This window comes from Polyangium sp. 15x6 (assembly GCF_029960785.1).
Lineage (GTDB): Bacteria > Myxococcota_A > Polyangia > Polyangiales > Polyangiaceae > Polyangium.
Window position 1 is genome coordinate 1 of record NZ_JASBQE010000039.1, and the last position, 57,671, is coordinate 57,671.

Sequence of the window (57,671 nt, forward strand, 5' to 3'; positions counted from 1 at the left end):
TACCGGAAATCCGGCGGCGACTGATTCAAAGGCTCGCTGCGCCCCAAAGATGCGCGCGGTGCGGAGCGACGGTGCGGGCGCTCGTGCCGATATGAACGTGTGGGTGGATGTGGCAGAGTAGTGCTAGGGCTGCGTGGTTCGTCGGGAATCTTCGACGCGTGCGGGTCCGTGTTCACGTTGCAGAGCAAGCCCGACGAACCGGCCCGAAGGCTCGTCCACGTCAAGCCCGCGGCCGAGTCCACTGGCGGGATGATCGAGCCCTTCTACCTCCGATTTGAAGACGTCGCGATCGGCAACGATCCCAAGGGAGGCGTGCGGGTCGTGTACCGGAGCGCGGAGCAGGAGCAGGACCAGAAACAGAAGCACGATCCGAAGCTGGAACGCCTGATGCGTAAGGTCCTGGCGTACGTGAAAGACCACGAAGGATGCGCCGCGCGGACGCTCGTGGCCGGAATCGATGGCAGTAGCAACAATACCTACGGTGCTCGCGACGAGCTGGAGCGGCGCAAATATGTGCGCGTCGACAGGCCAAAGGAGAGGCGCAAGCCCGTCTGTCACTACATAACCCCTGCCGGCCTCGCGTGGTTGGCGGGTGAGGCTCCACCGGCAACGCCAGGCCCCGCAGACGCACCCGAACGCGAGCCCGACCCCGGCCCGCAGTAGCGGGCGAGCGGCCCGCGCGCGGCCCGAGGATGCCCGTGGACGCCTCGGGCGACGGGCGACGGGCGGACGGTCGCGGCGAGCTCGCAAGGCCCACGACGGGCCAGACATGCGGCGAGGAAGGCCCTACGGGTCCGGCCCCCTCGTCGTGCTGCACCTTGACGCCGGTCCCCGCTTGTGCTCGTCTGTACGGGCTTTAACAAAAGCGGAGCCCGCCCGGTGCTGCAAACGCCGAACGGGCCCCTTGCCGAACCCCGATTGCACCGAGGTCCAGCCATGCGCACCATACCGCCCGCGTGGGCGAGATCCAGCCATTTTTTAAGCGCGGAGGTCCTGTAATATGGGCCGCCGTCGCACTGGTAACATATTGCCCGAGGGTGACCATTACGTGGCTCGCGTCCTTCTGGACGGTCGCTACGTGCGGATCCACCTCTCCCCGGGCATGTCCGAAGCGCGCGCCCGTGAGTCTGCGCAGTTCTACACGGACAATCCCGACCGGGCACGCGCACGCCTTGAAGAGCAGGCGCGCGAGCGCACCAAAGCCGCACCCATACCGAAGGGCGAGACCTTCGCAGAGTACCTCGAACGGTGGCTGAAAGACCGCGACGAGCGCGGCTACTCGAACGTAGGAAGCGACCGTTCGGCGTTCAAGCTGCACGTCCTGCCGCACATCGGCACAAAGCCGATCACAGCGATCACGCGTGGAGACCTTGAAAAGCTCGTGCAAGCCCTCGACGGGCAGATCGCCCGAAAGGAGTATTCATGGCAGAGCGTGTCGAAGCTATGGCTTGCCGTCGGAAAGCTCTTCAAGGATGCGTCCGCCTCCAAGAACCTCGCGCTGCGCGTGCGCGCGGATAACCCGGCGCTTGGCATCACGCCCCCCGACCGGGGGACCGAGAAGTCAAAAGCCTACCTCTATCCGGACGAGTTCCTGAAACTCGCATCGTGCGAAGGTGTAGACCTGGAATTGCGACGCCTCTACACGCTCGCAATTTATCTCTATTGCCGCGTCTCGGAAGTGCTGCAACTGAGGTGGACAGACATCGATCTGGAACACGGCGTCGCGCACATCCGGCGCAGCTACGATCGCCAGCGGAAGCAGGAGAAGGGCACGAAGGGCAAGCGCCCGCGTGGGTTCCGGATAGAGCCGAACCTGCTCCCCCTGCTGCACGTGCTGTACGCGGAGCGCGATGACAGCGGGTTCGTGATACGCGTCCGAAATTGGGCGATGGCCCGGCGCTTCCGCAAGGCCCTGACGCAGGCCGGAATCACCCGGCCGGATCTCTTCATTGCCGACGAACTACACAAGCGTATTACTTTCCACGATCTTCGTGCCACAGGTTTGACCTGGATGGCATTGCGCGGCGACACGCCGCACGTCATCATGCAGCGCGCTGGACATCGGAATTTCGAGACGACGATGCTCTGCATTCGCGAGGCGGAGTCGGTGACGGGCAACGTGGGCGAGCCCTTCCCGCCGTTGCCCGCCTCCCTTCTCGGCTCGACCATGGAGCCCCCCCGGGCGAGCGGGGATTTGTCGGGGAATCTGTCGAGGGTTCCGCGCAGCGTGCGCGAAACCGCTGGAATCATAGGGCAAGCGAAGCGATCGCTATATCCTTCTCCAGGATGTGGTGTGCCTGGTACGATCCGCCGAGGTTCTTCGTGAACTCGCGCATGATCTCATAGCTTGCGATCGCGCCGTTCTGCTCCAGCGCATGCGCGATGTCCGCCCCGTACTGCTTCGCCAAAAACTCCGCCGTCTCCTTCGACAGCTCCTCGGTTCCCTGGAGGATGAGCGGCGCCTTCTTCGCGCACGCCTCCTCCAGCTTCTTCGCGAACTTGTCAGCCTGTCCGAGCAGCACGCCCGAGGCGATCGCCGCGGTGGCCACCGCGGCCTGGACGATCGGGTTGTCGACGCCGTCCTCGTTCGTGCCCCCGATGATCCCGAACTGCTTGCCGTCCTTCCGCGAAAGGTCCGCGTTGAGCTCGCCGTTCGCGATGGCGGCGGCGATCGCGAGCTCCTGCGCGATCTCTTCGAGCCGCGTCTTCGGCTTGCCCTTGCCGGTCCCTCGGCCCTTGCACCCCTCCGTCGTCTGCTCGCACGGGACCGCGCTCACGAGCGGTCGCCCTTGCCGGTGCTGAAGCTCCGGCAGCGCGCCACCTCGATCCACCATCGTGCACTGCTCGTCCACGCACTTCGGCGGGTGCACCTCGTCCCGCTTCGGTAAAACGCCCTCCGACGGCAACTGCGGCTCGTTCGAAAGCACGCCCTGCGGTGGAGGCGGCGCTGCCCTCGGCTTCTCCGGCGGACGCTCCGGCATCTTCTTCACGCCCGGCGGCACGACGTCCCCCTGCGCGTCCTTGACCTGCTCGGACGGCGGCTTCTTCGACGCCGAGGCCTCGGCAGGCGCGGACGTCCGCAGGACACTTCAGATTGTTGTGCGGCGGCGGTAAAAACCGGACGTTTTCGGGCGGTGCGTAGGGGTCGTAGACGAAGACCGTGAGGCCATTCGTCTGTGAAGACCGCCCAGTCTTTCGTGATGACGGTCGCGCTTCCCGACAGGGCAAACCGATCCATCTTCGGATGCCCCGGGAGCCTCACACAGACGGGGATCTCCGCGCGCGCGACCGTCGGAATGCACAGGGCGAGAAGAACGAGCGGCAAGCACCAGGCAACGATGAAACGAAGCATCGGCAGACCCCTCGGTGAACGCAGCGACCCGTGGAACCGGCGTGCAGCGTTCGTGCACGACGGGATACGGCCTCGCCGAGCCCTCGGCGACACGCTCACGCGACGCGCGCCCGCCGCGCCCATCCGTGGAAAGGCACTTGCACGCCGCGCAAAGCACCTCTCCACGACCCGGGCTCGTACAGCACATCACGCACAAGCGCCTTTCCGCGACGTTGGAAAGGCACTTGCTCGCCGCGCAGCCGGCGTTCCAACCTGGCGGAAGAACCTCCGCACGCCGCGCGAACGCCGTCCCTCTGCTCTGGAACCCCCGTTTCCCGACGGGAAGACGCGCCCCCCGCGATATCTCCCCGGCTATCCTTCCGCGCCCTCCGCCGGGGCGGCCTCTTCGCCTGCCTCCGCCGCCTCGCCCGGCGCGGTGGTGCTCGGCCGGAAGAACGAATCCGCGGCCTTCTTGTCGCCGAGGATCTGAAGCAGCTTTGCGTGCACATCCAGGCGACGCTTGTCGATGTGCAGCTTGAGCTGACGCAGCTTCGACCGGGCGAGCGACAGCGAGACCTCCGCCGTGTCGACCGCGGCGTCGGCCTTCTCCAGCGCGTCGATATCCTCTTTCAGCCCGACCTCGTATTGCGCCCGGAGCGGGTGGCCGTCCGGCAGCGCGCCGAGCTCGTCGGCGATTCGCTTGTTCTCCTTGAGCTGGCGATCCAGGGCCATCTTCGTCACCTGGCTCGGATTCGCGTTCGGGAACAGCAGCGCATAGACCTCCTTGTCCGTCGCGCGCGCCACGCCGCCGAGCTCGAGGGTCTTCTTGTCGACTTTCCGATCCCGCCTCGCGCGGAGCGCGAGCGCGACGACGAGCAGATTCTCGGCCTCCTCGAACGCAGCACGCTCGGTCTGAAGCTGCTGGAGGACGTCGAGCACGGCGGGCGCGAGGTCCCTGACCTCGGGGCGCTCCTCCTCGGCGTTGAGGCCGGCATACAAATAGATGAGATCCCAGCGGAATGTGGAGAGGGGTGATTTCGATCCCAGCAAACGCATGTGGGTGACGGTACAAGGACTGCCGACCAAAGTACAAGGGGAAACTTGGTCGTGCGTCGGGCTCGGTGGTAAGCGAGCGTCCCTCCAGAGACACGGAAAGGACGCGACGCAGTGAAGAAAAGGACCCTTCTCGCCTGCCTCCCCGGCATTCTCTTTCCATTCGGGTGCGGCGGCGCGGTCACGGACGAGATTGTCCCGGAGGCGCGGCGCGCGCCCCTCGGAGCGGCCGTCTTCTGGCAAAACATCGTCGAAGCCGAGGCCGACGGAAACCTCCTCCGTCGGCCGAACGGCGCGGGCTGGAATGCGGGCGCCTCCTCGACGCAATCCATCGTCGCGGGTGATGGATTCGTCGAGCTCTCCACCGGCGAGACCGACCGCGACAAAATGGCCGGCCTGAGCCACGGCGACGACCACCAGAGCTTCGGCGACATCGATGACGCCTTTTATCTGCGGGGCGACGGCGCCTTCGACATCTACGAGCAAGGCTATAGCCAGGGCACCTTCGGCACCTACCAGCCCGGGGACGCGCTCCGCGTCGAGGTCCACGACGGCGTGGTGCGATACCGCAAGAACGGGCTCGTCCTTCACACGAGCACGACCCCGCCGACCTATCCCCTCGTCCTCGACACGAGCCTCGCGAACGCCGGCGCGACCATCACCCAGGCGCAGATCGAGACCTGCACGCCCGGGGACACGAGCTGCATCCCCGACGTGTGGTGGAGAAACGTCCGGTATGCGACCGCCGACGGAAACGCGCTCACCCGGGACCCTCACATCGGCGCCAGTTGGTCCTCCGGTGCTTCCTCCGTGCAATCGATCAGCGACGGGGATGGGTTCGTAGAATTCTCCACCGACGAGACCCACCTCGACAAGATGGCCGGCCTGAGCCACGGCGACGACCATCAAAGCTTCGGCGACATCGATTACGCCTTTTACCTCCGCAGCGACGGCGCCCTCGACATCTACGAGCAAGGTTACAGCCAGGGCACCTTCGGAACCTACCAGGTCGGCGACGCCTTCCGCGTCGAGGTCCAGGACGGCGTGGTGCGATATCGCAAAAACGGCATCGTCCTTCACACGAGCACGACCCCGCCGACCCATCCCCTCGTCCTCGACACGAGCCTCGCCAACGGCGCCGGGACGATCACCGCCGCGCAGATCGTCTCCTGCGCATCCGGCGACACGAACTGCATCCCCGACGTATGGTGGAAAAACGTCCGGTATGCGACCGCCGACGGAAACACGCTCACGCGGGACCCTCACATCGGCGTCAGCTGGTCCACCGGTGCTTCCTCCGTGCAATCGATCAGCGACGGCAATGGCTTCGTCGAATTCTCCACCGCCGAGACCCACCTCGACAAGATGGCCGGCTTGAGCCACGGCGACGATCATCAAGGCTTCGGCGACATCGATTACGCGTTCCATTTGCGAAGCGACGGATACCTCGACATTTACGAGCAGGGCTGGCACCAGGGCACCTTTGGAAGCTACCGGGCAGGCGACATCTTCCGTGTCGAGGTCGAGGACGACGTGGTGCGTTACCGCAAAAACGGGCTCGTCCTTCACACGAGCACGACCCCGCCCGCCTATCCCCTCGTCCTCGACACGAGCCTCGCCAACGGCGCCGGGACGATCACGGACGCCCGCGTCGTGAGCTGCGCGGCTCTCGACACGACGTGCATCCCCGCCGTGTGGTGGAAAAACGTCCGTTATGCCGCGACAAACGGGACGACCCTCACGCGAAACCCGCACGTCGGCACCAGCTGGTCCGCCGGGGCCTCCTCGGTCAAGGACATCGACGAGGGCGACGGTTACGTCCAGTTCTCCACGAAGGAAGCCAATCTCGACAAGATGGCCGGCCTCGGCCACGGCGACGCCCACCAGGGCTTCGGGGACATCGAGTACGCGCTCCACCTGCGCAGCGACGGGTTCCTCGACATTTACGAGCAGGGCTGGCACCAGGGCACGTTCGGCGCATACAAGGCCGGCGACGTCTTCCGCATCGAGGTCCACGACGAACAGGTGCGATACCGAAAAAACGGCCGCGTCCTGCACACGAGCCTGACGCCCCCCACGTATCCCCTCGTCCTCGACACGAGCCTCGCGAACGGCAGCGGGAGCGTCACCCGCGCGCGCGTCGTGCGTTGCGCCCCTGGGGACACGCTCTGCATGCCCGCGGTGTGGTGGAAAAACGTCCGTTATGCGACTGCGGGCGGGCGCTCGCTCACGCGCGACCCGCACGTCGGCACCAGCTGGTCCGCCGGCGCGTCCTCGGTCCAGGAAATCGGGCCCGAGGGCGGCGCCGTGGAGTTCTCCACCAAGGAGACGAACCTCGACAAGATGGCCGGTCTGAGCGAGGGCGATACCGATCAAGGGTATGTGGACATCGATTACGCGTTCCACTTGCGGAGCGACGGCTACCTCGACATCTACGAGAGAGGCTGGCAGCAAGGCACATTCGGCACCTACCAGGCCGGCGACGTCTTCCGCGTCGATGTGCAGAACGACGAAGTGCGTTATCTCCACAATGGCGCCTTGCTCCGCACGAGCCCGACGCCGCCGACGTATCCGCTCGTGCTCGACACGAGCCTCGCGAACGGCGCCGGGACGATCACGAATGCGCGCCTCGGCGACGGCGACGAGCCGACGCCGGAGAGCACGTGCACCGCCCTCCTGGACCTCCCGGCTTGTAATGCCGCGGGCTGCGCGTGGTACTCCTGCGACGAGAGTTGCCATTCGCAGGACGCCGATCCCGAGCTCGTTTGTCCGGGTGGCGGAGCCTGCAACGACGACGGGACGGGGTGGACCCCGCCTTCGGGCGCGACCACCAAGCCTGCCGGCTTCGTGCTCGTCCCTCCCTGGGCCGACGGCGGCGAACACCTCGTGCTGAACGGGTATGGCCGGCACTGCCACAAGAACAAGGACCATTATTCGCTCGACTTCGATATGGATACGGGAACGGCCGTGTTCGCCGCGGCGCCCGGAACGGTCATGAAGGCGGGTTATGCAGGAAAGCTCGGGTGCACGTTCAAGAGCTACGGCAACTACGTCCTCATCGACCACCACAACGGCTATCAGACGCTCTACGCCCACCTGAACACGATCGCCGTCGAGGAGAATGATCCGGTCGACGTCACGACGCGGATCGGGACCTCCGGCGACAGCGGCGGCTTCGATTGTACGGGCACCTGCGCGTCTTCGTGCCAGGAAACCTCGACGCCGACGTGTGAATGCGATCCGACCCCCCAGGACACGCCGCATCTCCACTTCACGCTCTACCAGGGCGCGACCTTGCCCTCGACCGGCAACCCTGTCGATCCCATGCCCTTCCTGAGCTGCACCAAAAATGGTGGACAGGCCCCGTGCAGCGACATCGACCCCTGGGACGATAAACTGCAAAAGGACCGGGCGCCGGTGGCCCTCGTCGAGGACCGTGCAGCGAACACGCTGCACCTCTTCGCGCGCGGAGAATCCAGCAAGATGTGGCACTGTGAGCTCACCCGGAACGGCGCGACACTCCTTTGCAATGGCTGGACCGACATCGGCGGAGTCCTCACGACGGGGCCGGAGGCCGTATGGGACAGCGTGGCCGGTGGACCACGCGCCTTCGTTCGCGGCATCGACGGCCAGATTTGTGATGCGAGCCGACCGAGCCCCGGGAGCGCCTTCCACTGGACATGCGCGAGCAACAGCGACATGCGCGGTCGCCCCAAGCCCTTCTTCAACGCGGCCGCTCAGCGCACCGACGTCTTCTTCCGCGCCTCGAACGATGGCCTGTACACCATCGCCAGGAGTGCCCAGGGATATGGCTCGATCACGCAGCTCGCGGGCACTCTATCGAGCGAGCCGACGGTCTCCGGCTGGGGGATTCCCCAGGTGTTTTTCGTGGATGGATCCCATCGACTGAACACCCTCGCGCCCAATGCCACCGGCGCATGGCCCGCGGCGGCAACCTACGTCGGCGATAGTGGTGTCGTCGTCGACAGCCCCGCGGCGCTGGTCCAGGTCCACGCGGCGCCTGATTCCAGCCAAGCTCATGTCTTTGCGCGTGACGGCGACAATGACGCCATGATCAGCGCGGCGTATTTCTTCACGACCCCGCCGAGCCAGGCTTCGTGGTCCAATCACGCGAGGATCCTGACAGCGACGCCAGCGCTCGGGCTCAACGTCGACGGCCGCCTCAGCGTGCTCGTGCGCGACACGTCGAACCGGATCCGCGAACATGTCGAGGGGCAATTCGGCGATCCCATGGGGACCACGGTCGCCACCAGCACGCCCGTGGTGAGCCGCGTCGGGGATGGCCGCCTCGTCGTCTTCATCTGGTCCGGGACCGAGCTCTACTACGCCGTGCAAACCGACGCAGGCTCGACGGTTTGGTCCCCCTGGACCAAGCTCGCTTTGCCGGCGGGTTTCTGAACGCTCCGGCCAAAAACTAGCCACCTCCCCACGCCCCCGGCTACGCTCCCCTGGCCCCTCGTGGGCTCGGGTGACCTCATGGCCGTTCAAATCGCTACCGGCGCCACCGCAATGTGCAGCTTCGGCATGGCGCCCGCCTCGATCATGGTCCTGCCTGCGAACATGGTCAATGCGACCACGTCCGCCGCGAACATCGCCGACATGGTGACCGCGACGAACGTCCTGCCTTTTGGCGCTTGCACATCGCTCGCGAATCCCACGGTCGCTTCGGCCACCGCCGCCGCCTTGGGCGTCCTCACCCCCATGCCCTGCGTCCCCGTCCCCGCGGGCACGTGGCTCCCCGGCAGCACCAAGGTCATGCTGAAAAGCCTGCCCACCCTCCACAACTCCTGCAAGCTCATGTGTTCGTATGGCGGCGTGATCCAGATCCTCAGCCCGGGCCAGTTCAAGGTCATGGCCGGCGGATGAGCCCCCCGTGACCGCGCTCTCGTCCGGGAACCTGCTCCTCGAATTCACCCGCACCGCGCAGGCCGACGAATCGTTTGTCTTGCCGGACGGCGAGGTCACGTATGTCCTGCGCACCGAGGGCGGCGGCGCCGAGACCATCACGATCGACTGGACGCCCGCGCTCTTCGCCGACCTCGACGCCGTCCGCCGCCCCGGCTGCGATCCCGCCACAGTCCAGCGCCTCGGCCGCGCCCTCCGGCGATTCCTCGCGCCCGCGGGATGGGCTCGCCACGAAGAAGACATCCTCGCCGCCTCCTCGCGCGGCGATCCGGTCAGGATCACGTTCCGCTCGAATGCCGCGGAGCTTTATGCGTTGCCCTGGGAGCTCCTGACGCTCAAATCGAGCGGCCAGCACCTCGGCGAGCTCCCCGAGGCCCTCGTCCGTTATGCCTGGCCCGAGAGCACCACGCGCCCCGAGGATCCCTCGCCTTTGCCCGAGGGCGGGCGAATCCTCTTCGGCTGGTCCGCCGTCGCCGGCGCCGTGCCCCTCGCCGAGCAATCGAATGCCCTCCGCGCCGCCGCCGAGCGTGGTCATCATTCCTTCGATCCCGCCCGCGACGTGATCGACCACCTCTCGCTCGGCCGCCTCTCCCGCGCCCTCGAAAAAGCCTCCGCGTCGGGAGAAAACATCAACGTCCTCCACCTCCTCTGCCACGGCACCCAGGTCGGACAAACCCACGGCCTCGCCTGGGACGCGGACGACGGCAGCGGCGAGCGCGTCTTGCTCGACGCGGGCAAACTAAGGCAGCTCCTCGCACCCCACGCGGGTCGCATTCGCCTCGTCGTGCTCTCCGCCTGCGACAGCGGCAATCCCGGGCAGATCGGCAATCACCTCGGGAGCGTCGCCCAGAACCTCCACCAGGCCGGCATCCAGGCCGTCGTCGCCTCCCGCTTCCCCCTCTCCGTCCCGGGCTCCATCACCTTCACCGAAACCTTTTACGACAAACTCCTCGTCGAGCCCGCGTCCGTCGAAGACGCGCTCCTCGCCGCCCGGCAGCGCCTCCTCCGCGAAGGCGCGGGAAGGCTCGACTGGGCGAGCCTCACCCTGCACGCGCGCCCCGAGGACGGCGACGATACCCGCCCGATCGCCTTTCGCCCTTATCGAGGCCTCCTCGCCTTCCACGCCGCGCATCGCCGGTTCTTCTTCGGCCGCGAGGCCGAAATCGAGGAGACGCTCGCCGACCTCGCGGCCCTCGCCGCCTCGGGAAAACCTCGTTTCCTCGTGGTCGCGGGCGCCTCGGGCACCGGTAAATCCTCCATGGTCCTCGCCGGCGTCGTCCCGCGCCTGCTCGATCGCGGCGCCGCGCGCGAAGGTGCCGTGGACGCCGAGGATTTCAACCGCGCGATCGAGCGGCTCGCGCACCTCCTCGGGCGCAGGAGCTTGGGCGCCACGGCGCAACAAGCGCTCTCCGTGCTCCACCGCGAAATCACGACGCTCGCCACGGCCGCGGGCGGCGCGTGGGAGGCCGTCGTCATGCGCCCCGGCGCTTCTCCGCTCGCCGCCCTCGAATCGGCGCTCGCGGCGCGCCGCGACAAGGACATTCCTTTCCTCCTCGTCGTCGATCAATTCGAGGAAATCTTCACCCACGTACACGATCCTGCCGAGCGGCAGGCGTTCGTCGCCGAGCTCTGGAAGCGCTGCGGCGGCGAGGACGCCATCCATTGCGTCACCAGCATGCGCGTCGATTTCGTGGGCGAGTGCGGGCAGATCGTGCTCGACGCGAGCACGGGCCTAAGGCTCGATCGCGTCGCCTACGACGAGGCGCACCGCGTCTTCGTCGCGCAGATGGGCCCCGCGCAGCTCCGCACCGTGATCGAGGAGCCCGCGCGCAAGGTCGGCCTCTCCCTTTCCCAGGGGCTCGCGAGCCGCATCATCGCCGAGGTCGGCGCCGAGCCCACGGCCCTGCCGCTCGTCGAATACGTCCTCGACCTCCTCTGGCAAAAACGCCAGGGAACAACCCTCGACGCGGCCCGGTACGAGGAGCTCGGCGGCGTGTTCGGCGCGCTCGAACGAATGGCGGACGCCGTCGTCGACGAGCTCGACGAGCCCTCGCAAAAGCTCGCGCGCCGGCTCTTCTCGCGCCTCACCCATTTCGGCGAGGGCGGCGCCTCGAACACGCGCCGCCGCGTCCCCCTCGCGCGCATCCTCCCCGCCGATCCGGAGAAGCGCGCGCGCTTCGAGGCCTTGCTCGAACGATTCATCGACGCGCGCCTCGTCTCGCGTCAGGACGAAGGCGGCCGCATCGTGGTCGAGGTCGCGCACGAGGCCTTGCTCCGGCGGTGGAAACGCCTCGCGGCCTGGCTCGCCGAGGATCGGGCGCGCGTCGTCGAAATCGGCAAGCTCGAGCGCTGGGCCGCCGATTTCAAGGCCCACGTCGCCCTCCTTCGCGGCGCCCAGCTCGGGTATGCCAAGCAGATCCGCGCGCAGGCCGAGGACGAGCTCGACGACGACACGCGCGCCATGATCGAGGCGAGCGAACACGCGGAGGAAGCCGAAGCCGAAAAAGCACGCGCGAAGCAGAGCGTGGAGCGGCGCAAGCTCTACGCCGGCGCCGCGGGCGCGGTGATCGTGGCCGTCGCCATGACGCTCCTCGCGCTCCAGACGACCCGGGCCAAAGCCGAGGCCGACGCCTCGAGGAAGCAGGCGGAGCAGGGTCGCGCCGAGGCTGAAAAAGCGCACGAGCAGGCCGACGCGGAGCGCGAGATCGCCGAAAGGCAATTGCGCATCGGCGGCGCCTTGAACCTCGTCGCGCGCAATCAGCACGCGGCCGCCGCGTCCGTCGTGTCGGAGCGAAGCGGCCCGTTCCCCGAGCTCCTCACGGATTTCAGGCACCTCTCGCTGGCGCAGCGCCTCCTCGCTTTGCCCATTCCGAAGGTCACGCTCGCCGGGCACCACGAGAAGTTGTGGCACGCCGCCTGGTCCCCGGATGGACGCCGCTTCGTCACGGCCTCGGAGGACAAAGTGGCCTACCTCTGGGACGGCAATGGCCGGGGCAAACCCATCGCCTTGCGGCACGACGGGCCGCTCACCTCGGCCGTCTTCGACGCCCAGGGGCGCCGCGTGCTCACCTCCTCCACGAATGGCGTCGCGAAGATCTGGGACGTCTCCGGCCCGGCGCCCCGCGTCCTCTCCGAGCTCCGCGGCAAGACGCGCGGCTTATGGACGGCCGCCTTCTCCCCCGACGGGACACGCGTGGCCACCGCGACGGTCGAGGGCGCGATCGAGATGTGGGACCTCTCCGCGGTCACCGGCCCCGTCCTCGAAACCAGTTTGACCGGGCACACGCGCGTGGTCTCGTGGATCGAATTCGATCCCTCGGGCGAGAAGCTCGTGAGCTCCTCCTGGGACCGAACAGCGTGCATCTGGGACGTCCGGAGAGGGACACGCGCCTGCCTCGAAGGGCACACGGGCCCCGTCATGTCGGCCGCATTTTCCCCCGACGGCAAGGTCGTCGTCACCGCTTCGACCGACGGCACCGCGCGCATCTGGGACGTCGCGACCCGCAAGGAGATGGTTGCCCTGCGGGGCCATTTGGGCCCGCTCAACCAGGCGGTCTTTCATCCCAAGAGCAGCCGCGTCGTCGCCACGGCGAGCGACGACAACACGGTCCGATTCTGGACGAAAGAGGACGTGGGGCCGGGCGCGCGCGCTGCCGGGGTCGCCTCCTACACGGAGCTCGCGGACCTGGATGGCCACGAGGCCGACGTCACCACCGTCGCCTTCTCGCCGGACGGAGAGCGGCTCCTGACGGCCTCCTGGGACGAGACGGCGCGCATCTGGGACCTCGCGCGCCTGCCGCGGCGCGTCCTTCCACGGATCCTCGGGCATTACGTGACGGGCGCGAGCGAGAGCCCGACCCAGGACCACCTGCTCCAGACCACGCCCGAGGGCGAGCTCGCCCTGTATCGCCTGCCTCCGAATCCCGAGGTCTACGAGGGCGTCCACCGGCTCGGCCTCCTCTCCCATGGAAAGAGGCGAATCCTATCGGTTGCGTGGAGCCGCGACGGGAGCCGCCTCGTCACCGGCGACGAGGTGGGCGGCGTGGCCATCACGCCCATCGAGCCTCGCACCGCGCCCCCGTCGCTCCCCGTCCTGCACACGCGAATGCTCCCCGCGCATCACCAGGCGCCCATCCTCGCGCTCGCCTGGAATGCGGACGGCAACCAATTCGTCAGCGTCGCCGCCGAGAAGGCGCCGCTCGTATGGGACGCGAACCATCCCGAACGTCCCCCGATCCCCGTCACGGCCTCCGCCGAGGGATGCGAGGATCCCGGCGCCTCCGCGGCACGTGCGCAAGTTTCTGCGAATTCGGGCGACTTCACGTCCGTCGCGTGGAGCGGCAAACCGGGCGCGCGCCATATCGTCCTTGGTCGCGAAGACGGCTGCGCCTGGTGGGTCGACCTCGATGGCCGGGAAAAACCCGTGGTGCTCGGCCGCCACCAAGCCGCACTCACCGCCGTCGCCTTGTCACCCGATGGCGAGCGCGTCGCCACGGCCTCGCAGGACAGGACCGTGCGCGTCTGGAAACGCGACGGCACCTACGTCGAGCTCGCGCATCCGGCGCCGCTCCTCTCCGTCGCGTTCGATGCGCGCGGCGAGCGCGTGATCACGCGGGCCCGGGACAACACGGTCAACGTGTGGAGGGTCGACGGTTCCGGCCAGGTGTTCGCCCTGGCAAACGACGCCGCGACCTTCCCCATTGCAGCCTTCGACGTGAAGGGAAATGGAATCCTCACCGTGGACGCGCGTGGCTTCCTCCAGCGCTGGAACGCCGAGCCCGCCGCCATCGTCGCGAGCCTCGAGCGCGCGAACGACGACTGCGCCACCGCGGCGCTCCGCGAGCGTTACCTGGCCGAGGCCGAGGACGACGCGATCAAGGGCTGCCGCGCGTGCGCCGAAAAGCAAGGGCTCGACCCGGACAATTGCACGCACGACCTGAAGACCGGCGCGCTCGGGCCCCGGAAATGATACCGTCCCTGTGAATCGAGGACGCCATGCCCGCGAATGACCTCCACCTCCTCCTCAGCCACGACGACGACGAGGGTGGCGCCTTCCTCGAAGGCGGCTTGCCCGCGGACGCGGCCGCGCAGCACGAAGAGCGCCCCGAGGCGCGCCCCGGCCCGACGCACCTCTGGGACGAAGGAGACGACCCGGACGACCTCGTCGCCCAGCGCTGGGGCGTGATCGTACCGGAAGGCCAAACGGGCGATCGACTGCTGGAGCTCGCGCGTCCCCTCCTCGAAGCGCGCCGCGCGGCCCAGGGGGGCCACGAAATCAAGGTGTTCCGCGCGCCCGCGCGCCTCGACATGGCGGGCGCCGCGCGCTGGCGCAAGGATGTCTTCGATCGGGGCGCCGACCTCGCCGTCGATCTGCCGCGTTATCAGCTCATCCTCGGCGATCTCGATCAGGTCCCCTTCGCCATCCAGCAGGTCCAGCAATCGGACGGGTTCGTCGGGCGAATCGCCTTCCCGGACGAACGCGGCTACGAGGCCTACGTCCACAAGATCCTCGCCGCCGAGCGCGCGGCCGCGCTGCCTTCGCCCCCGCACGCCACGTTTTACACCGTGCACGACGGCACGGCGGCGACGACGGCGACGTACCGCGCGCTCGTGCGTCCGGGGCTCGATCTCGTGCGCCGCCGCCTCGAGGCGGGGCAATTCCCCGCGAGCACGATTGAAGAGCGGGGGCGTGCCGACGTGCCTTCCCCCGACGAGCTCTTCGAGGTCGCGTCCCGCCCCGACCCGGGCGTGCTCTTCAGCGTCAGCCACGGCGCCGGCGCGCCGCGCGAGGGCTGGAAGAACTTCGCCGAGCAACGCGCGCGTCAAGGGGCCATGCGATTCGGCCGCGAGGGCACGTTCGCCGCGAGCGAACTCGGCGAGCGCCCCTTCGCGCCGGGCGGCGTCTGGTTCATGGTCGCCTGTTATGGCGGCGGCACGCCGGATCGCAGCGCCTACCGCCACTGGCTCGAACGATTGCAGAAGCTCGGCCATTACGGCGGCGAGGCCGAGGAGGTCCTCAAGGCACTCCCTCGCAATGCGCCGCCCTTCATCGCGTCGCTCCCCCGCGCGGCGCTGGCGAACCCGAACGGCCCCCTCGCATTCCTCGGGCACGTCGATCTCGCCTGGACCTACAGCTTCGAGGAGCGCGATGCGGGCACGCCGATCGCCCGCCCGGCGCGCTTCATGTCGGTCGTGCGTTCGCTCGTGCGTGGCGACCGCGTCGGCCTCGCGTTCCGCGAGCTCGTGCGATTCTTCGAGCAGGCGAACACGGAGCTCACGAGCCTCTACGACCACGAGGCGAGCGGAGGCCGGCGCGACGAGGTGCGGCTCGGGCATCTCTGGATGCTCCGGCAGGACCTCTCGGGATACATCCTCCTCGGCGATCCCGCGGTGCGCCTGCGTGTTCCAAAGGCGCAAAAGAGCACGCCCGTCGAGCCCCCCGCCCCGACGGCGGCGAACATTCTCGGGTTTGGCCAGGCACAGGCGCCCGCGCCTGCCCCCGCGCCTGCCCCCGCGCCGATTGCGCAGGTCGAACCCGTCGCGCTTCCCATGGAGCTCGAGCGCCTCGAAGAGGCCTTCGGCCACATGCTCGTGGGCGAGCGCGGGCACAAGGAGATCGCCAAGGAATACGGCATCGAGCTCGGAGAGCTGCGCAAGCTCTTCGACCGGTACAAGAAGGGTGGGCGCGGATCACTCGGGCATACCTGAAATGCGTTCGCTCCCGCGAATCCTCTCGCTCTCGCTCGCCGCGCTCCTCGCGTTCGCCGCCCCCGCGCGCGCGGACGACATCGCCTTGCCGCGATTCCAGCCCGCCTTCGCCGGCGACCGGATGCTCGGCGTGCAGTCTCCCTACGCCGCCGGTGATTTCACCTTCCACGGCATGTTGCTCGTGGATTACGCCAGGAACCCCTACGTCCTCAAGACGGACGACGGCGCCACGGCGTCGGAGATCGTGGGCCGGCAGCTCTTCCTCCACGCGAACGCCACCTATTCGATGTGGAATCGCCTGTCGGTGAACCTCGACGTGCCCGTCGCGCTCCTGCAGACGGGCGACGCCGACACATCCCCGACCACCGCCGCTTTCGGCGACATCCGCCTCGGCGCCCGCGTCCGCCTCTACGGCGCGTACGAGGACCCGTTGCAGGTAGGGATCGGCGGCTATTTCTGGATCCCCACCGGCACGGGCGCCTACGTCACCGATGGCTACGTGCGTGGCCTGCCGCAGCTCCTCCTCGGCGGACAGCTCGGGGACCGCTGGGTCTGGTCCTTCGCCGTGGGCCCCGAGATCCGCGACAAACGCGCGACGGACGACGGCGTCGTGCTGGGCACGGCCATCACCGGCGGCGCCGGCATCGCGGTCCTCCTCGGGCAGGACCGCGCCCTGCAAATCGGCCCGGAGCTCGACATCTCGCAGGTGCTCCTCGACGCGACGAGCCAGAATCGCAACATCGAGCTCTCGCTCCAGGGCCGATACCGGTTCCTCGACAACTATGAGGCGGGCATGAGCATCGGCGCCGGCCTGAGCGAGGGTGTCGGCACGCCTCTGTTCCGCGTGGTCGCGATGGTCGCCTACACGCCCTTCCTCTCGGAGCGCCTGCGGGACAGCGACGGAGACGGGATCTTGAACGATCAGGACGCCTGCCCCGAGGTCCGCGGCGATCGCAGCGTGTACGCCGTGGAGAATGGGTGCCCGTCCGTGTACCGCAAGCGCGCGAACGACGCCGACGGCGACGACGTCATCGATGATCAGGACGCCTGCCCGCGTGTCTACGGTATTCCGCAGAGCGACGAGACACGAAATGGCTGCCCGCTCGACGACGCCGAGGAGGCGGCGCTGCTCGAACAATACCGGGACAACCGCCCGGATTCGAAGGGCGACACCGACGGCGACGGCCTCGCCGACGACGTCGACGCCTGCCCCGCGGAGAAGGGCGCGCCGAGCGAGGTGGCCGCGAAGAACGGCTGCCCGGAGCTCGTGCGGGTCACGGACGGCGAGATCGTCCTCTTGCGCGAGCTCCTCTTCGACACGGGCCGGGCCACGTTACGCCCCTCGTCCCGGCAGATGCTGGAAGAGGTCGCCGAGGTCCTCTTCCAGCACCCCGAAATCACGCGGATCGAGGTGCAAGGCCACACCGACAATCGAGGAACGTTGCCGCGCAACGACGCGCTCGCACTGCAGCGAGCCCAGGCCGTGCGCGACCTGCTCGTTCGCCGCAGCATCGATCCGAAGCGCATCGTCATCAAAGCCTTTGGCCCGAACGCCCCGGTCGCGACGAACACGACGCCGGAGGGGAGGCAACGCAACCGGCGCGCGACGTTCGTCATCCTGGAGAAAACCCCTTCGCCCGCGCCTCCTTCTCCTTCCCCTTCAGGCGCCACGCCGGCGCCGTAGGTACGTTCGCCCACATGATCCGGACAAATCCGGACAAATTCGGACAAATTCGGACAAATCCCGCGAGATGTCCGGTCCTGCCGCCGTCTTGCACGTGAGCCATTTCACCACCTGAGCTCGACCCAAAGGTGGCGTGCACGCGTCTCCAGGTCGCGTGCACGCGTCTCCAGGTCGTGTGCACGCGTCGCCAAGTCACGCGGGCACGCCTTCCCCTCGTGCCCACGCGTCTCCGCGTCGCGGGCACGCACCGTCATGACATTCCCGAACGATCTCCACGTCATGCACGCGCGTCTCGACCTCACGCGCGCGCGCCTCGCCGCCCCCCACGCGCGCCTTCGCTCCCCGCCCACGCGTCATTTTCCTGCGCCCACGCGCCCCAGAGACACGCCCACACGCCTCGCGCCTCGCTCGCGCGTGAAGCCTCCGCGCGCCCTCGCCCCGCGCCTGGCATATCCCGTGCAATGGCTTCCTGCGCGGCGCACGAGACGGGACCTCTCCCGTCTACCGCCACACGACAACCCCAACCGCCCCCCATTGGAGGCTGATCATGAACGACCCCAAGAAACCCGTCTCCGGCGACAAGCACATCGACGCGAGCGACCTCGCGCTCATCGACGTCACCCCCGAGCAAATGCTGAAGTTCATCAAGATTCGCGAGGGCGTCGCGCACGCAATCGCCAACCTGAGGCGCCTCACCCCCGAGCAGATCGACCGCGCAGGGCTGAACGCGGGGGACGTGCAGCGCGCCCTCCATATCGCCGACGAGCACCAGCAACTCGACGCCATGGTCCCCGCAGCAGAGAAGCTCGCCGAGATGCTCATCGAGACCCGCGCCTCGCGGGGCCACGATCTCGCCATGCTCCTCGGCGAAATCGCCTCGCAAGCGCGGCGGCGCGGCCAGCGCGACCCAAAGGGCCCGGAGATCCTCGGCCCCCTCGAGGACCTCTTCGCCTATCAATACGGCCCCGCCCAGAAAAGCGCCGCCACCCGCGCCAAATCGAGCAGCCCGGCCGAGCAGAACGGGCCAAGCCAAAGCACCGGCTGATCCAGGGACACGGGCGGCGCCTCGCCGGGGCGCCGCCCCGGACCCCGCGGGGGCTGTTCGCCCCTCGACCCGAACCAGCGCAAGCGCTGGACCATTTGGGGAAGAACTGCGCGATGCGCAGTTCTTCCCACGGGCCCGTGGCAAGACCCAAGGCAGCGTTGCCGATTGAGGCCTGTTCGATGAACTGCGCATCGCGCAGTTCATCGACCCCGGGTCCAGCGCTTGCGCTGGTCCGGGTCCAGGGGCGGATAGCCCCTGGTGGGGCCTGGGGCAACGCCCCAGCGAAGCGGCTCCCAGATGAGACCCACGCTCAGCGCCAGGGTGGATCCGGCCGAGGCCGGCGGGCGTACCCTCGGAATGAGCACGCCTATTTCCAGCCGCTTTCATTTCACCCACCTCCTCTTGCTCGCCGCCACCTGCGCGGGCGCGACCGCGTGCCTCGCCGCCGGGGACGACGCCGTGCGTATCGGCGACGCCCCCGAGAGCGGCATTCAGGGCATCACGATCGTGCCCACGAACCCCACGTCGCCGCCCCCTCCGCCTCCACCTCCGCCGCCCCCGTGCGTCACGAACGTGAGTTCGAATCCTGCCTTCGGCTGCCTCACCGCGGCCTGGATTTATGGCCCGGGTGTGGGGCTCGAGTCCATGCTGAGCTCGGCCGTGGGGTGCGGCTGCGAGGCCGAGATCGTCACGACCGGCGTGGTGCCCGCCGCGTGCAACGTGCAACGCGTCGCCGTGAGCTGCGGGAGCGGCACACCTCCGTTCAACGCCGTCTCGCCCATTCCTCCGGGCGAGTATCCGTGTGAAGGCCTCACGAACGACGACGGCACCCCGAGGGTCATCGAGGTCAATACGAACGAGCTCCCGTTCATGGGCATCCACATCGATCCGGACAACAACGGCCAGCTCTGCGACGTCACCCTCGACCCCTTCGTGGGGCCCATCGATCGCGAGATCAAGGAAAAGTGCTCCAGTTGCCACACGGACAACGAACCCCAATGGTGGCCCGAGGAGACCGACACGGAAGAAGAAAGCTGCCCCTACTGCCACGCGAACAACGAGCCCCCATGGCGGCCCCAGGTGGCCGCCATGGCGGACGCCGAGTCCCTCACACGAGGCCCCCGCCCCGCGTCAGGGCGCTTCCGGCACGCAGACTTTGCCCGATTTCGGTGACGACCGAAGCCCCCGGCGCCGCCGGCGCACGCACGCACCGGCGAGGACCAGCCCGAGGAACCAGCCGTCCTCGCCCGCCTCCGAGGCCGGGCCGCCCGCGCTACGGCACGCGCATCCGCCGCCGCTCGAGATCGACCCCTGGTCGGGACAGAGCTCGCCGTTTAGCGGGTAATCGCAGATGCCCGTCAGCGGGTTGCAGATGCCGGCGCCGTGGCAATCGTCGGGCGGCGGCAGGCATTCCACGAGCTCAGAGCCCGTGCACGCGCCTGCCTGGCACGTATCCGTCTTCGTGCAGGCATTTTCGTCGTCGCAAGCCGTGCCGTCCTCGGCCGCGGTGAACGAGCATTCTCCCGTTGCCGGATCACAGGTCCCTTTGCCGGTCTGGCAGACGCCGGCAGGTGGACAAACCACGGGATTGCCGCCCGTGCAGACCCCGCTCTGACAGGTATCGAGCTCGGTGCACGCGTCGCCGTCGTCGCAAACGAGCCCATTGGGCTGATTCGGGTACACGCACGCGCCGGTCGCCGGATCACAGGCGCCGTCCTCGCGGCACGCGTCGGGCGCTGGGCACGCTTTCGTGGCGCCGCCCGTGCAGACGCCCGCCTCGCAGGCGTCCTCGTCGGTGCACGGATTGCCGTCGTCGCAGGGGATGCCGTCGGGCAACGTGCCGTTGCATTCGCCCGTCGCGGGGTCGCAGATACCCGCGACGTGGCATGCGTCGGCCGCCGGACAGGACTTCTGCGTCCCCGCGCAGGTCCCCGCCTGGCAGGCGTCGTTCTCCGTGCAAGGATTGCCGTCGTCGCACGTATAGCCGTCCGGCAGCGTCCCCGTGCATGCGCCCGTGAGCGGATCACACACGCCCGCGATGTGGCATTGGTCCGGCGCCGGGCAGCTCTTTTGCGTGCCGGCGCAGGTGCCCTGCGCGCAGGCGTCGTTCTGGGTGCAGGGATTGCCGTCGTTGCAAGGGACGCCGTCGTCCTTGTTCACGTACACGCACTGGCCATTCTGCGGGTTGCACGTGACCGAGTGCTGGCAGGCGTTCGGCGGTGCGCACGCGATCGGGTTCCCCCCGGAGCAGGCGCCGCTCTGACACGTGTCCGTCTGCGTACAACCATTGCCATCGTTGCAGGGCGTTCCGTTCGGCAGCGCCGGCGTCGAGCACGCTCCCGTCTGTGGGTTGCAGGCGCCGGGCCCGTGGCAGTCGTCGATGGGCGCGCAGGTCACGCTCGCGCCCGCCATGCAGCTGCCGCCCTGGCAGGCGTCGTTCTCGGTGCAGAGGTTTCCGTCGTTGCACGGCGACCCGTTCGGCTTGACCGGGTTCGAGCACACGCCCGTCTGCGGATTGCATACCCCCGCGTCGTGGCACTGGTCCTGCGCCTGGCAGGTCACGGGGTTGCCCTGACAAGCACCCCCCTGGCAGGTGTCGACGAGCGTGCAGGCGTCGTTGTCGTTGCAGGGCGTCCCGTTCGCCTTGATCGGCGTAGAGCACAGCCCCGTCTGCGGGTTGCACGTCCCCGCGTCGTGGCATGCGTCGATGGGCTGACAGACGATCGGCGCGCCGCCGGTGCACACGCCGCCCTGGCACGAATCGGCCTGCGTGCAGGCATTGTTGTCGCTGCAGGCGGCGCCGTTCGGCTTCGGCGGATTCGTGCACATCCCCGTGGCGGGATTACACACGCCGGGATCGCTGCACGGTCCTTGCGCCTGGCAGACGATCGGCTGGCCGCCGACGCAGATCCCATTCTGGCACGAGTCGTTCGCCGTACAGAGGTTGCTATCGTTGCAGGGCGCGCCGCTCGGCTTGATCGGGTTCGAGCACAGGCCCGTCTGCGGATTGCAGACGCCGGGGTCGTGGCATGCATCGCTCGGCGGACACGGGACGGGCGGGCCGCCCATGCACGCGCCGTTCAAGCAGATGTCGTTCTGCGTGCAAACGTTGTTGTCGTTGCAGGGCGTGCCATTGAACTTCGGCGGGTTCGAGCACAGGCCCGTCTGCGGGTTGCAGACCCCTGCGTCGTGGCATTGATCGAGCGGCATGCAGGTCACCGCTGGCATCCCTTGACAAACCCCGTTCGTGCAGGCGTCGTTCGCCGTGCACGCATTGCCGTCGTCGCAGGTCGAGCCGTCTGGATCATTTTGCACGGCGCAAGCGCCGGAGGCGTCACACACGCCTGATTTGCAGGCGCCCGGGTCCGGACAATTCAGGGTACCGACGCAGGTCCCCTCCACACACGTATCCGCGGTGGTGCAGCTCGCGCCGTCGTCACACGGGACATCCGACAGGGGTTCATGGGTGCACAGACCACCGAACACCAGGATGCATACATCCTGGGTGCACGGGTTCTTGTCATCGCAATCGACCGGGATACACGCCTCCGGCGAGGAGGGTTCCCTCGGACGATCGCCGGCCGGCACATCTCCCTTCGACGCCCCGACCCGCGGCGCCTCCTTGGCCCAGCGAATCCCCGCGAGCGCCGCCTCGCCCCCCGCATCCACGCCGAGCGCCACGCGCCCCTCGTCCACCCAAAGCCGCGCCGTCACCTCGCGCCCATTCGCCGCGTGGGCCTCGGGCGTCGTCACCCGCACACGCACCACGCCGCGCTCGTCCACGAGCGCGACCGCTTCCCCTTCTTGTCGCGGCGTCGCCCCCTCCACGTCCCACGTCGCCACGACGTGCTCCTCGGCGACCCCGGGCCCGAGGAGCAGCCACGCCTCGATTCCTCCGGTCGCGGCGGTCCAGAACGACGAACCCCCCTCGCTCGCGTACGCGACGGCGCCCTCGGCGTTCACGCCCGCGCCGCGCATCCCGGGCGAGCGTACGCGGATCTCCGCGCCGTCCGGCAAGACGAGCACGACCGCCCCGTCGCCCTCGCGTGGCAGACGCGCCCCGAGTCCCTCCGATTGTGACGGCAAGACAAACGCGTCGTCTCCCGGGACAAACGCCTCCTCGCCCGCGAGCACGCGCGGCGCCTCCGCGGGGAAGCGGGTCCGAAGCTCCACGATCGCCGCCGGCTCGGCCTCGCCGCAGCCCAGGCACCCCTGCGCCACGGTGCCGAGGAAGACGAGGGGAGCGAGGACCGCGAGATGCCTACCGAGAGGACGAATCTGCATACGAACTCCGAGCGTCGAGGCCGTCAGCCAGCCCGGGACGATCTCAAAGAATCGCGATCGCGTCCATCGATTCGCTCGCTCGTGCTGCGTGCGTCAGGGCGCGCCCGGCACGCACGTCTCGCCGGACTTGCTGACGCGGCACAACCTGCTCCGCTCGATGCGGACTTCGATCTTCTCCGGCGGCGGCGACGACAGGAGCACCCGCCACGCGTCGCGGTCCGGCCGTTCGAGGAGCGCGTAAATCGCGAGCGTCCCCTTCTCCGGCACCGGCACCTTGATCACCTGCGCCTGCCCGGGCAGCACCACCACCGATTTCTGCACCGACTCGTCGGGCGTGGTCACGCGTGCCGCGACGGACTCGTACGACTCCGCGCCGAACGTCTTTTCGTCGATCGCGCGGGCGAGCACGTAGACCGAGCGCGCGCCATTCGCGTCGGCCGCCGGACGGAGCACGAGCTCCACCTGGGAAGCATTCGACGACGCGCAACCGGCCCCGAGCATCGAGGCGAGCAGCGCGGTCAGGCCGCAGAGGGAGGCGTGGCCTCGCACGGGCGCAGTATCAACGAGGCGTCGTGGCTTGTCCACTTAGCGTCGTGGAGGGCGGCGGCCGCGACGGGCAACGGTACCCGCGGTTCGGCGGCGGGAGGAGCACGTCCCATGGATCCGAGCCGAGATCGAAGGCCACGCGCGCGCCGAGCATCCACGACACCGCCGATCCTCGCCACGCCGGCGCCTCGCAGACGAGCCGGAGCGTCTGCCACGCCTCGCCCGTCCCCTCTTGCGACCGAGACGTCTTGCCGCCGCTCGAAAGGTCGGTGAGCTCCGCGCTCACGATCGCCGGCGTCGACGTCGACCAGGGCACGGGCAGGGGTTTCCACGCCGGCGCCTGATTGAACCCCGCAACGGTCGTCTCCCCCGCGCTGAGCGAGGACATCGTCACGGCCACCCGATCGTCCCGCTCCACCTTGGGCAGCGCGTGCGGCCGCACCGAAAGCGCGATCGCCTTGGGTTTGCCCGCCTCGTCCCAGAGCAGCCCCGAAAGCTGGTCGAACCAGCCGCCGACCTCGAGCGCCTCTTTCGGGAGCGCGACCGCGCGATAATCGAGCGGCCGCTTCGCCACCCACGCCCCGCCGTCGCTTCGCCGCGCGGCCGGCGCCACGCCGTCCTGGAAGGCGACGCGCATCGTGCCCTTGACGCCGAAGACTGAATCCACGTCGCTCGGCGGCGCCTCGACCTTCGCCGTCGGCATGAAGGGAAACCGCGTCCAGAGCGGCTCGCCGAGCGGTCGAATCTCGGTCTTGTAGATCTTGTCGACGGCCTTCTCCACGTTCGTCAGGGCATACTCGTAGACCTGATTCACCGGTAGAAGGAAAGGCCTCCGCATGTCCCCGCCCGGAATCCGGGCCGCGTCGAGCCACGCCTTCACCTGCGGCAGCGGCTGCTTCGGGTCGGGGTCGAGCAGGGACAAACCCAGCTTTCCCACGAGCGGCAAACGATCCCCGAGCGGCGCGCCCGCCGCCTGGAGCGGCCCGTCCTCCAGCGAGGCGATGAGTGGCGTCAGGATCGCGTAATACTTGTCGAGATTGACGGGTTTGCCCTTCTCGGGCTGGAGCGCCACGATGGGATCGAACGAGCGGAGCGCATTGCGCAGGATCGCGAGGTACGGGTCGTTGCCCGGGTCGATCGCCGCGTTCTCCGCCACGGTGGTCCAGAACTGGCCGAACCACGAGCTCGGCGTCGTCATGTCCTGCAGATCGGTCCGCAGCGACGCGAGCGAGCCCGACGAGAAGCCGAAGCCCTGCACGTAGGAAAACAGCGCGTTCTGGTAGGCCGTCGCGTACTGGTCCATCCCGTCGCGCGCGAGCCGCGCGAGCGCGTCGCGCTCGGTCTGCTGCACGCACGCCCCCGTGAGCGCGGCGTCGAGCTTCGTGAACGCGGGCACGAGCTCGTCATTGACGGCCCGCATCGTGTAGAGCCCCGGCAAAGGCCGGCTCGGGCCGCGCCCCGGCATGTCGCTCGCGCCCACCGCAGGGAACGATTGGTTTGGCCCAAAGAACGGCGAGCGCTGCTTGGCCCGGACATCCTCCACGAACGCCTTCACGTACGCCGACGATTTGCTCGACGCGACGAGCCGGTCCCAGTCCTCCGCGCGATAGACGCGGTTCTTGTCGATCGGGTACGTCTCCTTCGAGGCCGTGTCCCCCGCGGGGCATTTCATCCCCTCGAGATCACCCACGATCTGCCGCAGCGTCCGGTTCTCCGCGCTCGGCACCTCGACCTTCGATCCGTCGACCTCGCCGAGCAGCCCTTCGAGCTCCTTGCTCTTCACCTGCACCCAGTCCGGGATCTGGCGGCTGCCGCCGGGCCCGAGCAGTTTGTCCGCGTCCTCCGGAGCCTCCGTCCGAAGCAGCGATTCGAGCTCCTTCTGCGAGGGCGCGTCATCCACGCCGCGCAGCGCATCCGAGAGCCTGCGCGCGCTCTCCGAGAGCGCGTCGACCTCGCCCGGCGGGACCGCGCCCTTCTTCAAGGACGCGTCGAGCCCTTCCAGAAACCCTGCCCAATCGCCCCGCGGAATGCCCTGGTCGAGCCCTTCGATCGCCCCCCGCCACGGCGAATACGAGAACGTCACGTAATCGCCGACGACGCTGTCCGGCACCTCGAGCACCTGCGCGAACGTCTCCTTGTCGCGCAGCGCGAGCTCGCCGAGATCGTTCTCCTCCGAGGCCCGCAAAAGCGCCACCGCATAAAGCCGCACCGGCAGCGAGGACGCCCTCGCCGCCGGCAGGAGATACACGTCGCGGATCTTCCCGAGGAACGCCTCGCGTTCGCCGCCTCCGTCACGTTCGGTCCGCGGCCGGTCGATCTCCTCTTTTGCGTGCGGATAAGCGTATCGCAAAGGCCACCAGCGTGGCCGGAGCGCCGCCCGGAGCGCCTTCGCGGCTTTTCCTTCGGCCCGATCGATCTCCACGTTGCGCGGCGGGCGCAGCGTGGTGAACCCCGCGACCTGCGCGGGCACGGCCTTCACGTCTTGCCAGTGCCACAGATACATCCCGCCGATGAGCCCCGCGATCGAGGCCCCGACGACGAGCGCGCCCAGCGTCCGCCGCCGCTCGTGCGCATTGAAATCGGATTGCACCGCCTGCGCGTCGAGGCCGAGCGGCTCGCCCACCATCCCCGCGTCCGCGCCCTCGGGCAAACCCGCCACCACGATCCCATCGAGCGCCGGCGTCGCGACCTGCGTCGCGCTTCCCACGAACGCGTCCAGGAACGGTTCGAGCGCCCCGAACACGCTGCCCCCGCCGCCCGCGAGCATCTTCGTCACCGCCGCCGTCTGCGCGGCCGGCAGCGTTTTGATCGCGGAGGACAAACACGGGTCGAGCGGCGCGAGCAGCCCTTCGAGGTCCGCCGCGCGCCGGCCCGCGGGCTTCAAGGTCTGCGTCGCGTGTCCCTCGTCCTCGGCCACGCGCGCGAGCGGGACGAAGCCTTCGAGGCGCTCGTCGAGGTGCGAAAGGACGACCCGCACCCGCGGCGCGCGCCCGCGCCGGAGCGACGTGAGCCTGTCGACCACGTCCCGCCCGAGCGCGCCGAGGCGCCTGAGGCCCGCGGGCGTGAACGAAGGCGCGCGCGCGTCGATCACGAAGAGGACGACCGGCACCCGGAGCGCGATGGGCTTCCAGAGATCCGCGAGCGAAGAGCGCGCCTCGGGCCGCGTGTCTTCGAGCAGCTCGCCGCTGATCTCCTGCACGAGCGCGTGCTGGCCCGCGAACATCGAGAGCCGCGCGTCCGACGTATCGCTCGGCGCGACCTGCGAGGCCGAACCCGAGCGCGCGAGCCCCGTCTGGATCACGCTCGTCTTGCCCGCACGACGCTCGCCGAGCACGACGACGATCGGCGCGCCCTGCACGCTCTCCGGCAGGCGGCGCACGAAATCGTCCCACGTCCGGTCGAGCGAGCGCGGCGAGGGCAACGGCGGCGCCTCCTCGCCGGCTTTCTTACGGGACCGTACGAACAAATAAATGCCGAGGACGAGCAGCAAGACCCCCACGAGGGCGATCGCGGCGATCACCCAGGGGTTCAAGGACGCTCCCAGCGCTGCGGCCTGCTGCATCGCGCGCGCCTCCTCGCCGCCCTAACCCCCCGCGGGCATACGTCGCCCGGCGAAGAAAAAGGCCTCGAAGAGCTCCTCCACCCGATCGAAGGCCAGCGCGAGCGCCTTCGGATCCCGCGCCTCGGGCGGCAAGGCGAGGGCCTCGCGGATGGGTTTCACGAACGGCGCGAGCACGTGGGGAGGCACGACGCCCGCGGCGCCCGCTTCGACCGCCGCGAGAAGGGCCGCCGCGTCCGGCGGAGGCGGCGAACGAGGCGCGGCCTCGACGTCGACCCGGGGAGGCGGTGGGGGCGCGGACGGACGGCGCCCGCTCGCTCGCCATCGTGCGAGCAGCGAGGACCGCGGATCACTCTCCTTGCCTCCGGCCGCCATTCCCTCGGCACTTCACCACAGAAGGCTGACGAGGGCAAAAACCGCGTGAAAACCTGCCGCGACGCCCAGGGCAAGCAGGGCGTACCGCAGCGCGGCCCGGGCCCGGACCGTGGGGGCCGCGGCCGTCTTCTGCGGCGCCTCGCTCCGCGGCAGGCAGCGCGCGAGCCTCTCCTTCCAGGCGCGGATCTCCTGGGGCTCGTCGAAATGGCGGCCCACGAAACCACACTCCAGGCAATGCAGGTACGTCGCGACCACGAGCGGCTCGGGCTTGCTCTCGGGCGTGAGGAGCGCCGCCCGCTCGAAGAACTCGTCGCCGCCGTCGGTCTCGCCGAGCAGGTCCCATTGCAAGAGCGGCCACGGCGGGCTCTCCGGATCGCCCTCGCGCGCGAGCCGTGTCTGCACGCGTTCGTCCAGGAAAACCACGAGCGGGACGAGGACGCCCTCCATGGTGCTCGGCGAGACGATCTTGTCGAGCTTCGTGTCGAGGTCGTCGAGCCTCTTCCGGAGCTTCGCGCGGAGCGCCTCGACGTCGCGGGTCCTGTTGTTTCGCACGGCCGCGTCGACGATCCGCCCGGTGTCCTCGATACAGGCGACGATCTCCGCGAACGCGCGGGTATCGAGCGTGCCCGTCGCGCTCATGCCTTCGTCCCTCCGGAAAGCGCGCGCTGGCCCGCCATCGGGCGCGTCGTGATCTCCACGTCCACGGGCTCCTCCGTCCACGCGTCGAGGAGCGCGGCGATCTGCGCCGAGAGCCGCCGCACGAGCGGCGCCTCCTCGGGCGTCCTTTGCCGCACCGCGAGCCGATACACGCGCCGGATTCCTCCGGCGCGCCGGGCCGGATCCGGCGCCTCGCGCGAATCGAGCTCGTCGACGAGCGTGGCAAACCCTCGATACGCCCCATCTCCGCTCGCGCCGAGGATCTCCAGCATCCCCACGAGATCCCGCCGCCCGAGCGACGGCCGCATGCGGAGCGACAGCACGTCGAGGCACCGCGCCGGATCCCGCGCGAGCGGGCTCTCCGCGGGCGCGCGCATGCTGCCTACGAGCCGGAACGTCACGCCCGGCAAATGCCGCGTTTGCAAGCCGAGCGCGAGCTTTCCCGGCGACGCCGACCAGAGCACCGGCTGGGAAAACCGTGCTTCCGCGAGCACCTTGCAGGGCTGCTCGAAGGCGCCGTCGATGGAGAGCCTGAGCTCGGTCACCCCGTCGCCTTCTTCGATCTCGTACGTATCGCCGTCCTGCGCGAGCGCGGCGGGCAGAATCGGCACGAGCCCGCGATCCGTCGCCTTGTAGACCCCCCGCACCCCCGCGACCTCGACGCCTTCGAGCAGCGGCGAGGGCGAACGCACGGGCGCCGACGTCCGCGTCCCGTCCCAGAGGATCGGCTCGCCGAAATCGACCCACGCGTTCTCCACGGGGACGACGTGCAGGCGGAACGAATCGTTCGATACCGACAAACTCGTGGGGAACTCCTCGTCGAGCTCCAGGAAGAGGTCGAGCGTGTCCCACGGGGCGCGGGTCTGCGGGACCTCGACCTGCACGAAGAGCTCCTGCTCGGGCAGGTGGAAAAACGAGCGAACGCGGGCGAGCGCGCCGCGATCGTCGCCGTCTTCGAGGGCGCTCGCGCGCGGAGCGCCGAACGACACGCGGCAAGCCATCTCGGGCCCGTCGGTACCGGCCACCGCGAAGGCGCGCGTGAGGTGGCGCGAAAGCGCGTCGTGGAGCGCGAGCGACGCGCGATAATCGTCGAGACGCCGCACGTAAAACGAGAGCGTGGCCGCGTTTTTCCAGGAACGCCGGGCGCGGAGGCGGATCCGCACGAAGAGCCGCCGGTTCTGCTCGACGAGCCGCGCGCCGGTGACGTCGATCGGCAGGATCGAGAGCGGCCGCATCATCGCAAAGAGCCCGACCTTGCCCTCGGCCGACATCGCGCGGAGCAGCGTGCCTCGCGGCAAGACCGCAGGCTCGACGCGCTCCTCGCCGACCACGCATTCGACCATCATCGACGCGGGCGCCGGGGCGATCAGCTCGTCGAGCGTGCCGGCGGCGATGCGACGGACGGCCGCGGCCGTCGCGCGCTGGGCGGCGGCGCGTGTCCTCGCCGAGAAGAAGGCCTGCGCTTCGAGGATCCGGCGCACGTCGGGATCTTCGGCCCCGAGCGAGAGCGCGCCCTCGGCCTCGCGGCGCGCGGCGAACGCGTCGAGCGCGGAGAGCTCCTCGAGGAAGAGCGAATTCAAAATCTCGGCCTCCGCCATCGTCCCCTCCTATCCGAGATTGACCAGGTTTCCCTGCACGTTCGTCATGGCGCCCTTGAGGGTCGCGATGCCGGACGATTCGAGGTTCATCGTGCCATCGGCCTTCGCCTCGATCATCGCGCCCTTGGCCGAGATCTGGCTCGTCCCTTCGAGCTTGAGCGTCGCCGTCGTCGACAGCGTCGCGCCCGCGCTCTCGAGCGTCAACGTATTCGAGCTCGCGCCCGTGAGCCCCACCTTCGACGACCCCTCGACGGTCACGTTTTGCGCCCCCGAGATGGCCACGTTCGCGTCCGAGGAGATCGTCGCGTCCTTCGTGCTCTGCACGGAGAACGTATCCTGGCTCGTCCAGCTCGACGCCTTGGTGGAGGTCATGGTGATCGTCTCGTCGGCCGTGACCTCGAATTGCTTGCAGGCGATCGCGATCTTCTCCGACGTCTGCGTGATCGTGCTCGTGGCCGAATCCCCGGCGACCTTGATCTCGATCTTCGTCCCGTCCATCACGATGGTCTGCGTGATGCTCGCGTCGGCGTTGACCACGGTCACGGTGATCCCCGCCGTCTTGTCCATCTCGATGGTGCAGACCAGCGGCATGGCCGACTACCCTCCCGTCTCCTCGACCTTGAGGGTCATCTTGCCCTCCTCCAGCCGGAGGAGCACGGTGTCCTTGTCGTTCGTGCGGAGCACGCGCAGGACGGGTTTTTCGTCCTGGTAATCGTGGAGCACGGAGGTGTTGTTCGTCGAGGTTTTCCCGAGGAAGAGGTGCTGCCCCTGCCCGTCCTTGGCCACGCGCGCCTCACCGCGCCAATCGATCATCCGGATGACCGTGGCCTTGCCGAAATCGAGGGCCACGAGCACGCGCTGGTTCTTGTAGAGCGGCAGATACAGGTTCCCCGCCCCGCTCTCCGGCTCGTACGGCGCGCTGATCTCCTTGTTCTCGAAGAGCGGAATCTTGACCGTGTATTGATCGACCGAGGTGTCCTGGTCCGTCACGAAATCGTACGTGACGTCGGTATCTGCCCCGACGGCGCTCACCACCTTGCCTTCGAGGTGACCCGGGAAGCGCGGCTCGACGATGGATGGCAGGCGAACGCGCGCCTCGCTCTTCTCTTCGAGGCGGGCCGTGCATTCGACGGAGAAGCTCGCCGCGGTGTCGCCGTAGGTCAGCTCCGGCCCGCCGTCGAGCGCGCGCGCTTCGAGCAAGAGGGAAAACACGCGGAAGGGCTCGGTCGCCGCGATCAGGTTCGCGCTGTGACCGCCCGTCGTGGAGATGTCGAGCAAGCTGCCCGGTGAAACGGCCACCGTGGGAAACCGCCGGAACGAGAGCTCGACCTCGCGCTTGGGCAGGAGGGGCCGCGCGGTCTCCAGGGTGACGCGATCGTCGACGTCCTGCGCGATCGGCGTGCGGAGGAGCGTGTCGCGATACATGCCCGTCGCCGCATTCGTGTTGTCGATGAGCTGGGTCGCCGTGCTCTCGGTGTACGAGTTCAGGACGCGCGGCTTGTAGCGCGGGACCTCGGGGAAAAACGAGGTCATGGAGGAGAGGTCGTCGAGCAAGAGCTCCGAAGCCTCGCCGCTCGTGTCCTTGGCCCCCTTGATCGAATACGTGCCCTCCGCGTGATCGTACGTGAAGACGCCGTTCCGGTAGCGGACGTACCAGATCACGAGATCGTAAAAGCTCGATCGCGCGATGGGGTCGAGATGAAAAAAGACCTGCGAGACCGTCTTGGTGATGACGTCCCAATCGTAGGTCAGGCTGATCTTGTCGCCCTTGTGGGCCTCGATCACGTCCTTGAACGTCGTCTGGGTGTAGAGCGCGCAGGGGAAATGCTGGCGCCAGAGGGCCTGCGCCGGGTCCACGAACGTGACGCGGTAGCGCCGACAGAGCACCGCCGGCTCGTCCATCACCCGCTGCGTCGTCTCCTCGCGCACCGACTTTTCGAGCACGAGGCCGCTCGTCTTGATCTCCGCGTCGTCGGCCTCGGTGTCGGTCTCGAGGTGCCCCGGCTTGATCGAAAGGGAGACTGCGCCGAGGTCGGGTTTCACGAAATCGGCGAGCAGGTCGTCGGTGTATTTCCCGCCCCACGACGAGTCGTCCTGCATGACGAACTCGACGGAGCCCGAGACGCCCCACGCTTCCATGCGCAAGGAAAAACCCCGCACGTTGCCGCCCGGGATCGTGTGCTCCGTCCCCCCGACCGTGAGCGCCAGCGTGATTTCGAGTTTTTCCTTCAAGGCCCGCCTCCGCCGGCGGAGCCTACCCTCGGCGTACGGAGACGTTCCGGAGGACGCTGTGAAAAAACACGTGATACGTCACCGGCAGTCCTCCCACGAGGCCCGTGAGCGTGAATCGCACCCAGAGGCCCCGGTCGCGGCCGATCAGGGTGAGCTTCGGTTCGAGCAGCCGCGGCTCGTACGCCCGCACGACCCCGAGCATCTCGGCGCACAGCTCGTCGAGCAGGGGCTTCGTCGCGAAATGGCCGTCGTACCGGCCGAGCCCGTACACCTCGACCGCCGAGGCATATCCGGCCTTCGCGTTGAGCGAAACCTCGAGGTTGCGCGCGATGCTCTCCAGACGGGGCTCGTGATCGCCCCTGAGCTTGCCGTAAAACGACAACGACGGCCTCCTCCGCGGTCCCTTCTATCACGACCGCCTCCAGGAGAGCAGCACCTGCAAGCCCTCGAGCTCCTTGGGCATCAAAAAACAGATCGCCCGCTCCCGGAGCACGGCCCCCCACTCACGCGCGTCCTCGCCCGCCGACGAGCCCGCCCCCACGATCCGATAAAAATCCACCGGCCCGCCGAACCGATGCCGGAACGGCGGGTTCGGCGAATACACGAGGCGCATGCCACGGAGCGCATGCTCGCGCACGAGGCGGAGCCGCCCCGGGCTCGAGAGCACCGTGCCTTCGAGCGGCAGTTTGTCCGCGGTGCGATTCTTGAGGACCACGACGTAAAGCTCGGTCGCGCCGAGGGCCTCTGGCGGGAGATCTCCCGCGACGAGACGACCATTCTCGGGGACGAACGAGATCGCCGGCTCCTCGGGCAGGGGCACGCGGGCGCGCGACGAGATCTCGTCGAGCACGACGCCGAAGACGCGGGCGAGATCGTGATGGTCGTAGGGAGGCGCCGCGAACGGCGCGGCTCGCTCGTCGAGCAAGCCGAGCTCGAGCGCGAAATTGCGTAATGCCGAGTAGACCGGATACGGGTGCAGGTGCACCCCGCGGTCCATGTCGTCGAGCAGCCCGCCGAGCTTGCGGGCCTCGACACGCACGCGAAAGAGCGCCGCCGCCGAATCCCCGCGCGCCACGGCCTCCAGCGCGAGATCGTCGAGCGCGCCTTCGATCTCGGCGAGCTCGCCGCGCAGGCGCGTGAGGCGCGGCGCGAGGTAAGGCGTGGAGCCGAGCCGCACGAGCGGCGGGATGAAATCCGTCGAGAGGCGGAACTGGCCCCCGGTCGTGACCTCGAAATGGCCGAGCTCCGCCCGGCCAATGCTGCCCTCGATGCTCGCCTCGGACGAGAGCACGACGCGGAGGAAGACGCGCGGGATTTCCTTGGGCGAGGGCGGCTCGAGCGCCCCCTCCGCATTCGCCTCGTCGTCCGGAGGCAAGACGTGGGCGAACACCTCGACGCGGCGCCGCCCGACGGCCTTGAGATCGAGCGGCGCGCTGAGGCGGGCATTGCCGGGCACGTCCACGAGCGCCCCGTCCGGCAGGACGGCGGAGAGGCCCGACACCCAGAGCACGCCATTCCTGGGATCGTCGCCGTTCCATTCGAGCCGCGCGATCCCGGTGAGGGGCAAACCGAGGAGGCTCGCCCGCAGCGCGGCTTCGGCCGAGAGCGCATCCTCGAGACCGAGGAAATGCTCGGGGAGCAGGACCTGCCCGATCCGCCATTTCGGCCGTGCCAGCGCCGCCACGGTTCGTCCCGGCTAGCTCTGCGCCAAGCCCCAGAGCTTGGCGAAGTTCTTCCCCTTGCCGACGGCGACCTGCAGCGATTGCGCCGAGGGCTGGGGCTTGATGCCGGTGTTGAAGGTGAAATTGATCGGCGACTGCACCTCGCCCGACGCGTCGTCCGCCACCGAGAGGTTCAGCTCATCGCCCCGCTTCTCCAGGATCCCATTCATGTCGGTCGAGTTCGAGTGGAAGCAGAGGTAATACTCCTTCTGCACCGGGTCGTACTCGTAGACCGAGAACTGGAACGTGACCAGCACGTTCGTCATGGATGTGTAAATCAGGAGGGCGATGTTCTGCTTGTTCGTCGCGGAGACCTGCCCCGTCAGATAGACCGCGTCGGTGACGCCCGTCTCCCAGAGGATGTCGCGCAGGACCGCGACGACCGCCAGGTCCTCGGTCGGGTTCATGGGATTCTTGCAGGTGAGATCGGCGGTCAGCGTCGTATCTCCGACCTTGATGGACGTGATGAAACCGACCGCTGTCTGCTTGTCCTTCTTGTAGTTGAAGCCCTGATAAACGTCGAGGACTTTACGAAATTCCGGCATGGCCGCTCATCCTTTCCTGAATGCTCGATCCCGTATCAGGGCCCGCCCAGGGCCGCTTCGAGCCGGAGCTCGACGTCCATTCCTTCGAATTGCGCGTGCGGCAGGACCGAGATGATCGACTTGTACCAGCCGAACGGCCCGGGCTTCGGCTCCACGGTCACGTCCACGGCCTTGAACGGATAGAACCGCAAGGTCAGATCGTCGGGATTGACGACCGTCGTGACGTATCCGCCGAGCCAATTGGCGAGCACCTGCTGGATGTACGGGCCATCGGCCGTGCTGCCGATGTACTCGCGCATCATGCGCTTGACGAAATGCGCGATGCGGGTGATCGAGAACGTGTAGGCGAGGTTCGTCACGAGGTGCGCGTTCTTCGTGTTGAGGTCCTCCACGAACGTGCGCGCCTTCTTAATCGACTGCGAGCTGAAGAACGTCGCCACCGACTCGTTCTTCTTGTGCACGAGCGGGATGAACCCGTTCGAGGCGAACTGGAGCTCGCGGAAATCGGGAATCGCGATCTCCACGGGCGGCTGCACGTGCTCGTAGCCGTTCTTCTCGTACGTGAAGACCGTGAGGCCCTCGACGAGGCCGCCGCCGCGCGGACCGCGGATGTGCTGGGCCCAGCCGGAGCTCTCGAAGGAGCGGACCATGTTCTTCGCGAACAGGATGGCCGCGTTGCCCCAGAGGAAATGGCTCGCGTCGTCCGTGCGGCCCGGATGCACCGTCTCCTTGTAGCCGACGACGTTGCCCGGCTCGAGCTTGGACGCATGGCCGTACGGGCCGCGCAGGAGGTAGCGCGGCAGGACGAGCCCGATGTACGCGGCGTAATCGGTCTCGCGCAGCTCGTTGTATCTGCCGAAATGCGGGTGCGTGAGCACCGCGTCGAGGTCGCCGATCTCCGCGACCTCCTGCATCGTCTTGCAGGGGTTGAAGAACGTGGGGGAGACCGCGGCGACGAACGGGCAATGGGAGGCGTTCGACACGCGGCCCATGGCGCGCAGCCAGTCGATATCCTCGTCCGACGAGTCGAACTCGTAGAGACCGATCATCGTGGCGAAGGGCTTGCCGCCGTAGCGATCGTACTCCTGGATGTAGACCTTGTTGAAGAGGCTGCCGCCGAAGATGTCGGTGTCGTGATCGATGACGTCGGCGCCGATCTCGTCCTTGCTGCCGTCGAGGAAATCGATGATGACGTCCTCGCTCTCGACGCCGGACGCGAGGTGGTTGAGGCCCCGCCAGGACGCCTCGAGCGCCTGGAGATTGTCGTCGTGGAAGACGTCGTCGAGGTGCTTGCCGAGCTTCTCGTCGATCTTCTGCGCGACGAGCGCGATGGCCTCCACGACGTTCGAGTAGCTGGCGAAGGCCTTCAGCGGACCGAGCTCTTCGCCGCGCGAGAGCTCGAGGTTGTCGTCGCAATTGACGAGCAGCGCCGCGAGGTCGTTCATGAACCGCGCGCCGTCGTTGATGTCGACGTTGCGATCGTCGAACTTGAGCGGCGCCACGGCGCCCGACTCGTCGGCGAGGGAGAGGGCGCCGCCATCCGTCGGCGCAGGCGTCGCCGGCGGCTTGATGTAGCTGATCAGCGACTTCAGCGAGTCGCCTTCCTTGAGGTCGCCCGGGGTCTCACCAAATGCGCCGAGCAGATCGCCTTTGAGCTCTTCGGCTGTTCTTTGCGTAGTCATGATCGCTCCTCGACCTCAGATCTCGAGCACCTTGTAATTGGTCTTCGCCCACTTCTGGAGCTCCTTGAGCCCCTCGGGCGAGGCGAGCGCGCGCTTCATCTGGGCGCGCAGCTCGGGGCGGTTGCGCAGCATCGACTGGAGCTCGAGCATCATCAGCTTGAGGACGCGGAGGCGCTGGAGCTCGGGGATGCTGCTCGCCACGGCGTCCGGCGAGAAATGCTTCAGCGACGCGAAGGGCACCGTGCGCTCCGCGCTGACGTCAATCGGCGTGGTGATCGGCAGGGCGTACACCCGGCCCTTCGTGGTGTCCGTCTCGCCGTCTTCCTCGGCCACGGGCGTGGGCACCTTGTCCTTCGCGAGCGCGATCTGGCGATTGTGCAAGATGCCCGTCACGAGGCCGACCTTCTTGCGGGTCGACGGATCGATCGTGTCGCCGGCGACCTCGCCGGAGAATGTGATCGTCGCGGATTCGACGGTGAGGTTGCCCGCGTCGTCGATCGCGCTCACCTCGAGCGTGCCGCCAATGACGATGCTGCCGTCGATGCGGCTCACGCCATTCTGCTCCACCGTGCTCTCGAAATGCGCCGTGCCCGAGAGCGGATACTTGCCAGGCTCCTTGCGGGCGATGGCGCCGCTCGGGACCGTGCAGACGACCCGGTCGAGCTTCACGGTGCCGGGCAGCGTCGATCGGAGGTACGAAAGCGTTTTCGGCAAATGCCAGGTGGGCACGATCTCGTGGAGGTGATCGTCGACGGTCGTGCCGCGCTTGATGGAGCGGACGTTCCGCTCGGAGAGGGCCGGGAGCAGCCCCGCGGCGCGCTTGGAGCGGCCCTCGAACTCACCCAGGACCAGGATCCGGTAGGGCAGCTTCTCCTGCTGCGGCGTGCCGGTAATGTTGGTCCGGTAGGTGATGGTGAGCCTGGACTTGAAAATCTGGTCCTGGATGTACTTGCTCAAGATCGGTTCTCCTTCCCCACCACCTCGTCCAAACGAGGCAAGGCGCGCGTGTGCCAGCGATGCGCCGCTCGCCTTTGCCCCCCTCGTGCAGAAAACCCGAGGACCGAACCGTGGGGGCTCGGGGCTTTACGGTTCCAATCGCGCATAGCGTTCCACGGGCGCGCTCCCTCGGACAAATTTGCCGTCACATCGGGCGGTCGGGCGGGCGCCCCTCGAAGAGCGTGTGGATCTCGGAAGGCCGCGATTTCGCAAGCGGGTCCCAGCCGAGCTCGCCTGGCCCGCGGACGATGAGCTTGCCCGACGCCTCGTGATCGACGAGCAACACGCGCAGGTGCACGGCCGCGCCGGAAAGCGCGGGCAAGACGTGATCGAAGAGACGTGCGCGCGCCTCGCGTGTCCACGGCTCGTTCGTCCAGGTCCGCGACGCGTCCGTGACCAGAATGGCATCGATCCCGGGCACCGAGACCTCGGCCTCGCCGCCGAGCGCGGAAATGCCGAGCGTCGCCTGTCCAATCCGCGCGTCGGGCGCGGGCAAGCGACGCTCGTGTCCGGCGCGGCGCACCGAGACGTCGAGCTCGGGATAGACCTTGCGAAAGAGCCAGCCGAGCGTGATCGGCGACGAGGGGCGGGCGAGCGTGAATGCCGAGCCGCGCAGGGAACGAGGGCGCGGGACGAGGCGCTCGTTCTCCACGGGCGCGCGCGACGCGGCGTGATCGTCGAGGAGGCGATGGTCGGCGAGCCCGACGATGCCTTCGAGCGCCGGACCCGCTTGTGGATGCGCGAAGAGCTCCTGAAAATACGAGGGCAGCGGGGTCGTGACCGCGCGCATGCCGAGGTTCAGGGTGACGGCGATATGGTCGCCGAAAAACTCGACCGCGCGCACGAGCGTGGGTTCGAGCGCGAGCGAGGGGTGACTGCGAAACCGCAAGGCGCGGTCGGGAAAACGCGCGCGGAGCAAGGCCACGAGAGCCGGGAGCTCGAAGGCGGGGGCGGCGCGCGAAATGGCCTCCTCCAGCGCGGCGCGGCCTGCGCCGGGCGGAGCGGGGGGCATTTCGGAGGACAGCGGCGCCGGCCCGTCCATGCGTCAGGTCCCGACGAACGCGTCGAGGTCGACCTGATAGAGCTGCTCCAGCGCCTGCCACGCGGCCCCCCCCTCGGCTTCCCAGTGCGGCGCGATGTCGCCGATGTGCGCCGAGAGAAGGCGGAAATGGGGCGCGAGCAAGGCGGGCAGGTACACGCGCGGATCGAATCGATCGAGGACACGGCGCACGTCCTGCGCCACGATCGCGGCCTTGCCCATATCGCCGCGGCTCACGAGGAGCTCGAACGCTTCGAGCTTGCGGATGAACTGCTCGAGCGCGGGCGAGACCTCGATCGTGCGTGCGGGCGGCGTGCTGGGATGGAGTTTTTCCGAATCGAACACAGGCTCGGGATCGGAAAGTGGTTTCTCTTCGAGCTCGTCCACGACTTGTTCCTCGATCAGCTCCAGCTCCGCGGGCGTGACCTCCGCCGGGGGCGGCGGCGGCGGCGGCGGCGGCGGCGGCACGCGCTGGAAGACGCTCTCGCTGCGTGCGCGGAGCGCGGCGAGCTCACGCACGGATTGCGGGGACTCGATCACCGTCGTGATCGCCTTGGCGAGCGCCTCGGCCTCGGCGGCGGTCCTCGCCGGCAAATCGCGCTGGATCGTCGTGGCCCAGGTCTTCCACGTCGCGTCTCGTTTGGCTTCGTAGAAATCGATGGACGATCGAATTCCGCGAAACAAGAGCGTCCAGGCCGAATCGGCGACGCGTGTTTTGCGCTGGAACGGCCGGAGCGCGCGAAAGCCTCCTTCGAGGGCGAAACGTACTGTCGCGAGGATCTCGGGCAATGCCACCGGGCCTCGCTCGGCGAAGACCCCGAGCAGGAAGGACGCGATGAGCCGGGCGTCGGTCGCGCCGTCCTCGATCGAGAGCGAGGCACGCTCGGCGGCGGCGCGGAGCTCGCCGCCCTGGGCGAGGCGCAACGTATCGTCCACGGCCGCGGTGGTCGCATCCATTCCGGGGCCGGAGAGGGCGTGCGTGACGAGGTGCGGATCGAGCATGACGAGGACCTCGGACCGGACGTATGTCGGGACAGACTCTTCAGGTCCCGAGCATCTGCGCCCGGAGGGCGGTCAGATCACGGAAGACGGGGCTGCCCGCCTTCCGCAGGAGGATGCCCGAGGAGTATTGCCGATGGCACCAGTCGAGGTCCAATTCCTTGCCGACGCGCCGGGGGAAGAGGGGGAAGACCTCCACGCGCTCGGGGAGGAAGTCCTCGCCGAGATCCGCGCGGATCGTGCGGGAAACGAGGGCGGAGACGTCCTTTTCGGAGACGTCGTTCGCGCCCGTGAAGACGAGCAGGAGGAAGGCCCAGCGGGCGCCCGGCTCGCCGGCCGGCACGGGCACGACGGCGGCGCCCACGACGCCGGGCAGCGTGGAGACGCGGGCCGTGACCTCGCTCGCGGGATACACGCGCGCGGCGCGGCGCGGGAGGAGGGTGGAGCCATAAAGGAACTCGGCGCCGAGGCTCGCCAGAATGAAAAACCCTTCTTTGCCGGGCAAGGGGACGAAGATCCCGGTCGCGCCCACGGCAGGTTCACCGCTGCCGCCGGAATCCAGCAGGAGGTACGGGCGACCGGGCGCGGGCAAAACGCGGGCGTTGCTGCTGCCGGGCCGGCGGGTGGAGACGAGCAGGCAGCCGCCGCTGGCCGCGTCGACGAGGACGTTGCTCACGGGAACACGCGCCAGATCGTTTCTCTTGACGAACTCGTTGTGGGCGATCCAGTCGAGCGGCTCGTCGACGCTCCGGAAGACATGGCGGAGGCGCGCGAGGCGCGCGGGTTTGCGGCGAAGGTGGGCCGCGACCGCCGGGGCCACGCCGAGCACGGTGATCGGCGATTTTTCGAGGAGGGTCGGGTCTTCTTCGAGATCGGCCTTTCGAATGTGAACGAATGTCGCGCCCGCGAGCCAGGTCGCGAGGAGCAGGGCCGGCATGTGCTGCTGCATCGGGAAATCCGGCGCTGCGAGGGCGTCACCGGGTCCGATGCGATAAGCGAACACGGCGTCGCGCAAGGCGTCTTCGAGGGCACGCGCGGCGGGTAGATCGACGGGGACGAGCAGGGGCGCGCGCAGCGGGGAGAAGAGGCGGGCGCAGGGTTCGTCGGGCGCGTACGCATATGGGGGCGCGCGCAGGGCCGGGCCATTCTCGACGAGGGGCAACGCGAGCGCGGCGAAATCGCCGAGCGGCGGAGGGTCTTCGGGATCGAAGACGACGTGCGCGGGTCCGAGCGCTTCGAGGCGCGCGGCGAGCGCGTGGGCGCCCGCGGGTTCGAGGATGGAGACGCAAAGGCCGAGGCGCAGGGCCGCGGCGAGGGCCACGACGAACGCGGGTCCGAGGGGAAGGACGAGGGCGATCGGCGCGCCGGCCTTGGCGCCGCGCTTTGCCCAGGCGGCCGCGCACGCGGAGGCGCGCGCGTCGAGCGCGGAGAACGAGAGCGAGCGCGCCGTGAAACGTTCATACCAGACAAACGCCGGCCGGCCCGCGGCGACGTGGCGCAGGACGGCGTCGTGATAGAGATCCTGCGGCTTTCCCGGCCGGCTCCGGAGCGGCGAGCCTATTTCGCGAGCGAACTCGAAGAGGGCGGACCAGAAGGAATCCGGGGTCTCGCAGCTCTCGGCGAGCCAGCCGATCGAGGGGACTTCGTCCTCGCGGGAGAGGTCGAGGCTCTGGACGAGGGCGGGGATCTCCATGAGGCGCCCGGGCAGACGAGCAGGGCGCACGCGGCGGCGCAAGTTTTCTGCGAAGCTCGGGCGCCGCGGCGGCGCGCTCGCTCAATTGCAGGTGGCCCCGTCCTCGAAGCACTTCTGGAAGTTGCAGCGGCATACCACGCTCCGACCGCCCGGCAGGTCCGTGGTCCAGCCATCCTTGGAGCAATCGGAGAACGAGCACCGCGTGCGGGCCGTTTCACCGCCGGGCAGATCCGTTTCCCAGCCGTTCTTCACGCAATCGGAGAACGAGCATCGCGTCCGCGCCGTCGTGCCATCCGGAAAGCTCGTCTCCCAGCCGTTCTTCACGCAATTGGAGAACGAGCACCGCGTCCGCGCCGTCGTGCCATCGGGGTAGCGGGCCTCCCAGCCGTCTTTCATGCAGTCGCCGAAGGAGCAACGCACGTCGATGTCGCCCTCGGGCGTCGAGGTCGTCCAGCCGTCCTTCAGGCAATTGCTGAATTTGCATCGGCCCGCGGCGAACTCCGCGGCGGCCACGTAACGGGTCGTCTTCGCTTGCGCTTTTCGTTCGGCTTCCTCTGCCGCGGCCTCGGCGGCGACACGCTCGGCTTCGATCTTGCGGAGCTGGGCGACGTCACTCGCCGCGCTCGCCCATTTCAATTTCTTCGGGTCGTCGTGGGCCCAGGAGAGGCACGCGCCGGTGAACGAAGGGACATCGGCCGCGGGGACCTTGGGCCTGACGCGATGGCAGGCCCGGAGAACGATGGCGTTGGCATCGGCGTGCGGCGCGACTTCGGTGAGCAGGTCGAACGATTCGAGTGAAGGGGCTTTCTCGATCGCCTTTTCGAGATACCCGGCGGCCTCGAGCTCCAGCTTGGCCACCTCTATTTCGCCGTTCCTCGCAGCCTTCGTGCGCCTCAGTTCGATCACGTGCTCGGCGAAGGACCTGGCGTCGTCGACCAGGTCTTTGCCCTCCGTGATCTTCGAGCGCAGCGACGCGAGCTCGACCTGGATCTCCTCCACGCGCGTGGCCTCCGCGTCCTCTTTCTTTTCGACCTCCGCGACCCGCGCGGCGGTGCGATTCTCCGGGGGGACCTCGACTGGCTCGGACTCTCCGAAGCCACTCGTCTGTGCTTGCGTCTGCACTTGCAGCGGGATGAACGAGCACCCCATGCCGAGGACGACGGGCAGCCCGAGGACGAGGGTCCAAGCCTTGGACATGCGCGACATATCGCGTCGATCGTACGCGGATCCGCGGTGATGCACAACCACGCGTGGTGAGCTGTCGCCAGCTACTTGGCCCTGCCCTCGCGACGCCTGGTACCCTCGTCCCGCCGGAGGAGGAAACTCGCCCGGAAGGCCCGATGCTGGTCACCATTCGTATTCGAACCACGCGCGACGAGGGACGGACCGCGCTCTGCGAGCTCACGCTGGACCGCCGGCAGAGCTTTTCGGCGCTCGCCGAATCCCTCTTCACGCAATGGGAGATCGAGACCGCCGGGCCACGGCTCGACCCTGAAGATCGCGCGGGCCTTTTGCGCAAGCTCGAGAGCTGGCTCGTCACGCATCGGCACGACCTGCGCTTCGGGCAGGCGCCGATTTTCGAGTACACGTGCCTGCGCCCGCCCCCACCCCCGAAGCGGCCACGCCCCCTGCCCCGCCCCGCCGAGGCGCCTCCTTCCCCGCCTGTGGACGACAGCGGCGAGGACGGAGCCTTGAAGCGCATCGAGGCCCAGATCGATTGGCAAGGGGGTTCGCCGTGAGCGGGGTGAAATCGCTGCGCATTCGGCCGAGCAAGAGGGACGAGGTGGCTTTGCGGCGGGCCGCGGCCGAGCGCGCGAAACAGGCTCGCGAGGAGGCCGCGAAGGTGGAGGGCGCGAAGAATTCGCCGCCGGTCCATTTGCCAAGGACGGCTCCCGTGGAGGCATGCCTCCGGCGCGTCGAGCGGTCGGTCGGGCTATTGTCGGCATGCGTGGCGCTCGGCATCGTGCTCGATCGCGCGGCGGAGCAGGCCCGCGTCGAGCTCGTCGAATTCACGCGTCAGCCGGACGCGGCGCGGATCGGGGCGGTGGATGCGCTCATCACGCGGATCTCGCCGCGCACGCTGGAAGAAGCCATTGCAGCCCGGCAGGAGGCGCTCACGCGCGCGCTCGCCGTGCTGGAAGCGCCCGCGTGGCAGCAGCAGCTCGAAGCTTTTCGCCCCGGGCTCGCGGCCGACCTCCGAGGTTTGGCGGGACGAAGGGCCCAAGAGGGCCTTTCGAATGTCGCGAGCCTGCTCGACGAGCTCGACGCGCTCCTCTCGGCGCGGGCACGGGCGCGGGTCGTATCGCTCTGCGAGGGCGGCGTCGCTGCGGGGCTCCGGGCCTCGGAGGTCCGATTCGAGGCGCGCGAAGGCGCGTTCGTCGCCGAGCTCTCCGACGATCATGGCGTCTTCGCGCGGATTGCAGAGCACCTCGTGTCGTGGGCCGTGCTCCCGGAGATCGACACGATCGAAATGCGCGGTCCCGCGGAGTGGGACGGGCCCGCGTGCGTGCATGGAGGGTATGCGGACGTGCTCGCCGCGCTGCGGGCGCAGGGCGTCGAGGCCGAGCTTTACGGCGAGGACGGGCGCGCGTTGTGGCCCGCGGGGGGCGACGGCGCGGGCGGCGCGGTGGTTGTCCTGCAAAACGTGGCGGCGACGGGGAGGCAGGGTTCGTCGTGACGGACCTCCTGCTCAACCTCGCGGACGCCGTCGCGCCGTCGCGCGCGAACGGGCCCGGCGCGCGCGCGGTCCTCTGGGCGCAGGGCTGCTCGCTCCGGTGCCGGGGTTGTCACAACCCGCAAACGTGGGCCACGGCGCCGCGGCGCGTTTGCACGGTGGATGCAGCCGTGTCCTGGGTGCGCTCGTTTCGAGGCTTGCGCGGGGTGACGTTGAGCGGCGGTGAGCCGTTCGAGCAAGCGCTCGGCTTCGCAGCGCTCTGCCGCGCGCTTCGAGCCGAGGGCGCGGACGTCGTGGCATTCTCGGGTTTTACCCGGGACGAGATCGAAGAAGGCGTGCGGCCTCACGCCCAGGCGCTGCTCGCCGAGGTCGATCTGCTGATCGATGGCCGATACGAGGCCGATCTCGCGGCACGGCTGCCCTTGCGGGGCTCGTCGAACCAGCGCTTGCATTTCCTGACGAGCCGGATTCGACCCGAGGAAATCGAACGTTTGCCGGCGGTGGAGTGGATCGGCAAAGGCGAGGGCGCGCGTGTGACGGGGTTTGCCCTCCGCGCCCTCCGTCCACGAACCGCCGAGGGGCGCGCATGAGCGGGAGCCCCGCGCCGGATCGAGAGCGCGAGCCTGTGATCCTGCTGCTCGGCTGGCGTCGGTCCGGAAAAACCCGGACGCGGATGCGGTGGAGCCAGTACACCCGCATGGCGCCGGTGACGGCCGAGGGAATCGGGCCTCCGAAGGTGGAGACAGGGGCAAACCCGGCGCCGACGGCGGCGGTGACGGAGCATCGGGTCGAAATCGGCGAGCGCGCGGTGCGGGTGATCGACGTGCCGGGGGCGATCGTGGACGCGGCGCGGGACGAAGCCGGCGCGCTGCGGGATGCGCTGGAGTCGCGGGTCGGTCGAATCGGAGGCATCGTCCTTTGCGTGGCTCCGCCGGTGCCGCCGCGGCGAAGAGGTCTGGTACCGGGGCACGTGCACCCCTCGCTCGTGCCCGCGTATGGCGACCTCTTCCCGGCTGGCGAAGGCACGGCCGAGCCCGCGGCTGCGCAGGTGGAGGAGGTGCGCGCGCGGATCGACGCCGTGATGGCGTTCGTGGAGCAACTCGCGGGGCGCATGGGCAAGGACGCGCGCGACGTGCCCATTTCCGTGCAGCTCAATTTCGCTGATCTCGTCGCGCTCGGGAGCACCGACGACGAGGACGCGGCGGCGCGGGATCGGCTCTTCGCGCAGTATGGTCGCATGCTGCCGGCCGATCGAGGGGCATTCACGAACCCCGCGCAGATCGAGGCGCGGCGCGCGGAGGCCGCGGCGGTGGACGCCGAGGTATCCGCCCTCGCGACGGACATCGCGGGCTTCATGCGGGCGCGATGGCCCGGGCACGATCTCTGGTTTTCGGCAGCCGCGAACGTGGAGGATCCGCTCGGGCATCGAAGCGCGGCGGCGGGGCTCGTCTATCTCGTCGACCGGACGCTCGGGGAAGAGGCGCTCGCGGAGGCGCGCGCCGAGCGCGAGGAGGCGCGACGGGCGGAAATGGCGCGGCGCGTGGAAGCGCGGCGGGCGCTGTTGCGGCGCCTCCGGCCGGCGCTCGTCGGGGTGCCGGCGCTGGTCCTCCTTTTGCTGGCCGCGAGCACGGTGACCTGGGGGAGCCGCACGGAAAATGCCGCTCCGTTGCTGGTTCGTCGCGTGCGATGGTACGCTCAATCTTATCTGGCCCCGGAGGGCCCCGGGCATGGGCCCGGCCCCCGTGCAGCCCGGACACGATCGCCATGAGCCCGAAACAACGCGTCATTCAGGCGTGTTATCCCGCCAATCGTATCCCGGCCGCGATGCTGGCGCAGGCCTTTTTCCGGCCGCACGCGACGAGACCGCCGCACGCCGCCAAGGCCATCCAGCGAAGCACGACGTCCCTGCCCCCGCATCCAGCCACGGTGGCGCAACGAAAAAGCATGGCTCCGGGGCCCGCCGAACGTCCGCCCCACGCCGCGACGCGCGGCGCCCCGCTGCAAAGGCGCGCCGCGGACGAATCGGCCACCGTCGACCCGGCGCAGCCCTCGGGCGTGCACGCCTTCCAGCCTCCGACGGGTTTCCTCGAAGGCAAGCCGGCGCGGGAGGGGCAGTCTCTGCCGCCCTCGGTGCTTCGAAAAATGGAAACCTTCTTCGAGGCCGATTTCTCCGATGTGCGGGTCCACGTCGGCGGCGAGGCGGCGTCGATCGGGGCGATCGCGTTCACGCTGGGCACCGACATCCATTTTGCGCCCGGGTTTTACGAGCCACACACGGCGCGAGGGCAAGAGCTCCTCGGGCACGAGCTGACGCACGTGGTGCAGCAGCGTGAGGGGCGGGTGGCGAACCCGCTGGGCGACGGAATCGCCGTGGTGCAGGATTTCGAGCTGGAGGCGGAGGCGGATCGCATGGGGAGGGCGGTGGCCACGGGGCAACCCAAGATGGCGGCGAATGCGCGCCCCTTCCCCGCCTTCGGGCCGCCGGCGCAGAACGTCGGTCCGCTGCAAATGCGGGCGGCGCAGGCGAAGGGCGCGGGATACCGGCTCATCTTCGGGACGTACATGCACGAGAACGAGAGCCTCCCGGAGCCGCTCGCCGGCCATAGCTTCGTCGCGCTCGAGGAGCCGACCGGTGAACGGCACGCCTTCGGTTTTTCGCCCCGGAATTACGGCTCGTACGATCCGCACCGGGACCTCGGCAAGCTCATGTCGGGCGTCCCCGGCGTCGTGCACGATGATGGATCGGCCTTCGAGAAGCCCGGGGTGCGGCTCAAGGAGTATCCCATCGACGCGGCGCAGGCGCAGGCGGCGATGGCGAAGGTGGCCGAGTATCAGTCGGGGCGGCACCGGTTCAATCTGCAATCGAAGCAATGCTCGGCCTTCGCGCTCGACGTGCTCCGCGCGGCCGACGTGAAGACGCCCGTGAGCGGATCCACGCGCGGGCCGCGCGACGTGTACGAGAAGCTGCGATGAGGTTTTCCCGAGGGTAACGACGCGGAGGAGGCGGCGATGGCGAACGGCGAGGGCGAGGGGAAAAAGCAGCGAGGGCCGCACCCGGCCACGGTGCAGCGAAAAACGACGGCGACGCAGCCCGCAAAACGGCCGAGCAGGCCGCCGCACCCGGCCACGGTTCAAAAGAAGCCGGCCGCGAAGGCCGGCGCGCGCAAGGAGCGTCCGCCGCACCCGGCCACGGTGCAACGAAAAGCGTCCGCACCCGGCGGCGCGCGCAAGGAGCGGCCCCCGCATCCGGCCACAGTGGCCCGGACAAACGGCTCCGGGGCCGCGCAACGCCTCTCGGCGACCGGCAAAACCGGCGCGCTCACGCTTGCGTCCGGCTCGGCGCTCTATCATGCGACGAGTTATGCCGGGCTCAGCGTCCTTTTGCGGGCGGGGATCGGGGCCAGCGTGAACGGGCGAACGGGCTCGGCGTTCCCCACGTCGACCGCGCTCGACGCCGGGCGCGCGGGCTCGGGCGGGCCTTCGGCGGTGCTGGAGCTGCGGACGACGCGTGCGTTGCAAGGCGGTCGTGACACGCCGGCACAGCCGAAGATCGCGGCCCGGGCCGCGCCGGCCGAAGGCGAGACGCCGCCCGATTTCGCCGTCGATCGCCGCGGCTCGCGCGGGGTGCAGTGCAAGCTGCATCCTCGCGCGCTCGACGCCCTCGAACCCGTGGCCGTGCACCTGCGCGACGCGCGAGGCGCCTGGGCGCGCTTCACGGTCGCGCAGTACCGGGAAATGTCGGGCGCGGGCTGAACCGCTGCCGCGCCCTTGCCTCGGCGCTCCGGCTTCTTCACCATGCGCTCCCGCACATGGCGTCGCTCGAAGACATCACCAGGCGCTACTACGAGACGACGGCCTCGCGTGGCCATCGCCCGACCGCGGAGTACTACAAAACGAGCGCCGCGGGCCTCCTGCGCCGCCTCGGGTCTTGGCTCCCCGAAGATCGCACGACGCCGTGCATCGACCTCGCGTGCGGCTGCGGCGAGCTCATCTACGCGCTCGAGCAGCGCGGGTTCGCGCGTACGCACGGCGTCGACCTCTGTGTCGAGGAGCTCGACGAAGCCCGGAAGTTCGTGCGCGGCGAGCTCGTCGTCGGCGACGTGATCGACCACCTCGCCGCGCAACGCGAGGGCGCCTACGGCTTCGTGACGGCTTTCAACATCGTCGAGCACCTGCCCAAGGATCGACTCATCGACTTCTTTCGCGAGGCGCATCGCGTGCTGCGTCCCGGCGGCGCGCTCGTGGGCATGGTGCCGAACGCCGTCTCTCCGTTCGGCGCGGCGGCGCGATACTGGGACATCACGCATCAGATCGCGTTCACGCCGAACAGCATCACGCAGCTCGCGGCGATGACGGGCTGGGGTGACCGCGCGGAGTTCCGCGAGTGCGGCCCGGTGCCGTACGGCGTGAAGAGCGCGATCCGGTACGTCGCATGGCGAGCGCTGCGCGGCGCGATCGAGGCGTGGTTTCTCGTGGAAAACGGGGCGACGCGCGGCGGGATTTATTCGTCGGACATGCTCTTCCGGCTGCGGAAGGAATCCTGAGAAGCCATGCGTATCCTCGTCCTCGGCCCCCGATTCGCGGACGGCTTTGCCGACAACGTCGCCGAGACGCTCGTCGAGATGGGCCACGAGGTCCTCGGGGCGGAGGAGGTCGATCACGCTGCGTACTGGTCGGTCCCTCGGCGCGCGCTGCGCATGGTGGAGGAGCGCGTCTTCGGGGACGCGCCTTTGCCGCAGGATCGCAAGCTCCTGCGCCTCGTCACGGATCGACGTCCCGACGTCTTGCTCGCGCTCACGTGGGACGTGCACCCGGAGATCCTCGACGCGCTCGGCCGCTTCGTGTCGGGGCGGCGTATTCTCTGGTGGGGCGACGCGCCCGCGAACAGCCGCAGGTTCGGGCTCGTGAATCCCTTCTGGGACAAGGTGTACGTCAAGGATCCGGACGCCGTGAAAAAGCTCCGGCTCGCGGGCAAGGAGTGCGCGCTCCTGCACGAGGCGATGAATCCGAGGTGGCATCGGCCGCTCGCGAAGCAAACGAGTGATGCCGTGGTCGTCGCTGGAAACTATTATGCCTTCCGACAAGCCGTCCTCCTGCGGCTGCTCCGCGACGGCGCGCGGCTCGAACTCTACGGCACCGAGCCACCGCCCTGGTCGGCGAAGGAGATCCGGGCGAGTTTTTCCGGAAAATACGTCGTCCGCGAGGAGAAGAGCCGCGTGTTCGGGGCGGGAATGGCCTGCCTGAATACGTTCGCGCTGGCGGAGGGCAATTCGCTGAATTGCCGCGCGTTCGAGATCGCGGGCGCCGGCGGACTCCAGCTCGTGGAGTTCCGGCCGACGCTGCTCCAGTGCTTCGAGCCGGGGAAAGAGGTGCTCACCTTCGAGACGTACGAGGAGCTCCGAGGCCACCTCGAACACGCGCGACGCTTCCCGGCCGACATGCTCGCGATCCGCGAGGCCGGCGCGCGGCGCGCCCTCGCCGAGCACACGTATCGGCACAGGCTCGAAACCATCCTCGCGGATATCGCCTGACGTTTTTCATGGCCCTCCGCGTCCTCCACGTCATTCCGAGCTTCTGGCCCGCGACGCGGTATGGCGGACCGATCGAAGGCGTCCTCCGGCTTTGCCAGCGCCTTCTCCGCCTCGGCGTGACGGTCGAGGTCGTCACGACGGACGCCGACGGCGCGGGGGATCTGCCCGTGCCCCACGCGGAGAAGACGCTCGCCGAGGGCGTGCCCGTTCGTTATTTTCCGCGCAGGCCCCGTACACGATTCGCGTTCTCCGCGCCCCTCGCGCTTCATCTCGCCCGGGAAATCCCGCGGTGGGATCTGATCCACGTCACGGCCCTGTTCTCCTTTTCCTCGGCCGCGGCCATGGCCCTCGCCCGGCGCGCGGCCGTGCCCGCCGTGCTCTCGCCCCAGGGCACGCTCATGCCCTGGGCCATCGGCTCGAAGCGCTGGAAAAAGGCGCCCTATTTCGAGCTCGTCGAACGGAAGAACGTGCTCTCCGCCGCGGGCGTGCACGCGACGAGTGACGAGGAGGCACGCGAGATCCTCCGCCACGTCCCCGGCGCGCGAACGTTCGTCGTGCCAAACGGCGTCGATCTGCCCGACGTGCTTGCCGACGTGCCGCGCGAAAGGGCACGGATCGTCTTTCTGGGCCGCATTCATCCGGTCAAAGGGTTCGACGTGCTCGTGCCTGCGCTCGCCCGCGTCGCGGCCGTGATGCCCGAGGTGGAGACGCTCGTCGCCGGGCCGGACGAGGACGGCGAACAGGCGCGCGTCGAGGCGCTCCTCACCCGCGTCACGCCCCGCCCCCGCGTGCGGTTTCTCGGGCCTGTGTACGTGAAAGACAAACTCGCGCTGCTCGCGTCGGCCACGGTCCTCGTGCTGCCCTCGCACGGCGAGAACTTCGGCATCGTGGTCGCCGAGGCGCTCGCCGCTGGGACGCCCGTCGTCGTGAGCAAGGCTTGTCCCTGGAAGATTTTGGAAGAGCGCGGCGCGGGCGCCTGGGTCGAGAATACGCCTGAGCGGATCGCCGAGGCGTTGCTTTCGATCCTCGAAGACCCCGCGCGCGCCCGGCGCATGGGGGAAGCGGGGCGCGCCGTGGCCGCGGGGTTCGGCTGGGACGCTATTGCAAAGCAGATGCTCGGGCATTACGAGGCGATCGTCGCCGGCGAGAGGCGACCATGAAAATCCTCGTCGTCTCCTCGGTGGGCGGTCACCTGACCGAGATCATGCAGCTCGCTCCTGTCCTCGCGGGTCACGAGGTCGTCCTGGTCCTCAACGACGAGGCCGCATTGCCCGATTTCCCGTTTGCCCGGGTCTACCGCATCGCGCACGCCGAGCGGGACGTCCGCGTGCTCTGGAACCTGCTCGAAGCCGCGCGGATCCTGCGCCACGAGGAGCCCGACATCGTGCTCTCGGCCGGCGCGGGGCCGGCGGTCCCGGTCGCGCTCGTGGCGCGGATGGGCACGCGGGCGCGGGTCGTGTTCGTGGAGACGGCCGCGGCGATCGTCCGCCCGACGCTCACGGGTCGGCTGATGGCGCCCCTCGCGCACCGGTTCTTTTATCAATGGGACACGCTCGCGCGGTTCTTCCCGCGGGCCGAGAAGGCGAGCATTCATTTCGGATGAGGATCTTCGTCACCGTCGGAAATGCGCTCGTCCCCTTCGACCGGCTCCTCCGCTGGGTCGACGAGGCCACGTCCGCGCTCGACGTGCCCGTCGAAGGGCTTTGCCAGCACGGCCCGAGTGAGGTTCGTCCGCGCGCGCTCACGCCGCGCGAGCACCTCTCGCGCGCGGAATTCGAGATCGAAATGAATCGGGCCGACGTGGTCGTCTGCCACGCGGGCGTCGGCACGCTCTCCGATGCCCTTCGCCGCGGCCATCGCCCGATCGTCGCCGCGCGCCGCGCCGGGTTTGGCGAGATCGTCAACGATCATCAGCTCGAAATCGTCGCCGCCCTGGGACATGAAGGGCGCATCGAAGTCGCGGAGGATGCCGGCTCCCTTCGTGCGGCGCTCCTGCGGTATGCGCGGGGCGAGGCGCGGCGTGGTCCTCCGCGGGACGAGGATCCTGCGAGGCTCCTGCCCGTGGCCCGCGCGATCGCCGAAGGTCCCGCCCGCGCGCGCCCGCCGCGGCTCGGAAAACTCGCCATGGACGCGCTCGCCGCGCTGGGTCCGCGGCTCGATCGGCTGCGCGTGCGATGAAACCGCGCGCTTGCCCCCGCGCCGCGCTCCCGCTACGTTCGGCGGCGCGATGAGCATGACCCGCGAAAACGCGCGTTCCGCGTGCCGGATCTGCGGGGCGCGTGGAGCGCCGGAGGAATCCTTCGAGGAGATCGCCTGTTTCCGCTGCGCCACCTGCGGCACCGTGCAATCGAACGTTCTGCCAACGGTAGAAGAACTGGCCCGACATTACGCAGGTTTTTCCGAGAGCTACACGGCCGGCATGGGCGCCGAGCGGTTCGCCCGCGAGATGCCGAAGCGTCACGCCGCGAAGCTCGCGCTGGCGCGTCGTCACCAGCCCCGAGGCCGCCTGCTCGACGTCGGCTGCGGCGAAGGCGGGTTCCTCTCGCAGGCCCTCGAAGCCGGCTTCGATGCCGTCGGGTGCGATTACTCCGTGCGGAAGGAATATCCGCCTGGCGTAAAGGTTTTTCCGGGCAATCTCGACGCCGAGGGCGGGCTGCCGTTCGAGGACGAAAGCTTCGACGCCGTCACATCCTGGGCCGTGATCGAGCACGTCCGCGACCCGCACGCCGCGATGCGCGAGGTGCGCCGCGTTCTCAAGCCCGGTGGTTTCTTCTTTTGCGATACGCCCCTCTGCGGCGACGCCTCGGAGCGCGACGTCGCGGCGCGCTCGCACTGGTTCTGCCCGCCCGAGCACATTCACGTCTTCTCGTACGGGTCGCTCTCGCGCCTCGTCTGGGCCGCGGGCCTCGACGTCGTGTATTCGACGCCCTCGTTCGAGCGCTCGGCGCCGAGGTACGTGGCGCGGCGCCTGCGAAACGTGCTGGTCGGCGTCGTCCTCGGGCGCGCGCTGCGCCATTTCGACCCGGGCGCGTGGGAGCGCCGCAGGCAGAGCGTGGTCACGCAGATCGGGGACATCCAGCTCCTCGTCGCGCAGAAGCCGCGGACCTGACCGTGCCGCCCGCTTGCCCCGCGGCCGATGGGCCGCTAGTTTCATCGGAGCTTCTGGCATGAGCCCCGATCCTCGAGCGAAATTCCGCGCGCTGACCCGGGTCTTCGACCCGATTTACCGGCCGTACCTCGACGCCGACGACGGACCCGGCTCGTCGTACGTCCCGGAAGCGCACGAGCACTATCGCGCCGAGCTCGAAGCCGCGCTCGACCTGAACGACAACGCCAAGCTCCTGCTCGCGGGCCAGCCCGGCTGCGGCAAGACCACGCTCCTGCTCAGCATCGCCCACCGGCTGCGGCGCGAGGGGCGGCTCGTCGCGTTCGTCGACCTCGAAGCGCAGACGGCCGTGCAGGACCTCGGCTCGCTCGAGATGTATCTCGCCGCCAAGGCCGAGCTCGTGGCCGAGGTGAAAAAAGCGGGAATCAGCCTCTCCGAGAAGACGACCGAGATGCTGCGCAGCGCCCTCGAACGGCTGCTCACCTCGCCCGTCGCGCCCGACCTCGACGCCCTCGGCGCCGCGCTCCGCCGGCTGCTCTCGACGGTGCGCGAGAGCAAGCTCCTGCGCGACGAGCTGCGCCGGCAAATCAAGGAGTCGGGCTTCGAGCCGATCGACATGCTCGCAGGCCTGCTCGACGATCTCGAAGAGCACAGGCCCGTCGTGCTGCTCGACGGCCTCGACAAACTCCCGCCCGTGCAGGCGCGCGACGCGTTCCTCGGCGACGAAAAGAAGCCGATGGTCGAGGCGCCGGGCGCGGCGATCCTGACGATCCCGATCTCGCTGATCTACGAGCCCACGTTCAACGTCCTCTCGGAGAGGTACAACAACGCGGGCAGCGCGGTCCTGCCCGCGGTTCGTCTCTACGATCTCAATCCCCACACGAACACGCGCAGGCGCTCCGAGCAGGGCGTGAGCATCATGCGCCGGATCGTGGAGGCGCGCGTCGAGCCGATCGATGCGCGGATCGTGATGCCCGAGGCCGTCGAGCGCGCGATCGTGGGCTCGGGCGGCAACATCCGCGAGCTCGCGCGGCTCCTCCAATCGAGCGTGGTCAAAGCGCACGTCCGCCGCGGCACGTTCATCGAGGAGCAGGACGTGGCCGCCGCGATCGCCGATCAACGCGAGTCGTTCCGACGCGCCTACGATCCGCGCTTCTTGTCGGTGCTCGAAAGGGTCCGGCGCGAGTTCCGCCTCGAAGGCCAGGGCGACGTGACGAAGCAGCTCCTCTACGGGCTCTGGGTGATCGAATATCGCAATGGTATCGCGTGGTATTCGCTCCCCGATCCCGTCGAGCAGCTCCTCCGGCAAATGGAGAGCTGGGCCGGATGACGCCGGAAGCGCGCATCGAGGAGCTCTCCGCGAGGCTCTCGCTGGCGCAGGGCTCGCCGTCCCTGCTCGTCGTGGTGGCCGAATCCGAAGCGACGCTCGACGAGGCGCGTACGCTGCTCGTGGGCATTTTGCAAAGGGCGCCGATGCGCGTGGAGAACCTCGGCGCGTGCGGCGTCGACATGGGCCCCGCGCGCTGGGTGGAGCTCACACATGAACGCGCGGCCGACGCCTACGTGCTCTCGGCGGCGCCGTGGGGTCCGTTCAGCGGCGGCGCGTTCGCGGGTCTGCTGAATGCCGAGCGCGAGTTCTTGCGGCGGCTCGCGGGGCCCGTGCTGCTCGTCGTCTCCCGCGATACGGAGCGTATTCTCCGGCAAAAAGCACCAGATTTCTTCACGTGGGCCGCGCGGACGTACGAGCTGCCCGCGCCCGCGGAGCTCGTCGCAATCGCACGGAAGCTCGGCGCCCTGCCGGACCGCGCGCCCGGCGTGCCCTCGGAGGAGCCGCCCATTCGATTCCTCCACCTCTCGGACCTCCATTTGAGGCCCCAGCGGGTGAAGCGATACGATCAGGATCGCGTGCTCCGCGGCCTCGTCGATTTCCTGGCGCAGGAGCGCCCGCGGTTCCCGCTCGATTTGATCTTCGTCACCGGTGACCTCGCCCATAGCGGCAAACCCGAAGAGTTCGAGCTCGTGATCGAGCTCTTCCAGCGCATCCTCGACGTGACGGGCGTCCCGCCGTCCCATTTCTTCGTCGTCCCCGGCAACCACGACGTCGACCGCGAGGTGGGCCGATGGCTCCGGCGCACGCTCGACAAGGACGAGGATGCCATCACATTCTTCGAGGACGAGCACGCCCGGCGATTCCACGCGCAGAAGCTCGAAGCGTATCGCACGGCGCTCGCTCCGCTGCTCGGTGAGGACCGCGCGCTCGGCCTCGGCGTCGGCGCGAATGCCGTGGAAGTCGTGACGGTGCGCGGCGCGCGGATCGCGGTGGCGTCGTTCAATTCGGCGTTTTTCGCGCAGGGCGACGACGACCACGGAAAGCTATGGCTCGGCGAGCCGAACGTGGATCGCGCCGGCGATCGCATCGCGGACGAGGGCGCGCGGGCCGCGATCGCGCTCATGCACCACCCGTTCGAGGAGCTGCACGAGCTCGAGCGCGACATCATCGAGCACCGCTTCGAGCGCCTGTTCGACCTCGTGCTGCGCGGTCACATGCACCAGCCGAAGAGCCGCGGCATCGCCTCGCAGCGCGGCGGGTTCGTCGAGCTCGCGGCGCCGTCGGCCTACCAGGGGAGCCCGTGGCCGAATGGCTGCCTGCTCGGCGAGCTCCGCCCGCGCTCGGGCAAGGTGAGAATCACCCCGTACACGTACGCCTCGGGCGCGGATCCGTGGGTGCTCGATACCAAGGTGTTTCCGGACGACGCGAAGGACGGATACACGCACACGTTCAGCGTGCCCGAAAAGAAGCGGACGCCGAGCACATTGCGGAGGCATCTGGCCCAGGCGACGGAGGAAGCCGTGGAAGCCGCGCCGGAGGCCGTGCAAAGGCAGGTCGCGAAGGTGCTCGGCATCGAGGCGCCGAGCAGCCGGATGTCGAAAGAGGTGGCGAAAAAGGTGGCGCGGGCCGCGGCGGCGAAGGTGGACGATCCGGCATTGCTCGCGAACGTGGTGGACGAGCGGCGCATGAGCACGGCGCTGAGCAAGACGGCCGCGGATGAGCTCGAAGCGGGAGGACCGACGCGGATTCCGCGGTCGGATCCGCAGTTCTTGGAAAAAGCGCTCGGGCGGGTGGCGGAGTTCATCCACCGGAAGGTCAGCGGCAAGGTGGCGAAGGACGCCGCCCGCGAGGAAATGCTCGTGCAGCTCATCGCCGCGGCGCTGAGTCACATCGTGGATGGGCCTGTGTCGGTGGAACGCTCGTTTCCGGACTCGCCGCGACCGGACATCCTCATCGGCAATACGAACGAGGCGCCGGCGGTCCGCTCAGTCATTGGAGTACGTTTGCTCCGGAAACTCGGGGACTGGAAACTCGGGGACGCTTTGGACAATCGGCTCAAGCAACTCGATCACTATATGGAGAGCAGCGACGCCGCGCACGGCGCGCTCGTGGTGATTCACACGGGCGAAGGCGATGCGGTGCCGCGCATCGAGCACGCGAAGACCCCGGCTGGGCGGGAGGTCCTCGTGTTGCATCTGTTCTGGTAGGAGCGTCGTTCTCAGAACGAAAGGGCAAACCCGTCCGCCGTCGGCAGGAACCGGACTTTGCTCTCGTCCTTCCGCGCCGCGCTCATGGGTTTGTCCGAGCTCGACGGGCGCGTCGCCATGAAGACGATGCCGACGATCGTGAGCGGCAAACCCACGAGCATGGCCGTTCCGCCCGTCGAGATGAGCACGATGCCGAGCGGGTCATTCCCCTTGTCCCGCACGCGATCGATGCCCCAGGCGAGGCTCGCCGTGCCCATCCCGAGGGTGATGGCGCCTCCGATCAAAAGCCCCACGCCGGACGAGCGCTTCTTCTTTTTCTTCTGCCGCCGCAGCCGCTCCAGGTCGACCTCCACGGGGGCCGCGGAGGCCACGGGCAGCTGCGGGACGTCGATCGTCACCGAAGCGCACGCGCACAGCGAGAAGATGCCCCGCGAATCGCAGGTCTGCGTGCCCGGACGCCCGTCCTGGCAGACGCAGCGAGCCTGCGCGCCGGCCCTGCACATCCGCGGCCCCGCCGCGACGAACGTGGGATCATAGGTGAACGGCGCGGCCGGCGCCGAGGGCGATGTCTCCTCCGCGCGGACGAGCGACGCCGTCGTGAGCAGCGCGGCGACCATCAAGCAAATACCAAGCAATCTCGCCATGTTGGCATTCCTCGGCGTTAATGCGATATTGCAAGGTACCACGAAGCGGACGGGCGGCGCAATCTCGCGCCGCGTCAAGCGCGGAGGAGCTCTGCAAACCCCCGCGCCGGATCCTGCGGGTCGAAGACGAGCGTGATCGTCCCTTTTCCCGCAAAGGCTCGCCACTGCTCCCGGAGGCGCGGGAGCACACGCCGCACCTCGCGCACCCGATCGGTCGTGAGCACGGCGCCGGCCTCGACGCCGGCACGGGCGCAATTCGACGCGATGACCTCCAGGATCGCGGCGTCGGAGACCTCTGCGTCCGACCACGGAGCGCCCGCGAGCCCCTCGGCGAGCAGGAGCTCCTCGAGGTCGTCCCCGAAGCCCGCGTACTTGCTTCCCCCGCCCTTGCGATTGGCCTCGTCGTTGATGCGCGCCGGATCCAAGCCCGCATCGACCCGCCCCCAGAATCCTTTTTTCAGGCCAAACGCTGCTTCGACGACGATGTGCACGAGGTCGTGCGGCAGCTCGTCGCCGTAGGTAGGAAAGACCCAGGAGACCTCTGTGCCGTTGCTTCGGTGGACGTAGATGCGATCCCGCTGGCCGGGGACGCGGACGAAGGCGGCGCGGAGGTGGGAGGGCATGGCCGTCCGATCAGGAGACGACCTCGGGCTCCTCGAAGGCTCCGCGGTAGACCGCGTCCACCGATAGCGAGCAGCCGATCGATACGAGGTCGATCGATCCGCTATGCGCCTCGTGCAGAATCCAGGCGCCTTCTTGGGCGCGTCGGTAGACCTCGATGCGCTTTGTACGGTACGAAACGAGTACGTATTCGCGGAGCGAGGCAATCTGCCGGTAATGGGCAAATTTCTCCACGCGGTCGTACCCCTCGGTGCTCTTCGAGAGGACCTCGACGAGGACGATCGGATTCACGATGGCGTTCGGATCGTCGGCGTCGCGCAGAAGCTTCCCACAGACAACGCTGACGTCGGGGTAGGTCAGGAGGTCCGTCGCCTGCACGCGGACACGAACGTCCGAGGTGTGCACGCGGCAGGGGCGCTCGCGGAGTTGGGCCCCGAGTTCCAGAATCACGTTCGCCGCGAGGAGCCCGTGATCTGGCGTCCCCCCGGACATGTCGTAGATCTGTCCGTCCAGGTACTCGTGCTTCGTCTCGCTCGCCTCTTCGAGCGCGAGGTACTCGGCGATCGTGACCTTGAGCTTCCCCGCCGGCTGCGCCATGACCAAACCTCTTCCCTCAGCGTAGCACGCCCGCCGATACGCCGTCAGCCCTCCCCGCCCGGTTTTTCCAGCCAGAACGACCCGATCCCCAGCGCATCCATCTTCGTGCGCCGATAACAATCGATCGCCTCGTCGGGCGTGTGCACGATCGGCTCGTTTTCGTTGAACGACGTGTTGAGCAGCACCGGGATCCCCGTCTTCTCCTCGAAGACCCCGAGCAGGTCGTAATACAATTCATTGTCGGCCCGCCGCACCGTCTGCACCCGGCCCGTGCCGTCCTCGTGCGTG

General features: G+C 68.7%; 46 protein-coding genes (1 of these 46 running past the window's edge). 23 read left to right on the top strand and 23 right to left on the bottom strand.

Features of this window, described 5'->3' with window-relative positions; translation table 11 throughout:
- Positions 1-168 precede the first annotated feature (168 nt).
- Together QHF83_RS26560 and QHF83_RS26565 are read left to right on the top strand one after the other, a co-directional pair.
- Positions 169-663 (top strand): hypothetical protein, encoded by a 495-nt coding sequence (locus QHF83_RS26560; protein WP_282420744.1) that lies wholly within the window; start codon positions 169-171, stop codon positions 661-663.
- 439 nt (positions 664-1,102) lie between these two features.
- Positions 1,103-2,326 (top strand): site-specific integrase, encoded by a 1,224-nt coding sequence (locus QHF83_RS26565; protein ID WP_282420745.1) that lies wholly within the window; start codon positions 1,103-1,105, stop codon positions 2,324-2,326.
- On the opposite strand, the gene QHF83_RS26570 is transcribed toward QHF83_RS26565, so the two are convergent.
- Together QHF83_RS26570 and QHF83_RS26575 are read right to left on the bottom strand one after the other, a co-directional pair.
- Complete coding sequence (locus QHF83_RS26570) at positions 2,247-2,990, bottom strand: hypothetical protein (RefSeq protein ID WP_282420746.1); 744 nt, start codon at positions 2,988-2,990, stop codon at positions 2,247-2,249. The genes QHF83_RS26565 and QHF83_RS26570 overlap by 80 nt on opposite strands.
- Before the next feature lie 713 nt (positions 2,991-3,703).
- A complete protein-coding gene (locus QHF83_RS26575; RefSeq protein WP_282420747.1) occupies positions 3,704-4,387 on the bottom strand; it encodes a hypothetical protein in 684 nt (227 codons plus the stop codon).
- Between the two features lie 111 nt (positions 4,388-4,498).
- Between QHF83_RS26575 and QHF83_RS26580 the strand changes: the two genes are divergently transcribed.
- From QHF83_RS26580 to QHF83_RS26610, 7 genes are all read left to right on the top strand, one after another.
- Entirely contained in the window at positions 4,499-8,803 is a 4,305-nt protein-coding gene (locus QHF83_RS26580) for a peptidoglycan DD-metalloendopeptidase family protein (protein WP_282420748.1), read from the top strand.
- 78 nt (positions 8,804-8,881) lie between these two features.
- Entirely contained in the window at positions 8,882-9,271 is a 390-nt protein-coding gene (locus QHF83_RS26585; protein ID WP_282420749.1) for a DUF4280 domain-containing protein, read from the top strand.
- A gap of 7 nt (positions 9,272-9,278) precedes the next feature.
- On the top strand, positions 9,279-14,279 hold the full coding sequence (locus QHF83_RS26590) for a CHAT domain-containing protein (protein ID WP_282420750.1): 5,001 nt from the start codon (positions 9,279-9,281) through the stop codon (positions 14,277-14,279).
- 26 nt (positions 14,280-14,305) lie between these two features.
- The gene (locus QHF83_RS26595; RefSeq protein ID WP_282420751.1) at positions 14,306-16,018 is read left to right on the top strand and encodes a hypothetical protein; all 1,713 of its coding nucleotides are present in this window, start codon (positions 14,306-14,308) and stop codon (positions 16,016-16,018) included.
- 1 nt (position 16,019) lies between these two features.
- Positions 16,020-17,702, top strand: coding sequence for an OmpA family protein (locus QHF83_RS26600; RefSeq protein WP_282420752.1), 1,683 nt, complete (start codon positions 16,020-16,022; stop codon positions 17,700-17,702).
- Between the two features lie 547 nt (positions 17,703-18,249).
- Complete coding sequence (locus QHF83_RS26605) at positions 18,250-18,747, top strand: hypothetical protein (RefSeq protein ID WP_282420753.1); 498 nt, start codon at positions 18,250-18,252, stop codon at positions 18,745-18,747.
- 357 nt (positions 18,748-19,104) lie between these two features.
- Entirely contained in the window at positions 19,105-19,920 is an 816-nt protein-coding gene (locus tag QHF83_RS26610; RefSeq protein ID WP_282420754.1) for a hypothetical protein, read from the top strand.
- On the opposite strand, the gene QHF83_RS26615 is transcribed toward QHF83_RS26610, so the two are convergent.
- The 17 genes from QHF83_RS26615 to QHF83_RS26695 form a co-directional block, all read right to left on the bottom strand.
- Positions 19,879-23,031, bottom strand: coding sequence for a hypothetical protein (locus QHF83_RS26615; RefSeq protein ID WP_282420755.1), 3,153 nt, complete (start codon positions 23,029-23,031; stop codon positions 19,879-19,881). The genes QHF83_RS26610 and QHF83_RS26615 overlap by 42 nt on opposite strands.
- A gap of 93 nt (positions 23,032-23,124) precedes the next feature.
- Positions 23,125-23,580 (bottom strand): type VI secretion lipoprotein TssJ, encoded by a 456-nt coding sequence (locus QHF83_RS26620; RefSeq protein WP_282420756.1) that lies wholly within the window; start codon positions 23,578-23,580, stop codon positions 23,125-23,127.
- A gap of 10 nt (positions 23,581-23,590) precedes the next feature.
- Positions 23,591-27,139, bottom strand: coding sequence for a hypothetical protein (locus tag QHF83_RS26625; protein WP_282420757.1), 3,549 nt, complete (start codon positions 27,137-27,139; stop codon positions 23,591-23,593).
- A 21-nt stretch (positions 27,140-27,160) separates the two neighbouring features.
- A complete protein-coding gene (locus tag QHF83_RS26630; RefSeq protein WP_282420758.1) occupies positions 27,161-27,511 on the bottom strand; it encodes a hypothetical protein in 351 nt (116 codons plus the stop codon).
- Between the two features lie 12 nt (positions 27,512-27,523).
- Entirely contained in the window at positions 27,524-28,150 is a 627-nt protein-coding gene (locus QHF83_RS26635) for a DotU family type IV/VI secretion system protein (RefSeq protein ID WP_282420759.1), read from the bottom strand.
- The gene (locus QHF83_RS26640) at positions 28,147-29,766 is read right to left on the bottom strand and encodes a type VI secretion system baseplate subunit TssF (RefSeq protein WP_282420760.1); all 1,620 of its coding nucleotides are present in this window, start codon (positions 29,764-29,766) and stop codon (positions 28,147-28,149) included. The genes QHF83_RS26635 and QHF83_RS26640 overlap by 4 nt, the downstream gene beginning before the upstream one ends.
- A gap of 9 nt (positions 29,767-29,775) precedes the next feature.
- Entirely contained in the window at positions 29,776-30,357 is a 582-nt protein-coding gene (locus tag QHF83_RS26645) for a hypothetical protein (protein ID WP_282420761.1), read from the bottom strand.
- Positions 30,358-30,363: 6 nt separating this feature from the next.
- Positions 30,364-31,998 carry a hypothetical protein gene (locus tag QHF83_RS26650; protein ID WP_282420762.1) on the bottom strand — a complete coding sequence of 545 codons (1,635 nt, stop codon included), beginning with the start codon at positions 31,996-31,998 and terminating at the stop codon, positions 30,364-30,366.
- A 22-nt stretch (positions 31,999-32,020) separates the two neighbouring features.
- Positions 32,021-32,380 carry a GPW/gp25 family protein gene (locus QHF83_RS26655; RefSeq protein ID WP_282420763.1) on the bottom strand — a complete coding sequence of 120 codons (360 nt, stop codon included), beginning with the start codon at positions 32,378-32,380 and terminating at the stop codon, positions 32,021-32,023.
- 27 nt (positions 32,381-32,407) lie between these two features.
- Positions 32,408-33,682: a type VI secretion system baseplate subunit TssK gene (tssK, locus tag QHF83_RS26660; RefSeq protein WP_282420764.1), complete on the bottom strand. Its 1,275-nt coding sequence runs from the start codon at positions 33,680-33,682 to the stop codon at positions 32,408-32,410.
- A 12-nt stretch (positions 33,683-33,694) separates the two neighbouring features.
- Complete coding sequence (locus QHF83_RS26665; RefSeq protein ID WP_282420765.1) at positions 33,695-34,264, bottom strand: hypothetical protein; 570 nt, start codon at positions 34,262-34,264, stop codon at positions 33,695-33,697.
- A 35-nt stretch (positions 34,265-34,299) separates the two neighbouring features.
- Positions 34,300-35,946, bottom strand: a complete 1,647-nt coding sequence (gene tssC / locus QHF83_RS26670) for a type VI secretion system contractile sheath large subunit (RefSeq protein WP_282420766.1) — start codon at positions 35,944-35,946, stop codon at positions 34,300-34,302.
- A gap of 15 nt (positions 35,947-35,961) precedes the next feature.
- Positions 35,962-36,903: a type VI secretion system contractile sheath small subunit gene (locus tag QHF83_RS26675; protein ID WP_282420767.1), complete on the bottom strand. Its 942-nt coding sequence runs from the start codon at positions 36,901-36,903 to the stop codon at positions 35,962-35,964.
- A 184-nt stretch (positions 36,904-37,087) separates the two neighbouring features.
- Positions 37,088-37,984, bottom strand: coding sequence for a hypothetical protein (locus tag QHF83_RS26680; RefSeq protein WP_282420768.1), 897 nt, complete (start codon positions 37,982-37,984; stop codon positions 37,088-37,090).
- A 3-nt stretch (positions 37,985-37,987) separates the two neighbouring features.
- Positions 37,988-38,983: a type VI secretion system protein IglI family protein gene (locus QHF83_RS26685; RefSeq protein WP_282420769.1), complete on the bottom strand. Its 996-nt coding sequence runs from the start codon at positions 38,981-38,983 to the stop codon at positions 37,988-37,990.
- Positions 38,984-39,023: 40 nt separating this feature from the next.
- Positions 39,024-40,673: an AMP-binding protein gene (locus QHF83_RS26690; protein WP_282420770.1), complete on the bottom strand. Its 1,650-nt coding sequence runs from the start codon at positions 40,671-40,673 to the stop codon at positions 39,024-39,026.
- A gap of 81 nt (positions 40,674-40,754) precedes the next feature.
- Positions 40,755-41,870 (bottom strand): hypothetical protein, encoded by a 1,116-nt coding sequence (locus QHF83_RS26695; RefSeq protein ID WP_282420771.1) that lies wholly within the window; start codon positions 41,868-41,870, stop codon positions 40,755-40,757.
- A gap of 143 nt (positions 41,871-42,013) precedes the next feature.
- On the opposite strand from QHF83_RS26695, the gene QHF83_RS26700 reads away from it, so the two are divergent.
- Genes QHF83_RS26700 through QHF83_RS26765 form a run of 14 tightly spaced genes read left to right on the top strand, consistent with a single transcriptional unit; the run spans position 42,014 to position 55,521 of the window.
- Positions 42,014-42,412 carry a hypothetical protein gene (locus tag QHF83_RS26700; RefSeq protein WP_282420772.1) on the top strand — a complete coding sequence of 133 codons (399 nt, stop codon included), beginning with the start codon at positions 42,014-42,016 and terminating at the stop codon, positions 42,410-42,412.
- The gene (locus tag QHF83_RS26705) at positions 42,409-43,350 is read left to right on the top strand and encodes a hypothetical protein (RefSeq protein WP_282420773.1); all 942 of its coding nucleotides are present in this window, start codon (positions 42,409-42,411) and stop codon (positions 43,348-43,350) included. Before QHF83_RS26700 ends, QHF83_RS26705 begins: the two co-directional genes overlap by 4 nt.
- Positions 43,347-43,937, top strand: a complete 591-nt coding sequence (locus tag QHF83_RS26710; protein ID WP_282420774.1) for a 4Fe-4S single cluster domain-containing protein — start codon at positions 43,347-43,349, stop codon at positions 43,935-43,937. The genes QHF83_RS26705 and QHF83_RS26710 overlap by 4 nt, the downstream gene beginning before the upstream one ends.
- A complete protein-coding gene (locus QHF83_RS26715) occupies positions 43,934-45,115 on the top strand; it encodes a hypothetical protein (protein ID WP_282420775.1) in 1,182 nt (393 codons plus the stop codon). Before QHF83_RS26710 ends, QHF83_RS26715 begins: the two co-directional genes overlap by 4 nt.
- Positions 45,112-46,320: a DUF4157 domain-containing protein gene (locus QHF83_RS26720; protein WP_282420776.1), complete on the top strand. Its 1,209-nt coding sequence runs from the start codon at positions 45,112-45,114 to the stop codon at positions 46,318-46,320. The genes QHF83_RS26715 and QHF83_RS26720 overlap by 4 nt, the downstream gene beginning before the upstream one ends.
- A gap of 36 nt (positions 46,321-46,356) precedes the next feature.
- Positions 46,357-47,100, top strand: coding sequence for a hypothetical protein (locus QHF83_RS26725; protein ID WP_282420777.1), 744 nt, complete (start codon positions 46,357-46,359; stop codon positions 47,098-47,100).
- A 56-nt stretch (positions 47,101-47,156) separates the two neighbouring features.
- Entirely contained in the window at positions 47,157-47,891 is a 735-nt protein-coding gene (locus QHF83_RS26730) for a class I SAM-dependent methyltransferase (protein WP_282420778.1), read from the top strand.
- 6 nt (positions 47,892-47,897) lie between these two features.
- A complete protein-coding gene (locus QHF83_RS26735) occupies positions 47,898-48,878 on the top strand; it encodes a glycosyltransferase (protein ID WP_282420779.1) in 981 nt (326 codons plus the stop codon).
- Between the two features lie 8 nt (positions 48,879-48,886).
- Positions 48,887-50,038, top strand: a complete 1,152-nt coding sequence (locus QHF83_RS26740; RefSeq protein WP_282420780.1) for a glycosyltransferase — start codon at positions 48,887-48,889, stop codon at positions 50,036-50,038.
- Positions 50,035-50,481, top strand: coding sequence for a hypothetical protein (locus QHF83_RS26745; RefSeq protein ID WP_282420781.1), 447 nt, complete (start codon positions 50,035-50,037; stop codon positions 50,479-50,481). Before QHF83_RS26740 ends, QHF83_RS26745 begins: the two co-directional genes overlap by 4 nt.
- Complete coding sequence (locus QHF83_RS26750; RefSeq protein WP_282420782.1) at positions 50,478-51,056, top strand: glycosyltransferase; 579 nt, start codon at positions 50,478-50,480, stop codon at positions 51,054-51,056. Before QHF83_RS26745 ends, QHF83_RS26750 begins: the two co-directional genes overlap by 4 nt.
- A 49-nt stretch (positions 51,057-51,105) precedes the next feature.
- Positions 51,106-51,987, top strand: coding sequence for a class I SAM-dependent methyltransferase (locus QHF83_RS26755; RefSeq protein ID WP_282420783.1), 882 nt, complete (start codon positions 51,106-51,108; stop codon positions 51,985-51,987).
- 58 nt (positions 51,988-52,045) lie between these two features.
- Entirely contained in the window at positions 52,046-53,314 is a 1,269-nt protein-coding gene (locus tag QHF83_RS26760) for an AAA family ATPase (protein ID WP_282420784.1), read from the top strand.
- Positions 53,311-55,521, top strand: coding sequence for a metallophosphoesterase (locus QHF83_RS26765; RefSeq protein WP_282420785.1), 2,211 nt, complete (start codon positions 53,311-53,313; stop codon positions 55,519-55,521). Before QHF83_RS26760 ends, QHF83_RS26765 begins: the two co-directional genes overlap by 4 nt.
- 11 nt (positions 55,522-55,532) lie before the next feature.
- Here the strand turns inward: QHF83_RS26765 and QHF83_RS26770 are convergent, their stop codons facing one another.
- The 4 genes from QHF83_RS26770 to QHF83_RS26785 form a co-directional block, all read right to left on the bottom strand.
- Positions 55,533-56,165: a hypothetical protein gene (locus tag QHF83_RS26770; RefSeq protein ID WP_282420786.1), complete on the bottom strand. Its 633-nt coding sequence runs from the start codon at positions 56,163-56,165 to the stop codon at positions 55,533-55,535.
- 74 nt (positions 56,166-56,239) lie between these two features.
- Positions 56,240-56,788, bottom strand: a complete 549-nt coding sequence (locus QHF83_RS26775; RefSeq protein ID WP_282420787.1) for a hypothetical protein — start codon at positions 56,786-56,788, stop codon at positions 56,240-56,242.
- Between the two features lie 10 nt (positions 56,789-56,798).
- Positions 56,799-57,383, bottom strand: a complete 585-nt coding sequence (locus QHF83_RS26780; RefSeq protein WP_282420788.1) for a Uma2 family endonuclease — start codon at positions 57,381-57,383, stop codon at positions 56,799-56,801.
- A gap of 44 nt (positions 57,384-57,427) precedes the next feature.
- A protein-coding gene (locus QHF83_RS26785; protein WP_282420789.1) for a carbamoyltransferase C-terminal domain-containing protein crosses the window boundary here: on the bottom strand, positions 57,428-57,671 show its 3' portion. The gene runs 1,508 nt beyond the window's last position; 244 of the gene's 1,752 nt are visible here — the last part of the coding sequence; the start codon falls outside the window, past its right edge; the stop codon is at positions 57,428-57,430.

What these genes read in the sequence shown, in the direction of transcription:
- QHF83_RS26565 (WP_282420745.1), top strand. Translation starts at nt 1,103, where the DNA reads ATGTCCGAAGCGCGCGCCCGTGAGTCTGCGCAGTTCTACACGGACAAT.
- QHF83_RS26575 (WP_282420747.1), bottom strand. Translation starts at nt 4,387, where the DNA reads ATGCGTTTGCTGGGATCGAAATCACCCCTCTCCACATTCCGCTGGGAT.
- QHF83_RS26585 (WP_282420749.1), top strand. Translation starts at nt 8,882, where the DNA reads ATGGCCGTTCAAATCGCTACCGGCGCCACCGCAATGTGCAGCTTCGGC.
- QHF83_RS26595 (WP_282420751.1), top strand. Translation starts at nt 14,306, where the DNA reads ATGCCCGCGAATGACCTCCACCTCCTCCTCAGCCACGACGACGACGAG.
- QHF83_RS26600 (WP_282420752.1), top strand. Translation starts at nt 16,020, where the DNA reads ATGCGTTCGCTCCCGCGAATCCTCTCGCTCTCGCTCGCCGCGCTCCTC.
- QHF83_RS26605 (WP_282420753.1), top strand. Translation starts at nt 18,250, where the DNA reads ATGAACGACCCCAAGAAACCCGTCTCCGGCGACAAGCACATCGACGCG.
- QHF83_RS26610 (WP_282420754.1), top strand. Translation starts at nt 19,105, where the DNA reads ATGAGCACGCCTATTTCCAGCCGCTTTCATTTCACCCACCTCCTCTTG.
- QHF83_RS26615 (WP_282420755.1), bottom strand. Translation starts at nt 23,031, where the DNA reads ATGCAGATTCGTCCTCTCGGTAGGCATCTCGCGGTCCTCGCTCCCCTC.
- QHF83_RS26625 (WP_282420757.1), bottom strand. Translation starts at nt 27,139, where the DNA reads ATGCAGCAGGCCGCAGCGCTGGGAGCGTCCTTGAACCCCTGGGTGATC.
- QHF83_RS26630 (WP_282420758.1), bottom strand. Translation starts at nt 27,511, where the DNA reads ATGGCGGCCGGAGGCAAGGAGAGTGATCCGCGGTCCTCGCTGCTCGCA.
- QHF83_RS26635 (WP_282420759.1), bottom strand. Translation starts at nt 28,150, where the DNA reads ATGAGCGCGACGGGCACGCTCGATACCCGCGCGTTCGCGGAGATCGTC.
- QHF83_RS26640 (WP_282420760.1), bottom strand. Translation starts at nt 29,766, where the DNA reads ATGGCGGAGGCCGAGATTTTGAATTCGCTCTTCCTCGAGGAGCTCTCC.
- QHF83_RS26645 (WP_282420761.1), bottom strand. Translation starts at nt 30,357, where the DNA reads ATGCCGCTGGTCTGCACCATCGAGATGGACAAGACGGCGGGGATCACC.
- QHF83_RS26665 (WP_282420765.1), bottom strand. Translation starts at nt 34,264, where the DNA reads ATGCCGGAATTTCGTAAAGTCCTCGACGTTTATCAGGGCTTCAACTAC.
- tssC (WP_282420766.1), bottom strand. Translation starts at nt 35,946, where the DNA reads ATGACTACGCAAAGAACAGCCGAAGAGCTCAAAGGCGATCTGCTCGGC.
- QHF83_RS26680 (WP_282420768.1), bottom strand. Translation starts at nt 37,984, where the DNA reads ATGGACGGGCCGGCGCCGCTGTCCTCCGAAATGCCCCCCGCTCCGCCC.
- QHF83_RS26685 (WP_282420769.1), bottom strand. Translation starts at nt 38,983, where the DNA reads ATGCTCGATCCGCACCTCGTCACGCACGCCCTCTCCGGCCCCGGAATG.
- QHF83_RS26690 (WP_282420770.1), bottom strand. Translation starts at nt 40,673, where the DNA reads ATGGAGATCCCCGCCCTCGTCCAGAGCCTCGACCTCTCCCGCGAGGAC.
- QHF83_RS26695 (WP_282420771.1), bottom strand. Translation starts at nt 41,870, where the DNA reads ATGTCCAAGGCTTGGACCCTCGTCCTCGGGCTGCCCGTCGTCCTCGGC.
- QHF83_RS26700 (WP_282420772.1), top strand. Translation starts at nt 42,014, where the DNA reads ATGCTGGTCACCATTCGTATTCGAACCACGCGCGACGAGGGACGGACC.
- QHF83_RS26715 (WP_282420775.1), top strand. Translation starts at nt 43,934, where the DNA reads ATGAGCGGGAGCCCCGCGCCGGATCGAGAGCGCGAGCCTGTGATCCTG.
- QHF83_RS26720 (WP_282420776.1), top strand. Translation starts at nt 45,112, where the DNA reads ATGAGCCCGAAACAACGCGTCATTCAGGCGTGTTATCCCGCCAATCGT.
- QHF83_RS26725 (WP_282420777.1), top strand. Translation starts at nt 46,357, where the DNA reads ATGGCGAACGGCGAGGGCGAGGGGAAAAAGCAGCGAGGGCCGCACCCG.
- QHF83_RS26730 (WP_282420778.1), top strand. Translation starts at nt 47,157, where the DNA reads ATGGCGTCGCTCGAAGACATCACCAGGCGCTACTACGAGACGACGGCC.
- QHF83_RS26735 (WP_282420779.1), top strand. Translation starts at nt 47,898, where the DNA reads ATGCGTATCCTCGTCCTCGGCCCCCGATTCGCGGACGGCTTTGCCGAC.
- QHF83_RS26740 (WP_282420780.1), top strand. Translation starts at nt 48,887, where the DNA reads ATGGCCCTCCGCGTCCTCCACGTCATTCCGAGCTTCTGGCCCGCGACG.
- QHF83_RS26745 (WP_282420781.1), top strand. Translation starts at nt 50,035, where the DNA reads ATGAAAATCCTCGTCGTCTCCTCGGTGGGCGGTCACCTGACCGAGATC.
- QHF83_RS26750 (WP_282420782.1), top strand. Translation starts at nt 50,478, where the DNA reads ATGAGGATCTTCGTCACCGTCGGAAATGCGCTCGTCCCCTTCGACCGG.
- QHF83_RS26755 (WP_282420783.1), top strand. Translation starts at nt 51,106, where the DNA reads ATGAGCATGACCCGCGAAAACGCGCGTTCCGCGTGCCGGATCTGCGGG.
- QHF83_RS26760 (WP_282420784.1), top strand. Translation starts at nt 52,046, where the DNA reads ATGAGCCCCGATCCTCGAGCGAAATTCCGCGCGCTGACCCGGGTCTTC.
- QHF83_RS26765 (WP_282420785.1), top strand. Translation starts at nt 53,311, where the DNA reads ATGACGCCGGAAGCGCGCATCGAGGAGCTCTCCGCGAGGCTCTCGCTG.
- QHF83_RS26770 (WP_282420786.1), bottom strand. Translation starts at nt 56,165, where the DNA reads ATGGCGAGATTGCTTGGTATTTGCTTGATGGTCGCCGCGCTGCTCACG.
- QHF83_RS26775 (WP_282420787.1), bottom strand. Translation starts at nt 56,788, where the DNA reads ATGCCCTCCCACCTCCGCGCCGCCTTCGTCCGCGTCCCCGGCCAGCGG.
- QHF83_RS26780 (WP_282420788.1), bottom strand. Translation starts at nt 57,383, where the DNA reads ATGGCGCAGCCGGCGGGGAAGCTCAAGGTCACGATCGCCGAGTACCTC.